The sequence below is a fragment of the Cryobacterium sp. MDB1-18-1 genome (assembly GCF_004402735.1).
GTDB classification, from domain to species: domain Bacteria; phylum Actinomycetota; class Actinomycetes; order Actinomycetales; family Microbacteriaceae; genus Cryobacterium; species Cryobacterium glucosi.
In genome coordinates this window covers 113,188-155,645 of record NZ_SOFR01000053.1, presented here as the reverse complement: position 1 = coordinate 155,645, position 42,458 = coordinate 113,188, and the positions used below count along the sequence as shown (strand labels likewise).

The 42,458-nt window shown below is 68.5% G+C and carries 37 protein-coding genes (1 of these 37 running past the window's edge); 10 read left to right on the top strand and 27 right to left on the bottom strand.

Annotated elements, in window-relative coordinates; translation table 11 throughout:
- The 7 genes from E3O50_RS13780 to E3O50_RS13750 all read right to left on the bottom strand — a co-directional run.
- On the bottom strand, nt 1-252 hold a 252-nt coding region (locus E3O50_RS13780), incomplete at its 3' end, for a hypothetical protein (RefSeq protein ID WP_198413668.1).
- A 338-nt stretch (nt 253-590) separates the two neighbouring features.
- A complete protein-coding gene (locus tag E3O50_RS13775) occupies nt 591-1,742 on the bottom strand; it encodes a VIT1/CCC1 transporter family protein (protein WP_134560741.1) in 1,152 nt (383 codons plus the stop codon).
- A 5-nt stretch (nt 1,743-1,747) separates the two neighbouring features.
- On the bottom strand, nt 1,748-2,056 hold the full coding sequence (locus E3O50_RS13770; RefSeq protein ID WP_134447668.1) for a hypothetical protein: 309 nt from the start codon (nt 2,054-2,056) through the stop codon (nt 1,748-1,750).
- On the bottom strand, nt 2,056-3,561 hold the full coding sequence (gene gatB / locus E3O50_RS13765) for an Asp-tRNA(Asn)/Glu-tRNA(Gln) amidotransferase subunit GatB (protein ID WP_134447666.1): 1,506 nt from the start codon (nt 3,559-3,561) through the stop codon (nt 2,056-2,058). The genes E3O50_RS13770 and gatB overlap by 1 nt, the downstream gene beginning before the upstream one ends.
- Nucleotides 3,561-5,108 (bottom strand): Asp-tRNA(Asn)/Glu-tRNA(Gln) amidotransferase subunit GatA, encoded by a 1,548-nt coding sequence (gatA, locus tag E3O50_RS13760; protein ID WP_134447664.1) that lies wholly within the window; start codon nt 5,106-5,108, stop codon nt 3,561-3,563. Before gatA ends, gatB begins: the two co-directional genes overlap by 1 nt.
- A 2-nt stretch (nt 5,109-5,110) precedes the next feature.
- Entirely contained in the window at nt 5,111-5,407 is a 297-nt protein-coding gene (gatC, locus tag E3O50_RS13755; RefSeq protein ID WP_134447662.1) for an Asp-tRNA(Asn)/Glu-tRNA(Gln) amidotransferase subunit GatC, read from the bottom strand.
- Between the two features lie 35 nt (nt 5,408-5,442).
- Complete coding sequence (locus E3O50_RS13750; protein ID WP_166787315.1) at nt 5,443-6,690, bottom strand: alpha/beta hydrolase; 1,248 nt, start codon at nt 6,688-6,690, stop codon at nt 5,443-5,445.
- A 256-nt stretch (nt 6,691-6,946) separates the two neighbouring features.
- On the opposite strand from E3O50_RS13750, the gene E3O50_RS13745 reads away from it, so the two are divergent.
- Both E3O50_RS13745 and E3O50_RS13740 read left to right on the top strand, forming a co-directional pair.
- Nucleotides 6,947-7,483: a PadR family transcriptional regulator gene (locus E3O50_RS13745; RefSeq protein WP_134560742.1), complete on the top strand. Its 537-nt coding sequence runs from the start codon at nt 6,947-6,949 to the stop codon at nt 7,481-7,483.
- Nucleotides 7,480-8,244: an alpha/beta hydrolase gene (locus E3O50_RS13740; protein WP_134560743.1), complete on the top strand. Its 765-nt coding sequence runs from the start codon at nt 7,480-7,482 to the stop codon at nt 8,242-8,244. Before E3O50_RS13745 ends, E3O50_RS13740 begins: the two co-directional genes overlap by 4 nt.
- Before the next feature lie 21 nt (nt 8,245-8,265).
- On the opposite strand, the gene ligA is transcribed toward E3O50_RS13740, so the two are convergent.
- The 3 genes from ligA to E3O50_RS13725 form a co-directional block, all read right to left on the bottom strand.
- Nucleotides 8,266-10,587, bottom strand: a complete 2,322-nt coding sequence (ligA, locus tag E3O50_RS13735) for an NAD-dependent DNA ligase LigA (RefSeq protein ID WP_134560744.1) — start codon at nt 10,585-10,587, stop codon at nt 8,266-8,268.
- A complete protein-coding gene (gene mnmA, locus E3O50_RS13730; RefSeq protein WP_194087903.1) occupies nt 10,580-11,788 on the bottom strand; it encodes a tRNA 2-thiouridine(34) synthase MnmA in 1,209 nt (402 codons plus the stop codon). Before mnmA ends, ligA begins: the two co-directional genes overlap by 8 nt.
- 64 nt (nt 11,789-11,852) lie before the next feature.
- Entirely contained in the window at nt 11,853-13,088 is a 1,236-nt protein-coding gene (locus E3O50_RS13725; RefSeq protein WP_134560745.1) for a cysteine desulfurase family protein, read from the bottom strand.
- Between the two features lie 84 nt (nt 13,089-13,172).
- Here E3O50_RS13725 and glgX point away from each other — a divergent pair, with 84 nt between their 5' ends.
- Together glgX and ybaK are read left to right on the top strand one after the other, a co-directional pair.
- Entirely contained in the window at nt 13,173-15,215 is a 2,043-nt protein-coding gene (gene glgX / locus E3O50_RS13720; RefSeq protein ID WP_134447650.1) for a glycogen debranching protein GlgX, read from the top strand.
- A 26-nt stretch (nt 15,216-15,241) separates the two neighbouring features.
- The gene (gene ybaK, locus E3O50_RS13715) at nt 15,242-15,733 is read left to right on the top strand and encodes a Cys-tRNA(Pro) deacylase (RefSeq protein WP_134447648.1); all 492 of its coding nucleotides are present in this window, start codon (nt 15,242-15,244) and stop codon (nt 15,731-15,733) included.
- Here the strand turns inward: ybaK and glgP are convergent.
- Entirely contained in the window at nt 15,730-18,318 is a 2,589-nt protein-coding gene (gene glgP / locus E3O50_RS13710; RefSeq protein WP_134447646.1) for an alpha-glucan family phosphorylase, read from the bottom strand. The genes ybaK and glgP overlap by 4 nt on opposite strands.
- 236 nt (nt 18,319-18,554) lie before the next feature.
- Here glgP and E3O50_RS13705 point away from each other — a divergent pair, with 236 nt between their 5' ends.
- A complete protein-coding gene (locus E3O50_RS13705; RefSeq protein WP_241975539.1) occupies nt 18,555-20,504 on the top strand; it encodes an alpha-1,4-glucan--maltose-1-phosphate maltosyltransferase in 1,950 nt (649 codons plus the stop codon).
- On the top strand, nt 20,501-22,738 hold the full coding sequence (glgB, locus tag E3O50_RS13700; RefSeq protein ID WP_134560746.1) for a 1,4-alpha-glucan branching protein GlgB: 2,238 nt from the start codon (nt 20,501-20,503) through the stop codon (nt 22,736-22,738). Before E3O50_RS13705 ends, glgB begins: the two co-directional genes overlap by 4 nt.
- Before the next feature lie 94 nt (nt 22,739-22,832).
- Here the strand turns inward: glgB and E3O50_RS13695 are convergent, their stop codons facing one another.
- Together E3O50_RS13695 and E3O50_RS13690 are read right to left on the bottom strand one after the other, a co-directional pair.
- Nucleotides 22,833-23,807, bottom strand: coding sequence for a tetratricopeptide repeat protein (locus E3O50_RS13695; RefSeq protein WP_134560747.1), 975 nt, complete (start codon nt 23,805-23,807; stop codon nt 22,833-22,835).
- A complete protein-coding gene (locus tag E3O50_RS13690; RefSeq protein WP_134447641.1) occupies nt 23,804-25,612 on the bottom strand; it encodes a hypothetical protein in 1,809 nt (602 codons plus the stop codon). The genes E3O50_RS13695 and E3O50_RS13690 overlap by 4 nt, the downstream gene beginning before the upstream one ends.
- Nucleotides 25,613-25,838: 226 nt before the next feature.
- On the opposite strand from E3O50_RS13690, the gene E3O50_RS13685 reads away from it, so the two are divergent.
- On the top strand, nt 25,839-27,452 hold the full coding sequence (locus E3O50_RS13685) for a DivIVA domain-containing protein (RefSeq protein ID WP_134560748.1): 1,614 nt from the start codon (nt 25,839-25,841) through the stop codon (nt 27,450-27,452).
- Nucleotides 27,453-27,480: 28 nt separating this feature from the next.
- A complete protein-coding gene (locus tag E3O50_RS13680) occupies nt 27,481-28,530 on the top strand; it encodes an AI-2E family transporter (protein ID WP_134447637.1) in 1,050 nt (349 codons plus the stop codon).
- 18 nt (nt 28,531-28,548) lie between these two features.
- On the opposite strand, the gene E3O50_RS13675 is transcribed toward E3O50_RS13680, so the two are convergent.
- The 9 genes from E3O50_RS13675 to rpsB all read right to left on the bottom strand — a co-directional run bounded on the left by E3O50_RS13675 (nt 28,549) and on the right by rpsB (nt 35,297).
- Nucleotides 28,549-29,274, bottom strand: a complete 726-nt coding sequence (locus tag E3O50_RS13675; protein WP_134560749.1) for an alpha/beta fold hydrolase — start codon at nt 29,272-29,274, stop codon at nt 28,549-28,551.
- 31 nt (nt 29,275-29,305) lie between these two features.
- Nucleotides 29,306-29,608, bottom strand: a complete 303-nt coding sequence (locus E3O50_RS13670) for a hypothetical protein (RefSeq protein WP_134447633.1) — start codon at nt 29,606-29,608, stop codon at nt 29,306-29,308.
- A 60-nt stretch (nt 29,609-29,668) separates the two neighbouring features.
- On the bottom strand, nt 29,669-30,214 hold the full coding sequence (locus E3O50_RS13665; protein WP_241975524.1) for a lytic transglycosylase domain-containing protein: 546 nt from the start codon (nt 30,212-30,214) through the stop codon (nt 29,669-29,671).
- Between the two features lie 186 nt (nt 30,215-30,400).
- On the bottom strand, nt 30,401-30,949 hold the full coding sequence (locus E3O50_RS13660; protein WP_134560750.1) for a DivIVA domain-containing protein: 549 nt from the start codon (nt 30,947-30,949) through the stop codon (nt 30,401-30,403).
- Between the two features lie 68 nt (nt 30,950-31,017).
- Nucleotides 31,018-32,049: a phosphatidate cytidylyltransferase gene (locus tag E3O50_RS13655; protein ID WP_241975525.1), complete on the bottom strand. Its 1,032-nt coding sequence runs from the start codon at nt 32,047-32,049 to the stop codon at nt 31,018-31,020.
- Between the two features lie 16 nt (nt 32,050-32,065).
- A complete protein-coding gene (frr, locus tag E3O50_RS13650) occupies nt 32,066-32,620 on the bottom strand; it encodes a ribosome recycling factor (protein ID WP_134447629.1) in 555 nt (184 codons plus the stop codon).
- A 90-nt stretch (nt 32,621-32,710) separates the two neighbouring features.
- Complete coding sequence (gene pyrH, locus E3O50_RS13645) at nt 32,711-33,427, bottom strand: UMP kinase (RefSeq protein WP_134447628.1); 717 nt, start codon at nt 33,425-33,427, stop codon at nt 32,711-32,713.
- A 126-nt stretch (nt 33,428-33,553) separates the two neighbouring features.
- Nucleotides 33,554-34,381 carry a translation elongation factor Ts gene (tsf, locus tag E3O50_RS13640; protein ID WP_134447626.1) on the bottom strand — a complete coding sequence of 276 codons (828 nt, stop codon included), beginning with the start codon at nt 34,379-34,381 and terminating at the stop codon, nt 33,554-33,556.
- 10 nt (nt 34,382-34,391) lie between these two features.
- Nucleotides 34,392-35,297, bottom strand: a complete 906-nt coding sequence (gene rpsB, locus E3O50_RS13635) for a 30S ribosomal protein S2 (RefSeq protein ID WP_134447624.1) — start codon at nt 35,295-35,297, stop codon at nt 34,392-34,394.
- Nucleotides 35,298-35,632: 335 nt separating this feature from the next.
- On the opposite strand from rpsB, the gene E3O50_RS13630 reads away from it, so the two are divergent.
- Entirely contained in the window at nt 35,633-36,265 is a 633-nt protein-coding gene (locus E3O50_RS13630; protein ID WP_166790712.1) for a M23 family metallopeptidase, read from the top strand.
- A gap of 5 nt (nt 36,266-36,270) precedes the next feature.
- Here E3O50_RS13630 and E3O50_RS13625 read toward each other — a convergent pair whose 3' ends face one another.
- From E3O50_RS13625 to E3O50_RS13615, 3 genes are all read right to left on the bottom strand, one after another.
- Entirely contained in the window at nt 36,271-37,227 is a 957-nt protein-coding gene (locus E3O50_RS13625) for a tyrosine recombinase XerC (protein WP_134560752.1), read from the bottom strand.
- A 23-nt stretch (nt 37,228-37,250) separates the two neighbouring features.
- Nucleotides 37,251-38,177 (bottom strand): phosphodiesterase, encoded by a 927-nt coding sequence (locus E3O50_RS13620; protein ID WP_134560753.1) that lies wholly within the window; start codon nt 38,175-38,177, stop codon nt 37,251-37,253.
- Between the two features lie 69 nt (nt 38,178-38,246).
- A complete protein-coding gene (locus E3O50_RS13615) occupies nt 38,247-38,804 on the bottom strand; it encodes a DinB family protein (RefSeq protein ID WP_134560754.1) in 558 nt (185 codons plus the stop codon).
- Nucleotides 38,805-38,969: 165 nt separating this feature from the next.
- Here E3O50_RS13615 and E3O50_RS13610 point away from each other — a divergent pair, with 165 nt between their 5' ends.
- Nucleotides 38,970-40,289, top strand: a complete 1,320-nt coding sequence (locus E3O50_RS13610) for a pyridoxal-dependent decarboxylase (protein WP_166790713.1) — start codon at nt 38,970-38,972, stop codon at nt 40,287-40,289.
- A gap of 134 nt (nt 40,290-40,423) precedes the next feature.
- Here the strand turns inward: E3O50_RS13610 and dprA are convergent, their stop codons facing one another.
- Both dprA and E3O50_RS13600 read right to left on the bottom strand, forming a co-directional pair.
- Nucleotides 40,424-41,671, bottom strand: coding sequence for a DNA-processing protein DprA (gene dprA, locus E3O50_RS13605; RefSeq protein WP_241975526.1), 1,248 nt, complete (start codon nt 41,669-41,671; stop codon nt 40,424-40,426).
- A 36-nt stretch (nt 41,672-41,707) separates the two neighbouring features.
- A protein-coding gene (locus E3O50_RS13600) for a YifB family Mg chelatase-like AAA ATPase (protein WP_134560755.1) crosses the window boundary here: on the bottom strand, nt 41,708-42,458 show its final stretch. 794 nt of this gene lie beyond the right edge of the window; 751 of the gene's 1,545 nt are visible here — the last part of the coding sequence; the start codon falls outside the window, past its right edge — the gene reads right to left on this strand; it ends in the stop codon at nt 41,708-41,710.

The following is a 42,458-nucleotide window of genomic DNA, read 5'->3' as shown; positions in this document are numbered from 1 at the left end:
ACTGAGCAGCCCCACCGGGATCGCCGCCAGGGCATCGGCGAGAACCGCCTGCGCCTCGGCGAGCCGGGCGACAGCATCCGCATGCACCGACGGCACCGACGGCACCGACCTGGCCAGCCCTTCAGCGCCCCCGAAACCCTCGGCAACCTCGACCGGATGGGCCGACTCGGCGCCTGCGGTGGGCTGATCACCCGCGGCCCCGGAACCGGGTGTCTGCGGGGTGTGTGACTGGGGATCGGAAGCTCCTGCCATACCCCGATTCTACGCCGAATAGAACACAAAGACGAGACTTACTCACATAATTGTGGGCTTCTCATTCCGAGTTTCATACCTGAAGACGGTTGATTCTCCTGCCCGTGGTTCCGAATTCAGGAGATCCTCCCGGGCGGGCAACTCCGGTCCGCGGACCAGTGCGGCCGATCCCACCCGACACCAAGAATCTCCTGAATTCGACACCGGGTGCAGACCCGAGGCAGCAGACGCCAACACCGCCGACGAGCGGTGAGACTCCGTTCATCCTGGATGGACTGTGTAACGTCCGTCGCGGCTCGTAGCCCCGACACCCCGCCCGTAGATCGCTCCCGAAGGCGCTACCCGAGCGAGGTGCCGAAGAGCAGGCCGAGCACGTAGGTGACCCCGGCTGCCGCGAAGCCGATCAGCAGCTGGCGGAGCGCACGCCGGAGCGGCGGCCCGCCGGAAAGCAGGCCGACGATCGCGCCCGTCGCAAGGAGGGCGAGCCCGACGAGCACGGACGCGACCACGATCGCCGCAAGCCCCTCGAGGCCGAACAGGTAGGGCAGCACAGGGAGGATGGCGCCGGAGGCGAAGAAGCAGAAGCTCGAGGACGCGGCACCCCAGCCGGTTCCGATCGCCTCGTGCTCGTCCGTCGCGGGGTCGAGAGCCCCGTGCGCGATGTCGGCGCCCTGGACCGGGGCGGCAACCGAAACCGGTCCGGTCGCCATGGTCAGCGTGCGCAGCACCTCGTGCGCCTGCGCCTCGGCCTCGTCCGCCGCCATGCCTTGCGCCCGGTAGACGAGGGTGAGCTCGTTGGCGGCGAGGTCGAGGTGCGAGAGCACCGTGCGCGCGGTCGCCTGGGGGGTGGATGCCTCGAGCAACTCCCGCTGCGACCGCACCGAGACGTACTCACCCGCACCCATCGACAGGGCGCCGGCGAGCAGACCGGCGATGCCCGTGAACAGGATGGTCGCGGCGGGAACGCCGGTCGCGCCGATACCGAGCACGAGGGCGAGGTTGGAGACGAGGCCGTCGTTGATGCCGAACACGGCTGCGCGGAACGACCCGGCGAGGCGCTGGCGTCCGCGGGCGGCCAGCCCCCGCACGACCTCCTCGTGGATGCGTTCGTCGGCCGCCATCGTCTTCGTCGCGTCGACGTCGGAATCGTATGGCGAGCGCGCTTCCGCCCGCTGGGCGAGCGCGAGCACGAAGACGGAACCGAATCGTCTTGCGAGAAACCCGAGGAACCGGGTGCGCACCGCTCCACGTTTAGGCGGGCCGGCCTGGTCGCCGAGCAGGTCCCGCCAGTGCGCCTCGTGGCGGGCTTCCGCCTCGGCGAGGGCGAGCAGGATCTCCTTCTCCTCACCGGTCCGGCGGGAGGCGAGGTCGCGGTAGACCGCGGCCTCCGCGCGTTCATCGGCGAGGTACTGGCGCCAGCGACGAATGTCAGCGGGGGTCGCCGTGGACTCAACGGTCGGGGAATCGGGACGTTCCTGGGCTGCGCTCATCGCAATCACGCTTCCGGGGCCGGTTCGAGGGAGGTCTGGGCGACCCGGGCTGACTCGTGCGGGCCCGAGCCGTCGAGCCCGTAGAACGGTTCGTCGAACTGCACGGTCCAGATCGCCTCCCGACCGGAGACAGGGGCGTAGAGGGCTGCGCCGTCGGTGTCCCCGGCCCCGACGATGACGCCGATGGGGTCTTCGACCATCGACTCCGGGTAGCGGCTCCGGTCGAGCCGCACCAGAACCTGCATCCCGACGCCGAAAACGGCTCGGCTCGCGGGCCCGTCCGGTGCGGGCTCGCGTCGCTTCCAGAGGGCCATTACTCGGCCGTTCCTGCCCTTTCGAGGACAAGTTCCCGTACCCGTGCGGCATCCGCTTGTCCGCGCATGGCCTTCATGACGGCACCGATCACGGCGCCGGCCGCCTGGACCTTGCCGTCGCGGATCTTCGCGAGCACGTCGGGCTGGGAGGCGAGAGCGAGGTCGATGGCCTCGATGAGCGGGCCGTCGTCGGAAACGACGGCAAGACCGCGGATCTCCACGACTTCGAGCGGGGTGCCTTCGCCGGCGATGACGCCCTCGAGCACCTGGCGGGCCAGGCGGTCGGTCAGCGTTCCCGCGGTGACCAGTTCGATCAGAGCGGCGAGCTGCACCGGCTCGACCAGGGAGTCAGCGGAGACGCCGGCGACGTTCGCGAGCCTGGCGACCTCGCCGGTCCACCACTTGCGGGAGGACTGGGCGGATGCGCCGGCTGCGACGGTGGCCTCGACAGCGTCGAGCAGGTCGGAGTTGACGACGTCCTGGAACTCGAGGTTGGCGAAGCCCCAGTCGGCCTGGAGGCGCTTGCGGCGTGCCGCGGGCGGCTCCGGCAGGGTCGCGCGGAGTTCTTCGACCCAGGCGCGGGAGGGCGCGACGGGGACGAGGTCGGGCTCCGGGAAGTAGCGGTAGTCGTCGGCGTCGGACTTGGGCCGGCCCGCGGACGTGATGCCGGTGTCCTCATGCCAGTGCCGGGTCTCCTGCGTGATCGTTCCGCCGGCGGCGAGGAGTGCGGCCTGGCGCTGGATCTCGTAACGGACGGCACGTTCGACGCTGCGGAGCGAGTTGACGTTCTTGGTCTCCGTGCGGGTGCCGAGCTTTCCGGAGCCGCGCGGGCGCAGGGACACGTTCGCGTCGCAGCGCACGTTGCCCTCTTCCATCCGCGCGTTGGACACGCCGAGCGCCTTGACGATCTCGCGGATCGCCGCAACGTAGGTGCGCCCGATCTCGGGAGAGTCGGCCTCGCCGCCCTCGATCATCTGCGTGACGATCTCGACGAGGGGCACGCCGCCGCGGTTGTAGTCGACGAGCGAGTAGTCGGCGCCCTGGATCCGGCCGGTCGCGCCGCCGACGTGGGTGAGCTTGCCCGCGTCGTCTTCCATGTGGGCGCGTTCGATGTCGATCGTGACCTGGCGGCCGCTCTCGAGTTCGATCGTGAGCTGCCCGTTGAACGCGATCGGCTCGTCGTACTGGGAGGTCTGGAAGTTCTTCGCGGTGTCGGGGTAGAAGTAGTTCTTGCGGGCGAAGCGCGAGTATTCCGCGATCTCGCAGCCGAGGGCGAGCCCGAGGCGGATGCTCGACTCGATCGCCTTCGCGTTCACCTGCGGGAGCCCGCCGGGGAGTCCGAGGCAGGTCGGGCAGGTGTTCGTGTTCGCACCCTGGCCGAATTCGTTGGCGCAGCCGCAGAACATCTTGGTCTTGGTGTTGAGTTCGACGTGCACCTCGAAGCCGAGCACCGGCTCGAACAGTTCGAGGGCCTTGTCGTAATCCATCAGTTCAGCCTTCTTCATCAGACGGCTCCCCCTTCGCTCGCGAACATTTGTGTGGGTGCCAGTTTCGGCGCAAGGCTGAGCAGGGTGTGTCCCCAGTGCGCTTCGAGCAGCTGCTCGACGGCGGCACCGAAGGTGTACAGACGGGCGTCCTGCTTGGCGGGCGCCATGACCTGCAGCCCGACGGGCAGGCCGTCCTCCGGCGCGAGGCCCATCGGCAGGCTCATTCCCGGGATGCCGGCGAGGTTCGCCGGGATCGTGGTGACGTCGTTGAGGTACATCGCCATCGGGTCGTCCATCTTCTCGCCGAACTTGAACGCCGTGGTCGGCGCGCTCGGGGACAACAACACGTCGACCTTCTCGAATGCGGCGTCGAAGTCGCGCTGGATCAGGGTGCGCACCTTCTGGGCGCTGCCGTAGTACGCGTCGTAGTAGCCGGCGCTCAGAGCGTAGGTGCCGAGGATGATCCGGCGCTTGACCTCGGGTCCGAAACCGGCGTCGCGCGTCGCGGCCATGACCCGTTCGCTCGTGAGCGGTCCCTCTGCCGGGTCCACGCGGATGCCGAAACGCACCGAGTCGAAGCGGGCGAGGTTGCTCGAGGCCTCGGCGGGGAGGATCAGGTAGTACGCGGCGACGGCATATTCGAAGCTCGGTGCACTGACCTCTTCGATCTCGGCGCCGGCTGCGACGAGCATCGCGAGGGTTTCGTTGAAGCGCTGCAGGACTCCGGGCTGGAACCCGGGGCCGGACAGCTCCTTGACGACACCGATCCGGACGCCGGTGAGGGCACCGTCAACCCGGCCCGCGATCGCGGCGGCGGCCATCGAAGGCCAGCGGTCGGTCAGCGAGGTGGAGTCGAGCGGGTCGTGGCCGCTGAGAACGTCGTGCAGAAGCGCGGCGTCGTAGACGGTGCGGCTGACCGGTCCGACCTGGTCGAGCGAGGAGGCCAGGGCGATCGCACCGTAGCGGGAGACTCCGCCGTATGTCGGCTTGACTCCGACGGATCCGGTGACGGCTGCGGGCTGGCGGATCGATCCGCCGGTGTCGCTGCCGAGGGCGAGGGGCGCTTCGAACGCGCTCACCGCTGCGGCGGATCCTCCGCCGGAGCCGCCGGGAATCCGGTCGAGGTCCCAGGGGTTGTGGGTCGGGCCGTACGCGGAGAACTCGGTGGACGAGCCCATCGCGAATTCGTCCATGTTGGTCTTGCCGAGCGGGATCAGCCCGGCTTCGCGGACGAGCCGCACGACCGTGGCGTCGTAGGGCGGGATCCAGCCCTCGAGGATCTTCGAGCCGGCGGTCGAGGGCATGTCGCGCGTCGCGAGCACGTCCTTGATGGCGATGGGCACGCCCGCGAGCGGACCGAGCACGGCACCGGCGGCGCGCTGGGCGTCCACGACGGCGGCCGCGGCGAGGGCGTTCGCCCCGGCCACGTGCAGGAACGCGTGTACGTCGGTGTCGACGGCCGCGATGTGGTCAAGGTGGGCCTGCGTCGCCTCGACGGAGCTGACGGCGCCGCTCGTGAGGAGGATGGACAGGTCGGCGGCGGAGAGCCGGGTGAGATCGGTCATGGTTACTCCTCGTCCAGGATCGCGGGCACGCGGAATTTGTCGCCGTCGCGGTCGGTCGATCCGGAAAGTGCTTCTTCGACGGACAGGGACGGCACGACGACGTCGGCGCGGAAAACGTTGGTCAACGGCATCGGGTGGCTCGTCGCGGGAACTTCGGGCGTTGCGACTTCGGCGACCTTCGCCACCGAGTCCACGATCTGGCCGAGTTCGGCGGTGAGGCGGGTGATCTCCTCCGGGCTGAGGTCGATCCGGGCGAGGTTTGCCAAGTGCGCAACCTGCTCGGCCGTGATTTCAGACATGTTGCTCCGATTGTGGTTGAGGTGAATACCCAATTCTATTCGGAGCCGTTGGTGACCAAATCCGCGTTGTCCGTTCCGATCAGCGCCATGTTGTGCAGCGACTCGCTCCCTGGCTCGAAATACGCGTTGTGGCCGAGCGAGGCCGTGAGGCTGGCCCCGGTGATCCGGTCGGTCGAACCGCGGACCCCGAGCGGATGCGCCCCGTACGATTCGGCCCCCGGGTCACTCCCGAAGAAGGCACTGTTGACGGCCGGATCCCAGTCGGCCTTGCCGACCCAGACGTTCTCGCCCGTCACATGCAGGCTGGCCGCGGACTGGATCTGGCTGCCCGGCGATCCGACGAGCACGAGGGCGTCGACATCGAAGGAGCCGCGGGCGAGGGCGGTGAGCGCGACGGTCGAGCCGTAGGAGTGCGCGTAGACGGAGATGAAGGGCTGGTGCCCCCCGCGGTCCGAGCGGATGCCGAGGGAGGACTTCTCGAGGAAGTCGGCTCCGACGATGGCCTTGTCGAGGCCGCCGACGCTGAACAGGTCGGGGACCTCGTAGCCGATCCAGGCGACCGTCGCGATGCTGGCATTCGCCTGGCCCGCGCCCTGGCCTGCGCGTTCGGCAAGCACCTTCTCCTGTTCCATGTACAGGTCGTTCGCCGTGTCCGTCCAGTGCACGATCTCGGCCTCGACGGTGTAGTTCATTCCGGGAACGAGGAAGCCGACGTAGTCGGCGGTGTCGGGATTGCCGAGCGCGATGGCCGCGCGACCGCCGCCCGTGCTGTCGAGCAGGATCAGGGAGCGGCGCGGCCCCGCGTCGGCTTGCCTGAGTGCGGTGCGCACCTGGTCGAGGACGGCGAGCTCGTGGGTGGCGCTCGTGCGGTCGTCGTCGCTCAGCGTGCCCGCGAGGCGCTGCTGGGTCTCGGTGATGCTCTCGTTCAGGTATCGGGCGTTCGCCCGGCCACGCTCCCGGAACGGGATGCCCTCGAGGTTGCCGACGAGGCGGGGTGCCGCGGCGATGAGGGAGGAGCGTTCGGTGCCGCCGAGGGACGTCCACCAGCCGGTGACCTCTGTCGCGGCCGGCGGAACCGCGAGGAGGGAGTCGAGCTGTTCGGGGAAGTCCAGCACGAAGCTCGAGATGTCTGCGACCGAGAGCCGGGCAAGCCCGGCGAGGAGGCTCGACCCGCGCAGGAAGCGGAGGGAGTTGACGTCTCCGTCGATCGACACGACCGGTTCGAGGCCGAGGGGCTGCAGTCCCAGGTCGGTGTCGCTCGACACGACCGCGTATTCGTGCACCTGAAAGGCCTCGCTGGCCCCATTGAATACCAGCGAGGATGCAAGAAGAATTGCCGCGCCTAACAGCAAACCTGGGTACGTCCCCTCACGAACACCGAGCGGTGGATCGGCACGGTATCAAGTGCACACCCTGCACTTTTAGAGTATCGAAGAATGCGCCCGTTGGGGATGAACTTTGTCCCCGGTCCGGGTGCAAATATTCGGGCAGTGAAACCGGGTATTGCGCGCGGGCATATATGCGTGGTCTTATATAGGCATGTCACTGACCATTGCTTTGCTCGGGATGCTCGAGCTCTCGCCCCTCTCCGGGTACGACCTCAATAAGAGGATCGAGGCATCCGTCATTCATTTCTGGTCTGCGGACCAGTCCCAGATCTATCGCACGCTCAGCCGTCTGGTCGCTGACGGACTCGCCGAGGTCACGGTCATCGCCCAGGACGGCAAGCCCGATCGGCGCGAACACCGGATCACCCCGGCGGGTCACGCGGCCCTCGATGCCGCGCTCAGGGCGCCGCTGGAACCTGAGACCCCGCACGAGTCCTTCCTGATGCGCATCTTCTTCGCCGGCGCGCTCGGAATCGACGGCGTCCGCGAACTCCTCAGAGCGCGCAGGGAGGAAGCGAGCCGGCTGCTCGCGCGCCTGACCACCATCGAGGCCCGGGATCCCGGGCGACCGGAAACCATCGGCCAGGCCCTGCGACGGGCCACGCTCCGCAACGGAATCGTCCACGCCGAGGCGGAACTCGCCTGGCTGGACGAGACCGAATCCGTCCTGGTCACGGCTTCACGGTGACCGGGTATCCGCTCGAGCACGGCGTAGACGCCCCTGGCTCGGAGACGATCGTGTTACTGCACGGCGGCACCGTCGCCTCCTGGTCCTGGCAGCCGCAGGTCGAGGGCATGCCGGACCGGCACATCCTCACACCGGACCTGCCGGGCTTCGGCTCCCGGTCGGGGGAAGAGTGGCATTCGCTGGATCGCACCGCTGACGACGTTGCCGAGATCATCCGCTCCCAGGCCAGGGGCGGGAGCGCCCACGTGATCGGGCTTTCGCTCGGCGGCCTCGTCGCCGTGCACTTGATGGCCCGGCACCCGGAGCTGATCCAGTCCTGTCTGATCTCGGGCGCACCCGTGACCGGCATCCATGGAGCTGCCCGGTTCCTCAACACCCTCCAGCTGCGACTGTGGGACAGGGCCTGGTACTGGAAGGCGCAGGCGAAGGCGTTCGGATTGCCTGCCGACGCCGTCGACCTGTTCGTCGACCACGGCCTGGGCATCCGGGCAGACAACGCGGCACGCGTGTTCGCGGACGTCAACCGGGGCGGCTGCCCGGATTCGCTCGGCGATTACCGGGGTCCGCTCCTCGCCGTCGCTGGAGAGAAGGAGTCCCGCCTGGTGCGGCGCAGCTTTCCCGAACTGCGCATCAGGCTCCCGCAGACACTCACCTGGATCGCTCCCGGCATGCACCACGTCTGGAGCATCGAGAACGTCGGACTCTTCAACCGGATGGTCCTCGGCTGGGTCGATCACCGCACGGCTCCCGAACCGGACTGACCGGTGACCGATCCGGCCCCGTCAGTCGGTCGGTGCGGTGACCGTACCGTCTGTCACGTCGGCGCCGGTCACGTCGGCGACGGCGCCATCAGCCACGTCGAGCGCGGCGGGGCCTCCGGTGACGAGGAGCCGGAATTGCGCTGCGTCGAGGATACGCAGCCCGAGGGCCTCCGCCTTGGTGAGCTTGGAACCTGCGCCCGGTCCGGCGGCCACGAAGTCGGTGTTCTTCGACACGCTCGACGCGCTCTTTCCGCCAGCGGAGATGATCGCCTCCTGGGCTTCTTCCCTGGTGTAGCCCTCGATCGACCCCGTCGCGACGACGGTGAGCCCGGCGAGCACTCCCCCGGCGGCCGCGGCAGCGCCCGGTCCCGGGTGGTCCGGCGTCCGGAACTGCACCCCGGCGGTGGTCCACTGGTCCACGATGTCGCGGTGCCAGTCCACCTCGAACCAGTCGATGATGGCGTCTGCGATGATGCCACCGACGCCGTCGACCTCGGCGAGCTCGTCCCGCGTCGCCGCTCGGATCCCGTCGAGGCTGCCGAAGTGGCCTGCGAGGGCGCGCGCGGCGACCGGACCTACGTGACGGATGTTGAGCGACACCAGCAGGCGCCAGAGCGGTTTGGTCTTGGCGAGTTCGATCTCGGCGAGCAGCTTGATCGCACTCGAGGACGGCTGCGGACCGGTGAGGCCCGCCCGCTTCTCGGCAGCCGTCGGGTTCCGCCGGAACGGGGTGCGCAGCCGGTTCGTGCCGTCCGCCTCCTCGCGGGGCAGCCCGGTCTCGGCATCGCGCACGACCACCTCGATCGGGGTCAGGTCGTCGAGGGTGAGGTCGAAGAGGCCGGCTTCCGTGCGCAGCGGCGGCTCGATCGGCACGGTCGGCTGGGTGAGGGCGGCCGCGGCCACCTCGCCGAGCACCTCGATGTCGAGCGCGCCGCGGGAACCGATGTGCTCGACCCGCCCGCGCACCTGGGCCGGGCAGCTGCGCGCGTTCGGGCAGCGCAGGTCGATGTCGCCCTCCTTGGCCGGCGCGAGCGGGGTGCCGCACTCCGGACAGTTCGCCGGCATCACGAACGCGCGTTCGCTGCCGTCGCGCAGTTCGACGACCGGGCCGAGAATCTCGGGGATCACGTCGCCGGCCTTCCGCAGCACGACGGTATCGCCGATCAGCACGCCCTTGGCCTTGACGACGTCCTGGTTGTGCAGGGTGGCCTGCCGCACCTCGGAGCCCGCGACCCGCACCTTCTGCATCACGGCGAAGGGGGTGGCACGGCCGGTGCGGCCGACGCTCACGACGATGTCGAGCAGCTTGGTGTTCACCTGTTCCGGCGGGTACTTGTATGCGATCGCCCAGCGTGGCGCCCGGCTCGTTGCGCCCAGTTCGGCGTGCAGGGCGAGTTCGTCGACCTTGATCACGATGCCGTCGATCTCGTGGGACACACTCGCCCGGTGCTCTCCGTAGTACGCGATGAAGGCGGATGCCCCGCTCGCGTCCGGTTCGACGCGGAAGTAGCTGCTCGTCGGCAGTCCCCAGCCGGCCAGGAGTCCGTAGACCGCGGACTGGGCGTCGGCCTGCGGATCGGCCCAGGCCCCGATGCCGTGCACGAGCATCCGCAGCCGGCCAAGCCTCGCGCGCATCAGGCGCAGGGCCTCCTGGCTCTTGCCCTCCGCCTTCTGGCGCAGCGAGCCGGCCGCGGCGTTGCGCGGGTTGGCGAAGGGACGTTCCCCGGCGGCGACCTGCTGGGCATTGAGATCCGCGAAGGCGACGACGGGGAAGAAGACCTCGCCGCGTACCTCCATCAGCGGCGGATGCCCGGTGCCGGACAGTCGCTCGGGGATGCCGGGCACCCAGTGGATGTTCTCGGTGACGTCCTCGCCGACGACGCCGTCGCCGCGGGTCGCCGCGGTGACGAGCACGCCGTCCTCGTAGCGGAGGTTGATCGCGAGGCCGTCGATCTTGAGTTCGCACAGGTAGTGGACGGGGCGGCCGGCGTCCCGCTCGACCTTGGCGGCCCACGCCTCGAATTCCTCGACCGAGAAGACGTTGTCGAGGCTCAGCATCCGCTCGGCGTGCTGCACGGGCGCGAACAGGCTCGTCTCGGCGCGGCCTCCGACGGTCTGGGTGGGGCTGTCCTGGCTCGCGAGCTCGGGAAACTCACCCTCGAGAACCGCGAGCCGGCGGACGAGCGCGTCATAGTCGGCGTCGGAGATGACGACCTCGTTGCGCTCGTAGTATGCGTCCCTGGCGTCGATGATGCTCGCGGTGAGGTCGGCGACCTCGGCGGCGGCCCGCTGGAGCTCCGGCGGCGTGGAGTCGTCGGGCGCGGCGCTCGCGGCGTCAGGCACGGGCGGCGGGAACGGCGACCGGGGCTGGTTCAACGGCAGCCGATGGCACGGGTACGGCGCTCACGGTGCGGTCGATCGTGCACTGGCCGAGCACCCGGGTGCCGACGTAGAGCACCGCGGTCTGGCCGGGGGCGACGCCCGTCAGGGGCTCGCGCGGCGTGATCACGAGTTCGATTGCTCCTGCGTCGGTTGCTCCCGCGCCGGCCGAGTCTGCGCCAGCCGGAATCGGGACGCTCACGACCTGCGCAACGGCGGGCACCGGGTCGGCGTGCGCGCGGATCTGCACGTCGCAGTCGAAGGCGATCCCGGGGTGCTCCGGCGCCAGGCCGGTCCAGGTGAACTTCGAGCCGGCGATGAGGCCGATCGCGAGCGCCTCCTTCGGGCCGACGACGACAGTGTTCGTGATCGGGCGCACCTCGAGCACGAATCGCGGCTTGCCGTCCGCGGCCGGCGTGCCGATCTGGAGGCCCTTGCGCTGGCCGACGGTGAACGCGGCGGCACCCTCGTGCCTGCCGAGGGTGTTGCCCTCGCGGTCGAGGATGTCGCCTGCGGATGCAGGGATGCGCTCGGCGAGCCAGCCGCGGGTGTCGCCGTCAGGAATGAAGCAGATGTCGTAGGAGTCCGGCTTGGTCGCGACCGAGAAGCCGCGCTCGGCGGCCTCCGCACGCACCTCGGCCTTGGACGGCGTCTCGCCGAGCGGGAACATCGAGTGCGCGAGCTGCTCGGCGGTCAGCACACCGAGCACGTAGGACTGGTCTTTCGCCCAGGCGCTCGCGCGGTGCAGTTCGCGGTTCCCCGCGGCATCCGTCTGGATGCTCGCATAGTGGCCGGTGCAGACGGCGTCGAAGCCGAGGTCAATCGCCTTGTCGAGCAGGGCGGCGAACTTGATGCGCTCGTTGCAGCGCATGCAGGGATTCGGGGTGCGGCCGGCGGCGTATTCGGCGATGAAGTCGTCGACGACGTCGAGCTTGAACCGCTCGGAGAAGTCCCAGACGTAGTACGGGATGCCGATGATGTTCGCGGCCCGCTGGGCGTCCATCGAGTCCTCGATGGTGCAGCAGCCGCGGCTGCCGGTGCGCAGGGTTCCGGGCATGCGGCTCAGGGCGAGGTGCACGCCGACGACCTCGTGCCCCGCCTCCACCGCGCGCGCCGCCGCCACCGCGGAGTCGACCCCGCCACTCATTGCTGCCAAAACCTTCACCGGGCAAGTGTAATCGGACGGCCCGGTTTGGCCAATGCGGCTCGGGCACGTCGAGCCCGGGAGGTCAGCGGGTGGGCACGCGGTCGTTCATGCCGGCGCGGCTGGCCTGGGCGTGCGCTGCCGGCAGCGCGGCGAGGAAGGCGTCGACGTCGGCCCCTGTCGAATCGCGGCCGAGGGTGATCCGCAGGGCGCTGCGGGCCTCCGCCTCGCTGCGGCCCATGGCACGCAGCACGTGCGAGGGTTCCGGGATGCCGGCCTGGCACGCCGATCCGGTCGATACGGAGATTCCGGCGGCGTCGAGCAGGAAGAGCAGCGACTCCCCCTCGCAGCCGGGGAAGGTGAAGTGGGCGTTGCCGGGCAGGCGCTGCTCATCCGGCCCGTCGGGTGCCGCACCGTTGAGCACCGCGGTGGGCACGACGGCGCGCACGCCCGCGATCAGCCGGTCGCGGAGCGCCCTCAGGTGCACGTTGCGGGCGGGCAGGTCGCCGAGGGCGGATGCCGCGGCCGCGAACGCGACCGCCGCTGCGACGTCCTGGGTACCGCTCCGCACCTGGCGTTGCTGGCCGCCGCCGTGGATCAGCGGGACGATACTGGCCCGGCGCGACAGCACGAGTGCTCCGATGCCGACCGGCCCGCCGATCTTGTGGGCGGAGAGGCTGAGGGCGACGATGCCGCCCGCGGAACCTCCGGCGCCGCCGGAGGCACCGGTGCGGCCCGCGCCGCTGAGCGCGCGGAAGTCGATCGGCACCTGGCCGTACGCGGACACGGCGTCGATATGCACCGGGATCCCGTGGACGGCGGCGATCTCGCCGATCTCGGCGACGGGCTGCAGGGTGCCGACTTCGTTGTTCGCGGCAAGCAGGCTGAGCAGTGCGACATCCTCTGCGCCGGTCCCGAGGGCATCCGCCACCCGGGCCGGGTCGACCCGGCCTGCCCTGTCGAGCGGAAGCCATCCGGGTTCTGCGCCGTCGTGGTTTTCGAGCCACTCGACGGTGTCCATGGTCGCGTGGTGCTCGCCGCCGGGGACGAGGATGCGCCTGCGCGGGGCGCGTGCCCAGAACAGGCCCTTGAGGGCGAGGTTGATCGCCTCGGTGCCTCCCCCGGTGAACACGACCTCGATCGGATCGCAGCCCACACTCCGTGCCACGGTCTCGCGGGCTTCCTCGAGCATCCGCTTGGCATTCTGGCCCTGGCTGTGGATGGAGGCGGGGTTTCCGACGACGCTCATGGCGTCGACGTATGCCTCGATGGCCGCTGGCAGCATCGGCGTCGTCGCGGCGTGGTCGAGATAAATCGACAAAATACCCTCTTCCGCTCGGTTTTCGGCTGGCTGAGCGTGCGCCGGTGGTCACGGCCAGTCTCCGTACTCATTACTCTAGAACGCATGACTCACGCCGATCCCCTGCACAACCTCGGCGTGCGGCTTTCAGCCGGGGTCGGCGAACTCCGTGTCTGGTCGCAGAACGCCGAGGCCATGGACCTCTGCATCTTCGACGCCACGGACCCGAACTGGATCGTCAAGACCGTGCCGATGACCCGCGACGCGGACAATGTCTGGTCCGGTCGCAGTCGCACCCTGTCCGCGGGCCGCCACTACGGCATCCGCGTCTCGGGGCCTGCCGCATCCACGAATTCGTTCCACCCCGAGAAGACCATGGTCGAGCCCTATTCTCGAGGCCTCGTCAGGGTCGGCCCTGAGCAGTGGCAGTCCTCCGTCGTCGACGACGCCTTCGACTGGGCCGGTTCGGTGAAGCCGAAGATCGCGCTCGACCACACCGTCGTCTATGAGGCGCACGTGCGGGGCATCAGCAAGCTCAACCCGGCCATTCCCGCCGACCTCCGCGGCACCTACGCAGGCCTGGCGCACGAATCGACGATCACCTATCTCAAGGAACTCGGCGTCACCTCGGTCGAGCTCCTCCCCGTGCAGGCGTTCGTTTCCGAACAGCGCCTGCTCAAGCAGGGTCTCACCAACTACTGGGGTTACAACACCTTCAACTTCTTCACCCCGCACGCCGACTATGCGACCATGGCGTCCCAGTCGGCAGGTCCGGAAGCCGTGCTGCGCGAGTTCAAGGGAATGGTCAAGCTCCTGCACGAGGCCGGCCTCGAGGTGATCCTCGACGTCGTCTACAACCACACCGCCGAGGAGGGTCCCGGCGGCCCCGCGAGCAGCCTCCGCGGCATCGACAACGCTACCTACTACCGCCAGAACGATGCGGGCGGCTACATCGACGTGACCGGCTGCGGCAACACCCTCAACGTCTCCAACGAGGTGCCGCGCCGACTCGTGCTCGACTCTCTCAAGTACTGGGCGAACGACGTGCAGATCGACGGCTTCCGTTTCGACCTCGCCGCGACGCTGAGCCGCGGGGACAACGTGGAGTTCCAGCGCGACCATCCCCTGATCAAATCCATCCAGTCCGATCCGGAACTCGCCGGCGTCAAGCTCGTCGCCGAGCCGTGGGACGTGGGCATGGGCGGCTGGCAGACCGGCAATTTCCCGGACGGCTGGACGGAGTGGAACGACCGTTACCGTGACCGGATGCGCTCGTTCTGGCTCACCGACATCGCGGCGGCCAGGGACGGCCACTCCGGGAGCGGCATCGGCCGCTTCGCGACCCGGCTGGCCGGCTCCGCGAACACCTTCTCCCTCGAACGCGGCCCGCTCGCGTCGCTGAACTTCATCACGGCGCACGACGGCTTCACAATGGCCGACCTGACCGCGTACAACGTCAAGCACAACGTCGGAAACGGCGAGTCCAACCGCGACGGCACCGACAGCAACAACTCCTTCAACCACGGGGCCGAGGGACCCACGCGCGACCGCGGCATCCTCGCGACCCGGCGCAAGGCGATGCGCAACCTCCTCGGCACGCTTCTGCTCTCCGCGGGCGTCCCGATGCTGACGGCCGGCGACGAATTCGGTCGCAGCCAGCGCGGCAACAACAACGCGTATTGCCACGACAGCGAGCTGACCTGGCTGAACTGGGACCTCGACGACTGGCAGATCGACCTGCACCGTGTCACGAAGAAGCTGCTCCAGCTGCGTCGTGACAACCCGGCCCTCCGCCCGGTGTGGTTCGGCCGCTCCGGCGAAACCACCCTGAGCGCGAGCGAGATGGACTGGTACAACATCGAGGGCAAGTCGATGTCGGAGGACAACTGGCACTCCCCGAAGGAGCGCACCCTGCAATACCTCGCGGCGTCGACGCCCGAGTTCGAGGAGTTCAACCGGATCCTCCTCATCGTGCAGGGCCGCGAGCGCGACGTGACGGTGACGCTGCCAGAGCACGCCGGCGTCTCCTCGTATTCGCTGCTCTGGGATTCGAGTCACGACGACCTGAGCGACGCGGTCATCGAGCACATCCCCGGCACCCGGCTGCTCGTGCCGGGTGCGTCGATGCAGTTGTTCCGGGCGAGCTAGTCCGGCTCGGTCGCAGAGGAGTCGCAGTGGTGAAGAAGCACGACGGCGCCGGTGGGACGCCCGCGACCGTCGCGCTCACGCACGCGGGCATCCGGTTCACGCCGCACGCCTACGACCACGACCCGTCGGCGACGGGGTACGGCCTCGAGGCCGCTGCAAAACTCGGGCTCGACCCGGCCAGGGTGTTCAAGACCCTGCTGGCGGATGCCGATGGCACGCTCGTCGTCGCCGTCGTGCCGGTCGCCGGCCAGCTCGACCTCAAAGCCCTGGCGCACGCGGCCGGGACCAAGAAGGCCGTGATGGCCGACCCGAAACTCGCCGAGCGGAAGACCGGCTATGTGCTCGGCGGCATCAGCCCGGTCGGGCAGAAGACCCGCCTGGTGACCGTCGTCGACGAGACCGCCCTGCTGTACGACACCGTGTTCGTGTCCGGCGGCCGCCGCGGGTTCGACATCGAGCTGGCGCCGGCGGACCTCCTCGCCGCCACCGACGCCCTCACCGCCCCTATCGCGCGCTAGCCGGCTACGGCGATCAGGCCCATCTCTGCCGAGCTCACCAGCAGGTCGTTCTTCGGGACGACGCGCACCGTGTACCCGAACGCGCCGCCGCGGTCGAGCGCGACCGTCCCAGTGAAGAGGGTCGCACCGCCCTGCTCTGGCGAGTCGGAACCGTCCGCGGCATCCGGGTCGACGACCGCCTCGAGCGCGAGGGTGTGCACGCCGCTCAGCTCGTCGTTGGCCAGGCTCTTCCCGTAGACGACCTCGACGGTGACATCCGCGGGGTCGAGCCCGTTGAGCTGCACATGGGCACGCAGGTGCAGTTCGTCGCCGACCTTGGGAACGGCGGCGACCCCGCCGGACTCGACGTGGGCGACGGAGACGCCCGGCCACTTGGCGACGATGCGCCCCTTCCACACGGCGAGTTCGCGCGCAGCACGGTAGTTGTTCGCGGACAGGCGTGCCTCGGCGGCCCCGGCCGGGCGGTAGAGCTTCTGCACGTACTGGCGCACCATCCGGCCGGCGTTGAGTTCCGGGGAGAGGGTGGCGAGGGTGTGCCGGATCGAGGCGACCCAGCGTTCGGGAACACCGTCGCCGTTGCGGTCGTAGAAGCGGGGAGCGACATGGTGTTCGATGAGCTCGTAGAGCGCGTCGGCTTCGATCCGGTCCCGCTCGGCGGAGTCGCCTGCGGCATCAGCCGACGGGATCGCCCAGCCGTTCTTTCCGTCGTAGTACTCAGGCCACCAGCCGTCGAGGATCGAGAGGTTCAGCGCTCCGTTGAGTGCCGCCTTCATTCCCGAGGTGCCACAGGCCTCCAGGGGACGCAGCGGATTGTTGAGCCAGACATCCGTGCCGGGGTACATCAGCTGCGCCATGCCGATGTTGTAGTCGGGCAGGAACGCGATGCGGGTGCGCAGCTCCGGGTCGGCCGCGAACTGCACGACCTTCTGGATGAGGCGCTTGCCCTCTTCGTCCGCGGGGTGCGACTTGCCGGCGATCACGATCTGGATCGGGTGCTCCGGGTGCAGCAGCAGGGCACGGAGCCGCTCGGGGTCGTGCAGCATCAGGGTCAGCCGCTTGTACGTCGGGACGCGGCGGGCGAACCCGATCGTGAGCACCGTCGGATCGAAGACCTGGCCGATCCATGCCGGCACGATCCCGCCCGGGTTCTGCACGAGCCAGGCCGCGGCGATGCGCCGGCGGGCGTCCTCGACGAACTGCAGACGCATCGTGCCGCGCACGGCCCAGAGGTCGTCGTCGGTGATCGCGGGCGAGGCCCAGTCGGCCTCAGAGGTATCGCTCGTGCCGAGGCGGTCCTCGGCGAGGTGAAGCAGCGAGGGGTCCGTCCAGGTCGGGGCGTGCACGCCGTTGGTGATCGAATCGATCGGCACGTCCTCGGCGTCGAAGCCCGGCCAGAGTCCCTTGAACATCCGTCGGCTGACCTCGCCGTGCAGCTTGGAGACGCCGTTGGCGCGCTGGCCGAGCCGCAGGCCCATCAGCGCCATGTTGAAGACGTCGGGAGACCCGCCCGGATAGTTCTCCGCGCCGAGGGCGAGGAGCTCGTCGACGCCGACACCGGGGAGGAGGTCGGTCTCGAAGTACCGCTGCACGAGGCTGCGCTCGAACCGGTCGATTCCCGCGGCGACGGGTGTGTGGGTCGTGAACACCGTTCCCGCCCGCGCGACCTGCAGGGCCTCGGCGAAGCTCAGTCCGTCACCGATCAGGCTCGAGATGCGTTCGAGGCCGAGGAACCCGGCATGGCCCTCGTTGGTGTGGAATACCTCGGGTTCCGGCCGGTTGTTGAGGGCGCTCCAGACCTTCACGGCGCGGGCGCCGCCGATGCCGAGGAGCAATTCCTGCAGCAGCCGGTGCTCGCCGCCGCCGCCGTAGAGCCGGTCCGTGACGAGGCGCAGGTCGTCCGCGTTCTCGGGAATGTCCGTATCGAGCATGAGCAGGCGGATGCGGCCGACGTTCGCCTGCCAGACGCGGGCGTGCAGGGTGCGGTTGTCGGGGAGGGCGAGCGAGACCTGCACGGCGGAGCCGTCGGCACGGCGCAGCACGGACAGGGGCAGTCCGTCGGGATCGAGCAGGGGGTAGCTCTCGATCTGCCAGCCGTCCGGGGAGATCGCCTGGCTGAAGTAGCCTGCCCGGTAGAACAGGCCGACGCCGATGAGAGGGACGCCCAGGTCCGAGGCGCTCTTCAGGTGGTCACCCGCGAGGATCCCGAGGCCGCCGGAGTACTGCGGGAGCGCGGCGGCGATGCCGAACTCCGGGGAGAAGTAGGCGATCGACGCGGGCTTGTCACCCTCGAGGCCCTGGTACCAGCGCGGTTCCTGCAGATAGGAGCGCAGCCCGTCCCTGATCGAGTTGACCCAGGAGACGTATTCGTGGTCTGCGGCGAGCGCCACGAGCCGGGCCGGATCGACGGCGCCGAGCAAGGCAACGGGATCAGTACCGATCTCGCGCCACAACTCTGGTGAGATGTGTTCGAAGAGTTGGCGGGTCGGCTCGTGCCAGGACCAGCGCAGGTTACCGGCAAGCTCATCGAGGGCTGCTAGAGCCTCGGGCACGACGGTGCGGACTGTAAATTTACGGATCGCCTTCACGCGTCCCAGCCTAGAGGCGCTGGCAGGTCTCTGTCCCGTTCCTCCCCCGGAAACCGCACAATTCGCGCTACGGTCATCTTGTGGCAAAGACAGCTAAACGTGCAAATGTTGTTCCCGAATCCGTGGCAGGCGCCGACGCCGGCACGGACCTGGCTCCCCCTGCGGGTCAAGGCAAGCGAGGCAAGGAGGAGCCGACGCGCATCTCACGCATTCCGATCCTCGACCTCGCACCCCAGCTGGCCGACAATCTGTGGCCGGCGAAGGCCTTCGTCGGCGAGGCCGTCCCCTTCGGGGCCACGGCATTCCGTGAGGGTCACGACCTGATCGGGGTCACCCTGCTCCTGACGGATCCCGAGGGGAACCGGTCCGAGCATCCGATGCACCCGGGGGCCCCGGGCACCGACAGGTGGACAGCCCTCGTCACACTTGGAAGGCAGGGCATCTGGCAGTACCGGGTGCGCGCTTGGGCCGATGGGTGGGCCACGTGGCGCCACACCGCCGAGATCAAGGTCCCCGCCGGGATCGACATCGAGCTGACGTTCCTCGAGGGTTCCGTGCTCCTCGCTGCGGCCGGAACGGACAAGCGCCGTCCGGCCGCCGAGCGTCGCGTTTTCGCGCACGCCGCAGCGGACCTCACCAACCCGGGCATCTCGGTCGACGATCGCCTCGCCCTGCTGGACACCCCCTCGCTCAACGCTTTCATCACCGCACGCCCACTCGCAGGACTGTCGTCGACATCGGCACAGCGCGCCGTGCGCGTGGAGCGCACCCGGGCCGGCGTCGGCTCCTGGTACGAGTTCTTCCCCCGCTCAGAGGGCGCCGTGCAGCGCGCGGACCACTCCTGGCAGAGTGGAACGTTCCGCACCGCAGAGGACCGCCTCCCCGGCGTCGCCGCGATGGGCTTCGATGTGCTCTACCTCCCACCGATCCACCCGATCGGCCGTTCGTACCGCAAGGGCCCGAACAACACCCTCAACGCCGGACCGAACGACCCCGGCTCGCCCTGGGCGATCGGATCGGAGGACGGCGGCCACGACGCCATCCACCCGGACCTCGGCACCGTCGACGACTTCCGGCACTTCCTCGCCGCAGCAGCGGAGAACGACCTCGAGGTCGCCCTCGACCTCGCACTGCAGGCCTCGCCGGACCACCCCTGGGTGACCGAGCACCCTGAGTGGTTCACCACCCTCCCGGACGGCAGCATCGCCTACGCCGAGAACCCGCCGAAGAAGTACCAGGACATCTACCCGATCAATTTCGACAACGATCCAGCCGGCATCCGTGCCGAGGTGCTGCGGATCGTGCGCTACTGGATGGGTCTCGGCGTGCGGATCTTCCGCGTCGACAACCCGCACACCAAGCCCCTCGATTTCTGGGAGTGGCTGATCAACCGGGTCACCGAAGAGAACCCCGACGTGATCTTCCTCGCCGAGGCGTTCACGCGCCCTGCGCTCATGCAGGCGCTCGGCAAGGTCGGATTCCAGCAGTCGTACAGCTATTTCACCTGGCGCAACACGAAGACCGAGCTCGAGGAGTTCTTCCACGGCCTCGCGACGACGACGGCGGACTTCTACCGCCCGAACCTCTTCGTGAACACCCCGGACATCCTCTCCGAGTTCCTCCAGGTCGGCGGACACGCCGCCTTCAAGATCCGGGCGGCCCTCGCCGCGACAGCCGCCCCGACCTGGGGCATGTACGCCGGTTTCGAGCTCTTCGAGAGCGTGCCGCGCCCCGGCGCCGAGGAGAACATCGACAACGAGAAGTACGAGTACCGCCCGCGCGATTTTGCGGCCGCGGAAGCGGCAGGCGAGTCCCTCGCGCCGTACGTCTCGTTGCTCAATGCCATCCGCCGCGCCCATCCCGCACTCGGCCAGCTGCGGAACCTCGACCTGCACACGAGTGACGACGGCGCGGTGCTCGTGTACAGCAAGTACCTCGATGCGGCACACACCGGCACAGGGACAAGTGACGCGATCATCGTCGTCGTGAATGTCGACCCGCATTCGGTGCGCGAGACCATGGTGCGCCTCGACGTGACCCGTTTCGGGCTCGAGCCCGGCACGGTCTTCGAGGTCGAGGAACTGATCACCGGTGCCATCTGGACCTGGACAGCAGACAACTTCGTGCGACTGGATGCCGCTGCCGAACCGGTACACATCCTGCACGTCAGAGGAGCAGCACGATGACGCCAAAGACCCCACGCCCCGCCACCGTGCCGGTGGTTCCCCCGGGCATCCTGCAGGCGATCGCCGAAGCCCGCTACTACAACCCCCACGAGATCCTCGGGCAGCACCTGATCGGGGGGACGACGATCGCGGACCCGCTCACCGTCATCCGTGCGCTGCGCCCGCTCGCGAGCGAGGTCTTCGCGATCCTCGAGTCCGGCGCCCACATCGAGCTCGTGCACATCGGCTACGGAGTCTGGCAGGGCGTGAGCACCGTCGGCCTCCAGGCATACGAGCTCGAGGCCCGGTATCCGGACGCCCCCACCTGGATCGTCGACGACCCGTACCGCTTCCTGCCGACTCTCGGCGAACTCGACCTGCACCTCATCGGCGAGGGCAGGCACGAGCGACTCTGGGACGTACTCGGAGCCCACTATCATTCCGGCACAACCGTCGCTCCTCTCCCGACCGACGAAACGGCCGGTCTGGTCGCAGGCACGTCCTTCTCGGTGTGGGCTCCGCACGCGCAGGCCGTGCGAGTGATCGGTGATTTCAATTCCTGGAGCGGCATCCTGCATGCCATGCGCAACATGGGCAGCACGGGCGTCTGGGAGCTCTTCGTCCCCGGCCTGCACCCAGGGTCGAACTACAAGTTCGAACTTCTCGCCCAGTCCGGCGAGTGGGTGCGCAAGGCTGACCCGATGGCCAGGTACACCGAGGTGCCCCCGATGACCGCGTCGGTCATCGGCGAGACGCACTACGAGTGGGCGGATGCGGAATGGCTCGCCGAGCGGGCCAGGACCCAGGCCCACAAACGGCCGATGAGCATCTACGAGATGCACGTCGGGTCGTGGCGGCCCGGGCTCGGCTACCGGGACCTCGCCGACCAGCTGATCGACTACCTGCACGAGCTCGCCTATACGCATGTCGAGTTCATGCCGCTCGCCGAGCATCCGTTCGGCGGGTCGTGGGGCTACCAGGTCACCGGCTACTACGCCCCGACCAGCAGGTTCGGCCACCCGGACGACCTGCGCTACCTGATCGACCGGCTGCACCAGTCGGGCATCGGCGTGATCATGGACTGGGTGCCCGGGCACTTCCCCAAGGATGACTTCGCCCTCGCCCGTTTCGACGGCCAGGCGCTGTACGAGCACGCGGATCCCCGCCGCGGTGAGCAGATGGACTGGGGAACCTACGTCTTCGACTTCGGCCAGACCCAGGTGCGGAACTTCCTCGTCGCGAACGCGCTCTACTGGCTCGAGGAGTTCCACATCGACGGTCTCCGCGTGGACGCGGTCGCGTCGATGCTGTACCTCGACTACTCCCGCGAGGACGGCCAGTGGGAGCCGAACATCTACGGCGGAAACGAGAACCTCGAGGCGATCAGCCTCCTGCAGGAGGTCACCGCGACGGCGTACAAGCGCAACCCCGGCACGGTCATGATCGCCGAGGAATCCACCAACTGGGGCGGCGTCACGGCTCCGACCAGTCGCGGCGGACTGGGTTTCGGCTTCAAATGGAACATGGGCTGGATGCACGACTCGCTCGAGTACACGAGCATCGACCCGATGTACCGCTCGTGCCACCACAACGAGATCACCTTCTCCTTCGTCTACGCGTTCAGCGAGAACTTCCTCCTGCCGATCAGCCACGACGAGGTCGTGCACGGCAAGGGCTCCCTCGTCGCCCGGATGCCGGGAGACGACTGGCAGAAGCTCGCGAACGTGCGGGTGTACCTGTCGTTCATGTGGGCTCACCCGGGCAAGCAGCTCCTGTTCATGGGCCAGGAATTCGGCCAGCTCCAGGAATGGAGCGAATCCCGTGGCCTCGACTGGTGGCTGCTCGACCAGTCCCCCCATCGCGGACTGTTCACCCTCGTCGGCGAGCTGAACCGGGTCTACCGGGGCAACGCGGCGCTCTGGGAACGCGACACCGACCCTGCCGGGTTCGAGTTGCTCGACGGAGGGGCCGCCGCGCAGAACGTCGTCTCGTTCCTCCGCTGGGACGACTCGGGCACGCCGATCGCGTGTGTGTTCAACTTCGCCGGCCAGCCGCACACTGGTTACCGGGTGGGGCTGCCGTTCGCGGGCGTGTGGGACGAGATCCTGAACACGGACGCGCAGAATTTCGGTGGTTCCGGGATGGGGAACCTCGGCCAGGTCACGGCGACAGAGGAACCGTGGACAGGGCGACCGGCATCCGCCCTCGTCACGCTGCCGGCCCTCGCCGGCGTCTGGCTGCGCCTGCGCCGCTAGACGCCGCTGCTTGCTGAACTTCGCGAGAGTACGAAAATGGCCCCCTCCCCGGTCGGGAGGGGGCCATTTTCGTACTCTCGCGGGGCTACGCCGGCTAGTAGAGCAGCATTGTCAGGCGCTTGCGCGTGGGGGCGACCCTGGGGTCGTCCTGGCCGATGACCTCGAACAGGTCGAGGATGCGTTCGCGGATGCGGTTCTTGCCCGCGGCGTCCTGGGCGGGAAAGAGCGTGAGGAGCCGGTCGAAGGCATCCTCGACGTGCCCGCCGGAAAGATCGAGGTCGGCGACGAGGAGCTGCGCCTCGAGATCATCCGGCGCGGCCGCTGCCGCTGCACGGATCTCCGCGAGCGTCTTGCCCTGGAGCCGGGCGAGCAGCCCCACCTGGGCGAGCCCGGCGACGGAGAGGTTGTCCCTGGGATCCCTGGCGAGTGCCGTCTTGTAGATCGCGATCGCGGCGGCGTAGTCGCCCCGTTCGATCGCCTCGTAGGCCTCGACGTGGTGCGGCGGGAGTTCGGGCTCCGGAGGGGCGACCGGGGTCGCCGCATCCGCTCCCTCCGGAGCGACCGCCGTCCCGACGACGCCGTGCTCCGCCGCGAGCTCGAGCACCCGCTGGAGGACCGCACGGACCTGATCCTCCGCGATCACGCCGTTGAAGAGCGCGACGGGCTGGCCGCCGATGACCGCGGCGACGGTCGGGATCGACTGGGCTTGGAAGGCCTGGGTCAGCTGCGGGTTCGTGTCCACGTCGACCGTGGCGAGCACGAACCGACCGCCGTACTCGAGGATCAGCCTGGTGAGGACGAGGGTCAGTTCAGCGCTCTGCTCGCTGCGCGCCGACCACAGATCGACGACGACCGGAACGTTCGCCGACAGGTCGAGGATCTCGCCGAAGTTCGCGTCCGTTCCCTGGAACACGAGACTCGGAACCGAAACCGCCCCGGCCTGACCCGCCTGTCCGGCAGCTCCGGCTGAGCCGGCTCCCCCGGCCGCCGGTGCCGGCGGCCGGTTCAGGAGGGAGGACAGATCGACCGCACCGCGCATGCTGGCGGCGGACGGGGGGACAATGCTCATGGAAGCTCCGTAGACGAGATCAGTCCCTGGGCAAAGCCAAGGAGGACAATTTTATCGCTCGAACCGGCGGCGGGAACGTGGAACAGAAGCTGGTCGGCGTAGGTGTTCTTGAAGCCCTTCGCGGTGGCGGTGAGGCCGGAGAGCGCCTTGCTGGCGACCGCGCCCTCACCGGGGCTGACCGTCGCAGCGGCGTCGACGGGTTTGACGGTTTCCGTCTCCTCGAGGCTGACCGCGACGATGCTCCCCGAGTCGTTCGTCGCGAGGGCGATCGTGGGCCCTGTGCTCGCCTTGGCACCGAATTCGATCGACGCCGTCGTCGGCAGCTTGGCTTTCTTGTCCGCCTTGTTCGCGTCGATCTGGGTGCGGAAGCTGTCCCCTGTCGCATCGAACAGGGCGAACGACGGGCTCGCCTCGCCATTGCTGAGGATGTCCGCGTATGCGGCCGCGACCTGATCGGGCGGCAGGAGCATCAGTTTCGAGTCGGGGGCGATGATGGGTGCGCCGATCGTGGCGGGGGCCAGGTCAGGGATCTTCGCTGAGGGCTCGAGCTGCACCGCATATTCGACGAGGTAGCTCGCCCGTGCCGACTCCTGGCGGAGCACGACGACGGTCGGCGCGACATCCGGGGTGTCCTTGTTCTGGACGACGGTCATCACGACCCGAGGCCAGGTCGCAGACTGCTGCGGAAGCGAGAGCGTGAGCGGTCCGGCAGGGAGCGCGGCCAGTGCGGGGAAGTCGGGAGCGATGGCTCGCACCTTGTAGTTGGCGAGGCGCTGGTCGAAGGCGGGACCGGTGAATCGGGTCGCGAGGATGTCTGCGCTCAGGTTCTTGTCACCGTCCGCTGCGACCGCGGAGATCTTGGTCATGATCCGCTCGAGCTGCGGCACCGTCACGGCGGCCGGAGGCACGTCCTTGATCACGACGGCCGCCCCGCTCGCGTCAGGCGTCGGGCTGAGGGAGGCAGCATCGGTCGGGGTGCTGCCCGGCCAGAATTCCGCAGAGCATCCCGTGAGGACGAGTCCGGACACGAGGAACATCGGAACAACGGCGATCAGGGACCGCCCGATCGACCGTCGCCCGGTGATCTCGCTCGCCTTGATGGACTTGGGGCGGGGCGCGCGCGGAAGTCGCGGCATCCGTGGACCCTTGGGCAGGTTGCGGCGAGGGCCGTGCGACCTGCGCAGGTGGAGGAGTGCCCACAGGTACAGGATGAGCCCGACAAGGGCGAGGATGGCGCCCCCCATGATCAGCGGACCGGCCCAGGGGGTCGAGTTGTCCACGGGCCAGGTGATGCTCACCTTCGACGGCGCGGGGTTGGTGCCGTCAGAGGCGACGATCATCGAAATGCCTTCCGGCAGGTTCACGGTCGCCGTGAGTTCCTTCGTGCCGGTGAATTCCTCCAGCCAGAGGTCCGAACCGGCCGGGTTCGTCACGGTCGCTGCGGCGACCGGCGCCGTGCCTGCGGGAACATCGGTGTCTGCGGGGACGGTGTCGCTTCCGAGGCCGGGCCCGTTCTTATCGGTCGAATGGATGCTGACGTACTCGTGTCCGGCCAGCCACGCCTTCACATCCGCCGTGCGGCCATATGCCGCGAACAGGGTGTCGGATCCGGAGAGGGTGACGGTCTGGGCGCCCGGGTGCTCCGTCAGGGCACTGGAATCGATCACGGCGTACGGAGCGTCGGCGGCGATGGTCGCGCTCAGGCTACTCGTCGCGGGTTCGAGGAAAACCGTCCGCTGGGCAATGCCGAGCACGATCATCACACCCGCTAGGACGAGCGCCACGATGGCAAAAAGGAAACGCACTGATACCCTCCTGTGTCGCCAGCCGCTCCGCACACACGGGTGCTTGAACCCGGAGCGGGTCCGGGAAGCAGCGGACAGGACATTCCACGATACTGTCTCGTCCTGAAAGCTGCCTAATAGACCCCTGTAGACGGGACGCGCGGCCGCCGCGTCAACCCACTAAAATTGTCGTGGCCCCCTTGGCCGGACTAAATGCGGGGTCAGAGTTCCAATACAAGGAGATAGCGTGGCGATCGACGAAGCTGATTTCACCCAGGTTTTCCGTGGTTATGACAAAGAAGAGGTCGACAGGGCAATCCAGGGCCTGCGTCGTGACCTGATCCAGGCAAACAGCCAGGGTACGGAAGCCAACAAGGAAATCAAGCGCCTCACCGCGCACATCGACGACCTGAACGCTGAGATCGAAGAGGTCGGCAGCCCCACCTTCTCCGGACTCGGCACGAAGCTCGAGAACACCCTTCGGGTCGCTGAGGAACAGTCCACCCGCGTGATCGCCCAGGCCGACATCGACGCCGAGCGCCTGCGAGCCTCCGCCGCGAGCGAGGTCGACACCCTGCGCCGCGAAGCAACCGAACGGGCAGAACGCGCCCTCTCCGACGCGAACGTCAAGGCCAGCCGCCTCCTCGACGATGCTCGCGCCGAAGCCGATGACCTGCTCGCACGTGCCCACGACGACTACACCACGGTGACCGGTGACGCCGTGCAGGAGGCAGCCGCAATCCGCGGTGCCGTCGCCACAGAGGCCGCGGAGCTCCGGGCCACGGTCAAGCGCGAGGTCGCCGCCATCCGCTCAGAGGCGGAACGTGAAGCAGCCGAGGTGCGCGTCGTCGCACAACGTGAGGCGACGGATGCCCGTGAAATCGCCGCCGGCCTGACGCGCGAAACCGAACTCACCAGGGCCGAGGTCGCCCTCGAGCTCGACCAGCAGCGCGCGGATCTGGCCAGGGAGACCGAACAGGCCAGGATCGACCTCACCGCGGAGACCGAGCAGGCCCGCTTCAACAGCGCCAGGGAGGCAGAGCAGGCCGCCATCGACCTCGCCCACGAGACCGAGCAGACGCACACGGCTCTCGCTGCGGAGGTCGAACAGGCCCGCACGGACCTCGCCCGCGAGATCGACCAGGCCCGCATCGACCTCGGCATCGAACGTGAGCAGGCCGAGACCGAACTCGCGCTCGACCTCGCCCGCCAGCGCGCAGCCCTCGCCCAGGAGCTCGAGAAGGCTCGCGCCGCCCAGGCCGCGAGGGCCGAGCAGGCCGCCGCCGACCTCGCCAGGGAGAACGAGCAGGTACGCGCGGACTTCACCGCGGACGGCGAGCAGCTCAGGATCGACCTGGACAACCAGCTCACGGCCGAGCGCAAGCGCGGAGAGCACGAACAGGCCCGCCTGCGCCGCGACATCGACCAGACTCGCGCGGACCTCGACGTCGAGCTCAAGGCCCGCCGCGACGAGGCGGAGCAGGGTCACCTGGCCAGGCACCAGGAGGCCGTCGCCCAAACCCAGAAGTTCCTCGACGACGCCTTGAAGCAGCTCGCGGAGACCAACCAGCGCACCCTCGAGTTGCGGGCACTCAACGAGCAGCTGGACTCCGGAGCCCGCGCAGAGGCGAAGACGGCCCGCCTGGCCGCGGAAGCCCATGCCGAGCAGATCGTTCAGGACGCGGAAGCCCGCGCCACCGCGCTCGTCACCGAGGCCGAGAAGCGGACACGCGCACTCGTCGCTGACGCGGAGGAGCGCCTCTCCCAGATTAGGATTGAGCGCGACTCGGTCGCCGGCTACTTCGAGAGCCTGCGAGGCCTCCTCACGCAGGCGGAAAAGGTCACAGCACTGGACGATTGAACGCCACCGCCATCCCGAGGAGATCCGAGTGAAAATCCAGAACGCATTCCGCCTGGGGCTGATCGGAACCCTCGGGGTCGGGGTGGGAATCCTGATCCTCAGCTCGATTGTCAGCCTGTCGACGATCATCACCTACATCGGTGCCGCCCTGTTCATCGCGCTCGGACTGGACCCCTCGGTGTCCTGGCTCGAGAAGAAGGGCTTTCCGCGCTGGGCGGCGATCCTCGCCGTGCTGATCGCGGTGATCGGCGTGCTCACCGGGGTCATCTTCGCCATCGTCCCGATCATCGTCGACCAGATCACGAAACTGTCGCAGGCCATTCCCGAGCTCGTCAGGTCCGTCAACTCGTCGACGTTCCTGTCGGACATCCAGAAACAGTTTCCAGCCCTCCCCGTCTCCGGGATCGTGAAGTCGATCACCGACTACGTGAGCACCAACGTGACGACGATCACCACCGCGATCATCCAGTCCGGGCTCGCCGTGGTCAGCGGATTGTTCGGTGCCCTGATCATCGTGATCCTGTCGCTCTACTTCACGGCGTCGCTGCACAGCCTGAAGACCGCGACCTACCAGCTCGTACCTGCCTCGAAGCGTGCGCGGTTCGCCGACCTCAGCGAGCAGATCACGACGTCCGTCGGTCGCTTCGTCGTGGGGCAGGCCGCGCTCGCCTCATGCAACGGCGTACTGAGCTTCACGTTCCTGTCGATCATCGGCGCCCCCTTCCCCGCCCTGCTCGCCGTGATCGCCTTCCTGGGGTCGCTGATCCCGCTCGTCGGAACGATCAGCGGTTCGGTCATCATCGTGCTCGCGTGCCTGATCCCCGGGATCGGCAGTTCGACCCTCACGGCACTGGTCGCGGCGATCTACTACATCGTGTACATGCAGGTCGAGGCCTATGTCCTCAGCCCCAACATCATGCGACGCGCCGTGTCGGTACCCGGTGCCGTCGTCGTCGTCGCGGCCCTCGCGGGCGGGTCACTCCTCGGCATCCTCGGCGCGCTCATCGCGATTCCGGTCGCCGCGGCGGTGATCATGATCATCAAGCAGGTCGTGATTCCCCGCCAGAACGAGCTCTGACCCGGGCTCGCAGCTCGATCAGCCGAGCCACTCGGTCGGAAGGGGTGCTGCCGCCGGGTTCACGACGGCGACGATCTCGTTGAGGATGCGCTTGGTCTGGGTCTCCCCTACCCACAGGTGCTTGCCACCGTCGACGGCGATGAACAGGGTCTCCGGGACGCTCGTGAATCGTTCCCTGGCGGCTTCTGGTCGCAGGTAGTCGTCGTGCTCGGGGATGATCGCCACGAGCCGGCGCGAGTTGCCCGCCCAGGCCGCCAGTTCCGCATCCGTCGCCCGGTGCAACGGCGGGGACAGCAGGATCGCCCCTACGATTGGATGCTCGAGGCCGTACTTGATCGCGAGTTCGGTGCCGAAGGACCAGCCGACCAGCCACGGGTTGGGGAGCTTCCGCTCGGCGACGAACGCCATTGCCGCCGCGACGTCGAGCCGTTCCGCATTGCCGTGGTCGAAGCTTCCGCCGCTCGTACCCCGTGGTGAGGTCGTCCCCCGGGTGTTGAACCGCAGCACGGCGAGGTCGGCGAGGGCAGGCAGGCGCCCTGCCGCCTTGCGCAGGATGTGTGAGTCCATGAATCCGCCGTGAGTCGGCAGCGGATGCAGCGTCACGAGTGTCGCGACCGGCTCGCGGTCGAGCGGAAGGGCCAGTTCCCCCACGAGGGTGAGGCCGTCACTCGTGTGCAACTCGATGTGCTCGCGGCGGGCGGGCAGTTCGATGCCGCCCCGGATCTCGGCCACGGTGGAACTCACGGTGTCTCCCTCGTGCCGGTGTCGCCCGGCATCATCTGATTCTCCAGCAGTGGCTGTGCCAGTGCCGGCGTCCCGCCAGGTCGGCGGCCTCCCCCATGAGCCCGTCCGCGCGCCACGCGACCAGGTGAGGAGTCTTCGGTGCGATCTCGAGATTGCATCCGGGACAGACGTAACTCTTCGTCGCCCGGCTCGCCGTCACCGGCTGAACCGTCCAGAGGCCGTCGCGCCGTTCCTCGGTTCGACGCCAGCCTGCCCGCATGCGGTCGAGGCTGTCGTCCTCGCCGGCATCGTCCGGACCGCGCCTGCGACCCCTCGGATGATTGCTGCGTGGCATTGGGTCAGTCTACGTCGGGTCGGCGGGCGCGGCGAAGCGCGCCGTGCGACAGCAGGACCCCTAGTACCAGCCGGAGTCGACGGAGTGCGCCCAGGCGCCGCAGGGAGTGCCGTAACGGCCCGTGATGTAGCCGAGGCCCCATTCGATCTGGGTGCCCGCGTTCGTGGCCCAGTCGGCGCCTGCAGACGCCATCTTGGAACCGGGCAGTGCCTGCGGAATACCGTATGCACCGCTGGGGTTTTCGGCGTTGACGCGCCAGCCGGATTCCTTGTTCCAGAGGGCGACGAGGCAGCTGTACTGGTCCTCCCCCCAGCCGCGCGCGGCGACGGCCCCGGCAGCGTATGCCTGAGCAGAGCCGGGGTTCGCCACCGCGGCGGTCGGCGCCGAAGCGCTCGAACTCGACTTGCTCGACGACTTGGCCGCGACCACGACGGGGACCGGGGCCGGCTTGGGCTTTTCGGTGACCGTGTATGACTCGCGCACGATCGTGTTGGAATATGAGCCGTTCACCTGGACGACCTGCGTGGCCTGGCCTGCGAAGCGGCCGCCGGCCGACTGGTAGTACGGCGATGCCGTCGCGCCGGAGTACGGATCAACGACGGTCACGAGCACGAAGGCCGCGGCTGCGGTGAAGGCGAAGAGGAACAGGACACGGGCACGAGGTCGGGGTTTCTCGGCCCTCCGAATTGTCGGAGTGGTGGTATTCCCGGACTCAATTACGCTTAGGTGTCTTCCCACGATTTCTCGAGCCTAACCCAGATTTCGGATAACAGCCAGATAACGGTCCGAGATTCACCGAACCGCGAGCATCACGTCGACGACGCTGTCGAGCACGACATCGACCTGGATTTCCCGATACCCGCCGCGTTGCGGTCGGAAAACGGACGAACGCACATCGTCCGCCGTGATCGGAAAGCCGTCTTCGAAGTACTTGGTGAGCTTGTTCGCGAACCGGTCGACATCCGCCCGGTTGTACCCGACGCTCAGGAAGCTGACCCGGCTGAAACGATGCCCCGCCGGCCGTCCGAGTCGGTTCACGAGTTCCTGAGCACGGTCGCGGGCACTCTCGAGCCAGGCCTGCTTGCCGTGGGCTTCCGCCTCGCGTTCGCGGTCGCGCACGGCGAATGCGTCCTCGAGGCGTTCGAGGGCAGCGTCGACGTGTGCGGACGAGTAGCCGCCCTTCTGCATCGAGAACGCGGTGTGGCGGATGCTTTCGGCCGTCAATGGTTCGGAGTCGTCGGTCGCGTCGTACGCACGACGCGCGCTCGCCAGGAACTCGTCGACCTGGGTGACGTTGTAGCCGAGCGTCTTCTTGCCGGCCCGGGGGAATGTGGTGCTCACTGGATCATTCTGCCCCACGGGGAGGCCGCTGTCGAAAGCGTGCCCCCACCGGGGGTGCTTTCCGCTGGTCAGCGGAAGATGAGATACAGCGCGTACGTTGCCGCCGCCGAGGGAAGAATCGAGTCCATCCGGTCGAGGAAGCCACCGTGGCCGGGAAGCCAGGAGCTCATGTCCTTGATACCGAGGTCGCGCTTGATCAGCGACTCCGCGAGGTCGCCGAAGGTGGCGCTCAGCAGGATGACGAGTCCGAAGACCAGGCCGAACCACCAGGGTTCCCCGATCATGAACAGGGACAGCACCACACCGACGATCAGACACGCCAGGCCGGCACCCGCGAAGCCTTCCCAGGTCTTCTTGGGGCTGATCGTCGGCACCATGCGGTGCTTGCCGAAGGACAGCCCGCTCGCATACGCCGCGGTGTCGTTCGAGATCACCAGAAGCAGGAAGGCGAGGGTCCACCATTGCCCGTCCGGCTGCGCGACGAGCAGCACGGCGAAGCTGCCGAGGAACACCACGTAGGTCTGGATGAAGAAACCGGCTCCGATATCACCGAACACCGAGCGGGCAGTCCCCCGGTGGGCGGGGCTGAGCAGCAGGAACACCCGCCAGAGGCCGATGAAGAGGATGCCGGAGAGGGTGACGAGGAACTGGCCGCTCGCTCCCCAGTAGAAGGCCGCAGGGACGACGGAGACCGCTGCGATGACGACCGCGATGCGCGGCACGTTGCGTCCGGACTGCCTGAGGGCCTGCGCGAGTTCGAAGGCCGTGAACCCGACGAATGCGGCGGCGCAGACCATGAAGAGCTCTTTGATGAAGATCAGGCTCACGAGCATGAACAGGCCGAGCGCGAGGCCGATCAGGGTCGCCAGGATCAGGTTCCGACCCGTTCGGGCCGCGATCCGTTCGTTGGTCGCGTCCAGCTGCGCGCGCGTCGCCTGCACCTGGCGTTCGATGTCCGCGCGGGTGGACTGCATCTGCCGTTCGAGGTCGTTGCGGGCAGCGTGGACCTGGGCCCGGAACTCAGAGCTACCGGCCCCATGGGGTCGTTTGGGAGGAACCGGTGCAGTGTCGCCGGTTTCGTCGCGTGGCTCGTGCGTCATGACGCTGGCTCCGCCCTTAAATCTCGAGGAGTTCGGCCTCTTTGTGCTTGAGCGCGGTGTCGATCGCGTCGACGTGGGTCTTCGTGATCTGCTCGAGCTCCTTCTCTGCCCGGGCAACGTCGTCGTCACCGACTTCGCTCTTCAGCGCATCGAGTTCGTCCTTCGCCTTGCGTCGCAGGTTGCGCACGGAGATCTTGGCGTCTTCCGCCTTGGTCCGTACGATCTTGACGTATTCCTTGCGGCGGTCGGCCGTGAGTTCCGGAAGGGTCGCCCGGATGACGTTGCCGTCGTTGCCGAGGTTGGCGTCCAGGTTCGGGGTGTCCCGGATGGCCTGCTCGATGTCGCGCAGGGCACCCTTGTCATAGGGTCCGATCAGGAGCGTGCGTGCCTCGGGGTTCTGCAGGGACGCGAGCTGCTCGAGCGGTGTCTGGGTTCCGTAGTAGTTCACCAGGATCTTTGCGAACATCTGGGGGTTCGCCCGTCCGGTGCGCACGGTCCCGAAATCGTCTTTGGCGGCTTCGAGGGCCTTGTGCATTCGTACGCTTGCATCGGACAGAACATCCGCGATCACGGTAACTCCTTCGTTGAGGCTTCGACCTGGTGATTTCGACCTGGTGACTTCGACCTGAGGCCGTTTCGACCGCAGGTGACATCGACAAGTTTAGTTGGAGACGAGGGTTCCCAGATCGGCTCCGAGGATGGCGGCCGTCACATTGCCCTGCGGCGCCATTCCGAAGACCTGCATCGGCATCCCGTTGTCCATGCAGAGGCTGAAGGCGGTCGAGTCGACGACCTTCAGGCCGCGCTGCAGGGCGTCCTGGTAGGTGAGGTGGCGGATCATTTCCGCGTCCGGGTCGGTGCGCGGGTCGGCCGAGTAAACGCCGTCGACGCCGTTCTTGGCGACGAGGACGATGTCGGCACCGATTTCAAGCGCGCGCTGAGCCGCGACCGTGTCGGTTGAGAAGTACGGCAGTCCAGCCCCGGCCCCGAAGATGACGACGCGTCCCTTTTCGAGGTGACGTTCGGCGCGGCGCGGAATGTACGGCTCGGCGACCTGGGTCATGGCGATCGCGGACTGGACCCGGGTCTCGGCGCCGGCCTGCTCGAGAAAGTCCTGGAGGGCGAGGGCGTTCATCACGGTGCCGAGCATGCCCATGTAGTCAGCCCTGCCCCGGTCCATTCCGCGCTGGGACAGTTCAGCACCACGGAAGAAGTTCCCGCCGCCGACGACGACGGCGACCTCCACGGTCTGTGCGGCCTCCGCGATTTCCCGGGCAAGTGAGCTGATCACATCCGGGTTCACGCCGAGGCTTCCTGCGCCGAACGCTTCGCCGGAGAGTTTGAGAAGGACTCTGCGCTTCTTACCCGAATCTGACATGCCCTGGGGGTCCTTCCGTTGTGCGTGATCTAAAACTACTGCGTGCCGACTCAGGGCGGACACAGCAATGGAGACCGGCCTGCTCGCGCAAGCCGGTCTCCATCATTGGTACTGCGAGCCTATTGCCTAGGCGCCGACCTTGAAGCGGGCGAATCCGGAAACCGTGAGACCGGCATCCTTCAGCACCTGCGCGACGGACTGCTTGTTGTCCTTCGCGTAGTCCTGCTCGAGCAGGGCGACCTGCTTGAAGTAGGCGTGGATGCGGCCTTCGACGATCTTGGGCAGTGCCGCTTCCGGCTTGCCCTCGTTCTTCGAGATCTCGGTGACGATGCGGCGCTCGGCCTCGACGAGGTCAGCGGGGACGTTCTCGCGGTCCAGGTACTCCGGGTTCGCGAAGGAGATGTGCTGGGCGACGCTGCGTGCGGTGTCAGCATCCTCTCCCGAGTAGCCCAGGACGACGCCGACCTGCGGGGGCAGGTCCTTGCTGGTCTTGTGCAGGTAGATCGCGAACTTCTCACCCGTGACGGATGCGACGCGACGCAGCTCGAACTTCTCACCGATGATCGCGGCTTCGCCATCGATCAGTTCGGCGACGGTCTGGCTGCCGGCGGGGGCGGCCAGGCCTTCGGCGACCGAAGTGGCACCGGCAGCGGCAACCGCGTCCAGGACCTTCTCGGCGAGGGCGCCGAACTTGACACCCTTGGCGACGAAGTCGGTCTCGCAGGCGAGCTCGATCAACGTTGCGGTCGTGCCGATCTCCTTGGCGGCGACGAGGCCCTCAGAGGTGGAACGGTCAGCGCGCTTGGCGTTGCCCTTCGCACCCTTGAGACGCAGGATCTCAACGGCCTTCTCCATGTCGCCGTCGGCTTCGACGAGGGCGTTCTTGGTGTCGACCATGCCCGTACCGAGGCGTTCACGGAGGGCTTTGACGTCTTGCAGGCTGATGCTGGCCATACCGGGTTCCTTACTTGGTTTCTTCGGCGGGAGCTTCGACGGCAGCAACGGCTGCCACGTCGGCTGCTTCTTCGACGACCTGCTCGGCGGCGACGGTTGCGTCGGCGACCTCAACGGTCTCGGCGGAGGACTGCTCGGGGGTGGCGTCGGTTGCGGCGACATCCTCGGTCTTCAGCAGTTCTGCTTCCCAGGCGGCGAGGGGCTCGATTTCGGCCTCCGGCTTGGCGTGGCGCTGGATCAGGCCCTCGGCTGCTGCGTCCGCGATGATGCGGGTCAGCAGGCCGACGGAACGGATGGCGTCGTCGTTGCCCGGGATCGGGTACTGCACGTCGTCGGGGTCGCAGTTGGTGTCGAGGATCGCGATGACGGGGATGCCGAGCTTGCGGGCTTCGTCGATGGCGAGGTGCTCCTTGTTGGTGTCGACAACCCAGAGCGCGGACGGCGTCTTCGTGAGGTTGCGGATACCGCCGAGGCTCTTGTGCAGCTTGACGAGCTCGCGCTTCTTGATGAGCATTTCCTTCTTCGTGAACCCGCTCTTGGCGGTGTCCTCGAAGTCGAGCTCTTCGAGCTCTTTCATGCGGGCCAGACGCTTGGAGACGGTCTGGAAGTTGGTGAGGAGGCCACCGAGCCAGCGCTGGTTGACGTACGGCTGGCCAACACGGATGGCCTGCTCGGAGATCGATTCCTGCGCCTGCTTCTTGGTGCCGACGAAGAGGATCGTGCCGCCGTGGGCGACGGTCTCCTTGACGAAGTCATAGGCCTTGTCGACGAAGCCGAGGGACTGCTGCAGGTCGATGATGTAGATGCCCGAGCGCTCCGTGAAGATGAATCGCTTCATCTTCGGGTTCCAGCGGCGGGTCTGGTGTCCAAAGTGCACGCCGCTGTCGAGCAGCTGGCGGATGGTGACGACGGCCATGAGCCGTACTCCTTGTCCGGCGCGCCGCATACGCGGCAAAACGCCAATCGGTTCGTGTCCTGATCGGTCGATCACGACTCCTGGTGCCCGGCGCACCGCCGCCTGGCTTCCGAGGAAGTAAGGACCGAATGGAGGTGTTGGCCGAATGGGCACGCGTAGTCAGCGCACGAAGCGCTGCTGCCATAACTTTAGCACCCGGCGAACCCGGTTCCAGCCAGGTCCGGGGGAACGGATGTCCCCCGCCACCCGTCCTCAACAGCCGGAGTCCCCGTCGACCCCTGCACCACCCCGCGCGAGTGGGCTCATCGGACCTGCCCGACCTCCAGTCTGTGGGCATGTCGATTCACAGCCGCACCGTCAGCGCCCTGGTCGCCGCCATTCTGGTCTGTTCCGCCGTCGCACCCGCGGCGACCGGCCAGGGCGGGCCACGCGCGCAGCCGCAACCGATGCCCGAGCGAGGTCCGACGACCGGATCGGAGGCGTGGGAGTGGCCGCTCGCGATTCCGCATGCCGTGGTGCGGGGGTTCCGGGCGCCTCTCACCCAGTACGCCGACGGGCACAGGGGAATCGACCTGGCCGCGCACCCGGGCGAGCCGGTCTATGCCGTTGCCGACGGCACGGTGACCTTCGCCCAGATCGTCGTCGACCGACCCGCGATTTCCCTCAGCCACGCCGGGGGCCTCGTCTCGAGCCTGGAACCGGTCACGGCGCTTGTCGCGTCAGGGGACCCCGTGCGCCGCGGCCAGCTCATCGGCCACGTGGCGACCGGTGGCCACTGCGGCGACGGCTGCCTGCACCTCGGCGCGCGGCTCTCCGGCCGGTACGTGTCGCCGATGCGGTACCTCGGCGGCGTCCCACATGCCGTGCTGCTGCCGACAGAGTCGGCCGCCCTGCTCACGGTGCGAGGGGACTCCCGGCGAAGCGCACGTGCAAACCTGCTCTGGCGAGCGATTCTCCGGAACGCGTGACCTGCTCAGGCCCGCGGGTGAGCGTTCTGGTAGCTCTGCCGCAAACGTTCCGCGGAGACGTGGGTGTAGATCTGGGTCGTGCCGAGGCTCGCGTGACCGAGAAGTTCCTGCACGGCGCGCAGGTCGGCCCCGCCGTCGAGCAGGTGGGTCGCCGCCGTGTGGCGCAGGGCGTGCGGCCCGGCGGGACCGTTGCCGGGGATCTCGGCGAGGAGCCCTGCGACCAGGCGGTATACGGCCCGCACTCCGATGCGGCGTCGGTGGGTCGCGAGGAACAGCGCAGCGGGGCGTCCTGCCGAGCTCGAGACGGAACCCACCGTGGTGCTCCCGGCGGGTTCCTCCGCTGCGGCGAGCAGCACCGGGCGGGCGCGCTCGAGGTAGGCGATGAGTGCACGCTGGGCGGGAACGCCGAAGGGAACGACTCGTTCCTTGGACCCCTTGCCGGTCACGCGCACGGTGAGCTGGGAGAGATCGACATCCGGGACGTCGAGACCGACGAGCTCGGACACGCGCAGCCCGGAAGCATAGAGCAGTTCGACGATGGCCTGGTCGCGCAACTCGTGCGGACCGCCGGCCCTGGCTCGCAGCTCGAGGTGATCGAGAAGGGCCTGCATCTGCGCCCGGTTGATCACCCGGGGCAGGGTTCGACCCGGTTTGGGCGAGCGCAGGCGCACGGCCGGGTCGAGCGGACTCACGCCCGTGCGGGTCAACCAGGCTGTGAAGCTGCGGGCGGAGGCGGACCGACGCGCGATCGTCGCCTTGGAGAGACCCGCCTGGGTCGCCACCCATAGCCAGTCACGCAGCAGGTCCAGGGACAGCCCCTCGGCATCGGCGACCCCACGACCGTCGGCGAAGCCGAGGAGACCGCGGAGATCCGTCCGGTAGGCCCGGACGGTGTTCGGCGAGAAGCCACGCTCCGCCGCCAGGTAGACGGTGAAGTCCTCGAGAAGGGCTGCGAGGGGCATCCGTCCGCCGCCCGCCGGCGCACTCACGCCTGGCGTGAGAAGGCCTCGGTCCGCTCGTCGGGGCTCATCGCCTCGATACGGGCCAGGAACTCGGAGTCGAAACGCGTCGCGGGGTCGAAGTCGCCGAGCACGACATGCGAATGCACGACGCTCTCCGGATAGACCTGCACGAGATTGATCGACTGGCCGCCGCGCACACCCGTGAGTTGCCGGGCAGGCGCACTCGGGTCGATGGTGTAGCAGGTGGCCGCGGCCACCGAGACGGGGATGCCGGCGAAGAGCCCGGTCGTGGCGTAGTGCAGGTGCCCACCGAGGATGCCACGGATGTCACTTCCGGCGATGACCTCGGCCAGGCCGGCCTGGTCTCGGAGTTCGAGAAGGCTCATGAGGGAAACCATGGTCGGGATCGGCGGGTGATGCAGGGCGAGGAGCGTGCCGTGCGGGGCTGGTTCGCGCAGCACCTCGGCGAGCCAGGCCAGTTGCTCGGCGGAGATCGCGCCATGGTGGTAGCCGGGAACGCTCGTGTCGAGAGCGATCAGGCGGAGTCCGTCAAGGTCGTGCACCGCGTCGACGGGTGCGGCAGCGGATGCCCCGTTCCCGGTTTCGCGGAGCAGTTCGCTGCGGAAGGGCGCCCGTTTGTCGTGGTTACCCATCACCCAGATGACGCGGGCCCCGAGCCGGTCGGCCGCGGACTCGACGAGGTCCCGGATGCGCCGGTAGGCATCCGTTTCGCCGGTGTCGGCAATATCACCGGTGAAGATAAGGGCGTCGATCGGCTGCCCCGAACGTTCCAGCTGGGCAAGGGCCTCGTGCAGGGGCGTGTCGGTGTCGACGGTGCCATAGAGGGGTCTACCGGCACCGAGGAAGTGCGTGTCGCTGATGTGCGCGATCACGTGGCTCGCCGGCCCGTACTGGCCCAACTGAACCTGCCCCACTGGAACGCCACTCATGACTCACCCTTCGTCCGCTCCAGACTAGGGCCTGGCGCCGACACTCCCCCGGCGCCCCGGCCGCGTCGATCAGTCCTGCGGGTCTTCTCCGACGCTGCCGTCGGCGCGTTCGCGCAACAGGTCGAGGTGACCCGCGTGCCGTGCGGTCTCCTCGACCAGGTGAATCAGGATCCAGCGCAGGCTGAAACTGCGGCGCACCGAGACGACGTCGAGCGAGTTCGCTGCCGCGATGATCGCGTCGCAGCGGCGCGCCTCCTCCGCATAGTCGGCGAGCAGCTCGGCCATGGTCACTTCGGGCGGCACGTGGAACTCCCCGTCAGGATCCGCGTCGGTCCAGTCGAAGCTCAGACCCTCCTCACCGGCGAAGACATCGCGCAGCCAGGATCGCTCCACGTTCATGAGATGTCGGACGATGCCGTGCGCGGTCATGCCGGTCGGAGTGGCGACGGGCCGGAGAGCCACGTCGGAGGCATCGCCGACCTTCCATGCAACGAGGTCCCGCTGACGCTGCAGGAACCCCGTTATCGTCGTGCGTTCATCGCCGAAGTGCGCGGCTTCGGTGACTCCGGCGCGCACGCCGTTGATGCTGCCGGAGCCGTCGGAGGCCGGGTTCGCGTAATCAGGCATACCCCTTTGTATCCTGTTTCGCGAGAGTGCGCTTTCGGCCCTTTAACCCGCGTTTCATGGGCCAAAAGCGCACTCTCGCGGACCAGCGGCGGGCGGCACCTGGCCGCGGGCCCGCGATGCGCGCAGGCACTGGTTGCCGGGGACGGCCCGGACTACCATGGCGCCATGTCAGCTCAGCCCGGCGCATACGACGAAGCACTTGGGCGAGCCAGGGAGCACGCTCTCGCGTGGCTTGGTTCGCTCGGTACCCGCCCGGTCGGTCCGCGCGCCGACGCCGACACCCTCTCCGGGATGTTCGCCGGTCCGCTGCCTGAGTCCCCCACCGCCGCGGCATCCGTGGTCGACGAGCTGGCCGCCCTCGCCGAACCCGGGCTGATGGCCATGCCGTCTGGTCGGTTCTTCGGCTGGGTGATCGGCGGCACCCTCCCGGCAGCGCTGGCGGCAGACTGGCTCGTCAGCGCCTGGGACCAGAATGCCGCCATGCGCTTCGCGACGCCGGCCACTGCCGCGGCCGAGGAGGCCGCCGGAGCGTGGGTGCTCGACCTGCTCGGGCTGCCGTCCGGTTCGGATGTCGGATTCACCACCGGGGCGACGATGGCCAATTTCGTCGGGCTCGCAGCCGGGCGCCAGTCAGTGCTCGAGCGGGTGGGCTGGAATCTCAGCAGGGACGGACTTTCCGGTTCGCCCCGCGTGCGGGTGTTCGTGGGCGAGGAGCGGCACGCGGTGATCGACCTCGCACTCCGGTACCTCGGCCTCGGCGAACCCGTCGCCGTAGCGGCCGATGAGCAGGGCCGACTTGATCCCCGTGCCCTCGCGGCTGCGATGCAGGACGGCGAGGGTCCGGCCATCGTCTGCCTGCAGGCGGGGAACCTGCACTCCGGTGCCTTCGATCCGATGACGACGGCAATCCGGGTGGCGCGGGAACACCACGCCTGGGTGCACGTGGACGGCGCGTTCGGCCTCTGGGCCGCGGCGAGCCCGAAGTACCGCGGGCTCGTGGCAGGCGTCGAGGGAGCCGACTCCTGGGCGACCGACGCGCACAAGACGCTCAATGTGCCCTATGACTGCGGGATCGCGATCGTCGAGAAACCGGCGACTGTCCGGTCCGTGTTCGGCGTGCACACGAGCTATCTACTGAAACCGGCGACGGACGGTCCGGGCGACCCCTTCGAGAAGGTGCCGGAGCTCTCCCGCCGGGCACGGGGCATCCCGGTGTGGGCGGCACTGCGCTCGCTCGGGCGATCCGGCACGATCGACCTCGTCGAGCGCCTGGCCGGTCACGCCCGCTCGCTTGCCGAGGGCCTCGCGCGCATTCCCGGCGCCGAGGTCGTCAACGACGTGGTCTTCACCCAGGTGTGCGTGAGCTTCGGAAGCGATGCCCGCACCCGGCGGGTGACGGAGCTGTTGCTCGGCCAGGGCACCACGTGGATGTCCGGTTCCGTCTGGCGCGGGCGCGAGGTGCTGCGCATCTCGGTCAGCAACTGATCGACGGATGCCGCCGATGTCGCCGACTCCCTCGCGGCTGTGCGGCGGGCGTGCGAGGCCGCAGGCCACGACGGCGAGGAGACGCCTGGGGGCCTGTACCAGGGCTGACGGTTTCGCGGCAGGCCGAGCCTGGCTCAGGCGTTCCGCACCCAGCCGGTCTCTCGCTCGCGCGCGGCGCCTTCGAGCCCGAGGGCGCCGAGGGCGGCGCGCACGGACATGGTGGAGAGGCCCGCGCGGCGGGCGAGGTCGCCGATCCCACGCGGGGACCGCCCGCTCAGGGCGTCGAAGACCCGCACCTGTTCGCTTGTGCGCCCGGAACCCTCGAGCCCGAGTTCCGATTCGGGGAAGTCCAGTGTCACCTGGACCAGGTGCTCCGCGACGAGTTCCGCCATTTCGGCGGCCGTCGTCACGCAGACGGCGTCGTACTCGCGGATCAGCCGGTGACACCCGGCCGAGGCCGGTGACGTGACCGGGCCGGGTACGGCGCCGAGCGGCCGCCCGAGGGTGGCCGCGTGCCCGGCGGTGTTGAGCGATCCGGAGCGCCACCCGGCCTCCAGGACGATGGTGGCCAGGCTGGTCGCCGCAATCAGCCGGTTCCGTTGTAGGAACCGCCACTTGGTGGGCGCGGCCCCGCACGGGAGCTCGGAAATGACGGCCCCCTCCCCGGCGATCCGTTCGAGGAGGTCGACGTGCCCGCTCGGATATGGCCGGTCCACTCCCCCGGCGAGAAACGCCACGGTTCGACCACGGCTCGCGAGTGCCGCTTTGTGCGCCATCCCGTCGATCCCGTACGCCGCGCCGCTGACGATCGCGAATCCGCGGTCGACGAGGCCGGCAGAGGCTTCCATCGCGACATGCTCGCCGTATCGGGTAGCAGCCCGGGCGCCGACGAGGGCGATCGACTGGGCGAACGCGCCGAGGGCATGTGCAGGGCCGCGCCACCAGAGGGCGAGCGGGGCGTGTACCCCGAGGTCCTCAAGCCCGGCCGGCCAGTCGGGGTCACCGGGAATCGCCAGCCGTGCCCCCGATCGGGCTGCCTGCCGCATCGCAATCGTGACGACGATGGGATCGAGCCGCGGACGCCAGCGCTCCAGAGCGCGGTCGAGTCCGGCGGCAGCGATCACACCCTCCGCCACCCCGGCGGTCAGGAGTTCCCCGGCGATATGGTCGTGGGTCCAGGCCTCGATAATCATCCGCAGGGCGCGAACGGCGCCGAGCGCCGCGACAACGAGGCCCGCAGTTCCGTCGCCGGGTTCGCTGATGCACGACCACGCCGCTCGAGCGTGCAGCTCCGCCGCGAGTTCCCGGGTCAGGGTGGCCCCGGGTGCGCGCACGCCGGTCGCGAGGTCGATCATGGTGGTCTCATCGGGTTCGAATGGCATCGTGCGTCGTGTCCTTCCGTCGGTGGATGTCCGGCTTCAGCCGGTGCGCAGGTAGAGCGCCTGTCCGAGCTGCTCGACACCCGGCCGATCGGCGCCCTCGAGGTCGGCGATCGACCAGGCGACGCGGAGCACCCGGTCATAGCCGCGCATAGTGATGCCGCCGCGCTCCAGCGCTCGATCGAGCGCAGCGGTCGTCGCCCGGTCCAGCCGCAGGTGCCTGCTGCGGAGCCAGGACCCTGGGACCGCTGAATTGAGCGACCAGGGTGTGCCGGCGAGGCGCTCCCGTGCGGCGCGCCGGGCCCGGATCACACGTTCCCGCGCAGCCGAGGTCGTCAGGCGCGGTTCTTCGGCGGCGAGCCGCAGCTGGGCCGCCGTGATCCGGTTCACGTGAAGTTGGATGTCGATCCGGTCCAGGAGCGGCCCGGAAATTCGGGCGAGGTACCGCCGGCGCGCGCTCGGCGGGCACGAGCACTCGAGGCCGGCGACGCCGTACTGCCCGCACGGGCACGGATTCGCGGCCATCACGAGCTGGAACCGCGCCGGGAAGTGGGCGACGGCGTTGGCGCGGTGGATGCTGATCATCCCGGATTCGAGCGGCTGCCGGAGGGCGTCGAGCACGGCCGATGCGAACTCGGGAGCCTCGTCGAGGAAGAGCACCCCGTGACAGGCGCGGGCGGCTGCACCCGGCCGGATCTGTCCACTGCCGCCGCCGACCATGGCCGCCGCCGTCGCGGTGTGGTGCGGCGATTCGAGCGGCGGCCGGGTCACGAGGGACCGGCCGAGTCCG

Excerpts from the sequence above, each read along its gene's own strand:
- E3O50_RS13615 (WP_134560754.1), bottom strand. The coding sequence starts at position 38,804 with ATGCCTGATTACGCGAACCCGGCCTCCGACGGCTCCGGCAGCATCAAC.
- gatA (WP_134447664.1), bottom strand. The coding sequence starts at position 5,108 with ATGACCGATCTCACCCGGCTCTCCGCCGCCGACCTGTCCATCCTCCTC.
- E3O50_RS13775 (WP_134560741.1), bottom strand. The coding sequence starts at position 1,742 with ATGAGCGCAGCCCAGGAACGTCCCGATTCCCCGACCGTTGAGTCCACG.
- E3O50_RS13655 (WP_241975525.1), bottom strand. The coding sequence starts at position 32,049 with ATGACGCACGAGCCACGCGACGAAACCGGCGACACTGCACCGGTTCCT.
- E3O50_RS13695 (WP_134560747.1), bottom strand. The coding sequence starts at position 23,807 with ATGAGCATTGTCCCCCCGTCCGCCGCCAGCATGCGCGGTGCGGTCGAT.
- glgX (WP_134447650.1), top strand. The coding sequence starts at position 13,173 with ATGACTCACGCCGATCCCCTGCACAACCTCGGCGTGCGGCTTTCAGCC.
- E3O50_RS13625 (WP_134560752.1), bottom strand. The coding sequence starts at position 37,227 with ATGCCCCTCGCAGCCCTTCTCGAGGACTTCACCGTCTACCTGGCGGCG.
- pyrH (WP_134447628.1), bottom strand. The coding sequence starts at position 33,427 with ATGTCAGATTCGGGTAAGAAGCGCAGAGTCCTTCTCAAACTCTCCGGC.
- E3O50_RS13610 (WP_166790713.1), top strand. The coding sequence starts at position 38,970 with ATGTCAGCTCAGCCCGGCGCATACGACGAAGCACTTGGGCGAGCCAGG.
- rpsB (WP_134447624.1), bottom strand. The coding sequence starts at position 35,297 with ATGGCCGTCGTCACCATCCGCCAGCTGCTCGACAGCGGCGTGCACTTT.
- E3O50_RS13745 (WP_134560742.1), top strand. The coding sequence starts at position 6,947 with ATGTCACTGACCATTGCTTTGCTCGGGATGCTCGAGCTCTCGCCCCTC.
- E3O50_RS13620 (WP_134560753.1), bottom strand. The coding sequence starts at position 38,177 with ATGAGTGGCGTTCCAGTGGGGCAGGTTCAGTTGGGCCAGTACGGGCCG.
- gatC (WP_134447662.1), bottom strand. The coding sequence starts at position 5,407 with ATGTCTGAAATCACGGCCGAGCAGGTTGCGCACTTGGCAAACCTCGCC.
- E3O50_RS13670 (WP_134447633.1), bottom strand. The coding sequence starts at position 29,608 with ATGCCACGCAGCAATCATCCGAGGGGTCGCAGGCGCGGTCCGGACGAT.
- glgB (WP_134560746.1), top strand. The coding sequence starts at position 20,501 with ATGACGCCAAAGACCCCACGCCCCGCCACCGTGCCGGTGGTTCCCCCG.
- E3O50_RS13770 (WP_134447668.1), bottom strand. The coding sequence starts at position 2,056 with ATGGCCCTCTGGAAGCGACGCGAGCCCGCACCGGACGGGCCCGCGAGC.
- dprA (WP_241975526.1), bottom strand. The coding sequence starts at position 41,671 with ATGCCATTCGAACCCGATGAGACCACCATGATCGACCTCGCGACCGGC.
- tsf (WP_134447626.1), bottom strand. The coding sequence starts at position 34,381 with ATGGCCAGCATCAGCCTGCAAGACGTCAAAGCCCTCCGTGAACGCCTC.
- E3O50_RS13630 (WP_166790712.1), top strand. The coding sequence starts at position 35,633 with ATGTCGATTCACAGCCGCACCGTCAGCGCCCTGGTCGCCGCCATTCTG.
- gatB (WP_134447666.1), bottom strand. The coding sequence starts at position 3,561 with ATGAAGAAGGCTGAACTGATGGATTACGACAAGGCCCTCGAACTGTTC.